Here is a 57,671-nt window from a genome sequence, read left to right on the forward strand (position 1 = left end):
CAGCTAAAAGCAGAAACAAGCTTTAATAAAGGCATGCCCGCAAAACAGAAAAAAGCTATGCGCAGTACAGATTACCTTGAAAAGGTATTGAAATCATAGACTTTTTTCATGCTCTTGCCCTGGGTATAAGTACTGCCACCACTGTGGTTGCTCTTTTAAATGCTTATCGAAGTAGGCAAGCATAGTATCCCACCAATCAAAGCGTTGATCGCGAGCAAAAATTTGATGGTCCGCCCCTTTATATTCAATAAGGTCAACATCTTTGCCTAGTAGTTTCAGCGCAGTATACATAGTGTGACTTTCGCCTACAGGTACATTGGTATCAGCATCACCATGTAATAGCAGTAGCGGTGTGGTTACTTTGTCTGCATGGAAAACCGGACTATGTTGGCTGTATAGTTCACTATTATTCCAAGGATAGCTGTTTTTAGAGGCTTCGCCAGAATATAAATAGCCCCACCAACCGTGACCCCAATACGAGGTAATATTAGAAATCCCGGCGTGTGCGATTGAGGCACTAAACATGTCTGTTTTAGTGGTCAGTAACATAGTCATAAAGCCACCGTATGATGCGCCTAAATTACCTAAACGATTTTTATCAATAAATGGATACTGTTTTAATAGTGCTTGGGTACCTTGCATAATATCGTCCGCAGTATATTGACCCCACGCATTCACATGCTTAGCAGAGAACTGTTGGCCAAATCCAGTTGCACCGGTCGGTTGCACTACATAAACCACATAGCCATGCTCTGCCCATAAATTGAAAGGATAACGCCCAGTAAAACCACGAGTAACCGGTGATGTACCGCCATAGTAATATACTAATGCTGGGTAGTGTTTGTTCTTATCAAGATTGCTTGGAAAGTAAACACGACCTTTAATTTCAACACCTGCGGTATTGATGAAGTTAAATTCATCTAAGCTGGCTATATCGGTATTTGCATACGCTTGTGGTTTAGAATCCCACAATGTGGTTGCGGTGTTTTTATTAATACTTAACTGTTTTAATTGCTGTGGAGATGATGCATTAGAGCCGCTAACTAAAATAGCTGGGCTGCGGTTGTTTGAAAAACTGAATTGTTCAACTACATCAAAACCTGTTTTGAGTTTGCTAAAGCGTTGTTTGCTTTTATCGTACAGGTACAAAGCAATCGTATCTTGCTCAGTGACTTTAATGAGGGCATCGCCATTAGCGAGCACTTCAAGTTGACCAATGGCAGGATCAAATTCACGACTTAATGGTGCTGCATTTTTACCATGATCAGTTAATAGGTAAAGCTGTCCATCATAGTTGTTAGCAAGCATATTCTCAGGTAGGTTTCTGCCTAAACCATCTTTAAAATCAGGACCCGCAGTGACATAAATGTCATCACCTGTGTATTTAGCTTGATTAAACGTAGCAAACTGACCAATAACTGTGTTGCTCGCATTGGCAATATTCAATTCCACTAACTCAGTGGTGGGGTGAGTCGACGCTTGCATTACTTGCACACCACGACTCAGTAATACCGTACCACGTTTGCTATTAAAATCTTCAATACTGTGACTAAGTGGTCCTTGGCTTATTGTTTTACTCAGGCCTGTACTTATATCTAATAAGTAAGCTTGTGAGGTTGTGCGGGCATATGACCAACGATCTTGTAAACCTTGGTAGTGTTTAGTTAGGCTGTTATCAGCTGCTGGTGATTTGGACCAGCTGAAGATTAAGCTGTTGTTATCGTAATATGCAAAGTCACCCGCGCCCTCTAGGTTGCTGGCAATCACTTTAAGATTAAGGGTTTTTCGATTTAATTGCTTTAACTTTCCATCTAATAGATAGACTAAATAATTATTATCGGGGCTCCAAATAATGTTACTCGGTTGACCCGACTCAAAACGGTAAACTGTTTGATTATCATCATTTTTTAGCTCTGTGATCACATTTGCTTGATTGCCAGTGCTATCCTGATAATGACGTTTTGCCACTAAATAGTGTTTGGCATCAGGTGCTAAAGATAGTGAACTAACCGTTGTGGCATCAAACAGTTGTTTAGCAGATAAACCGTGTTGCTCTTTATTGCTAAAAGTTAATCTATCAATTGCTGCTTTAGGGTTGAAATCAACGTCAACATCGTGCCAATTAGCAACTTGTTCAGCAATAATCACTATTTGGTGATCGCCTTGCGGTAATGCCAGTTCATAGCTTTCTTTTGTGACTGATTGTTTTTCACCATCGATAAACAACTGCGCTTTTTCGATACCTTTAAGTGTCAATGTGCCTTGGCTAAAGCGCTCTGCATGAGCGGTAAACTTTAATGCTTGTAGACCACCAAGAGTTAACGCATTTACTTTGTCTAAGGTTTGCCACTTTAATTTTTCGCCAAATACCGTAATACTTGTTGTTGGTTGTTGAATGCTAGGTAATAGTGCGTTAATAATCGCATCTTGATGCTCAGTTTGATATGGCTTTAGCTGCATGTCGGCTGCAATTGGGCCAATAAACTTAATATCTGCTTTATCTAATGGTGCAGCGACTAAAGCGCTACTTAATGTGCTTAAAGTTAACACCGCGAATGTGGTTGTTAGGCGAGGTGCTTTACCGCGCCATAGTGAACTAAAATTCATTATTGAGCCTGATGTAGGGAATTTAATTTAATATAGCATGTGGTTGTGGTGCCAAAAAGTGCTCTGCGATGGATTTCATTGCTCAGCAGCGTAAGGTTTGAGGTTAGGGGCTACACTTGGTAAGGTGTATACCTAAGGGGGTATAATTGACTGACTGGCTAAGGGGTAACAGTGACATTATTAATCGTTTACATGGTTGCGGCGATTACGATTTCTTTTTTATGTTCGATTATGGAAGCCGTACTATTGAGTATTACGCCAAGCTATGTCGCAGTATTGCGTAAAAAAAAGCCTAAGCTAGCCAAACGTTTTGAGCAATTAAAAACCAATGTAGATCAGCCTTTAGCTGCTATTTTAACCTTAAATACGGTTGCCCATACTGCAGGTGCTGCCGGTGTAGGGGCACAAGCCGCGGTGGTTTTTTCTGATGCGGCGGTGGGAATTGCTTCGGCGATAATGACATTGTTAGTATTGGTGCTGTCAGAAATTATTCCAAAAACTCTGGGCGCAAAGCATTGGCGAACGCTTGCACCTATGGTGACCCAAGCATTACAGTATTTAGTCATCGCACTAAAGCCTTTTGTGTGGCTTGCTGAAAAACTCACCGGTATATTGGGCCGTAATTACAACGAAGAGTATTATATTCGTCAAGAAATTGAAGCTATGGCTGATATGGGGTCGCAATCAGGTGCTTTGCATCAGGAAGAGTCTGAAATCATCCGTAGTTTATTGCATTTTCGCCACGCTAAATTAGATTCATTACTTACCCCGCGTACCGTCTTGTTTAAAGTGCATAAAGATTTAACTGTAAATCAGTATTTAGCTGAGCATGGTTCAGCGTCGTTTTCTCGAGTGTTGGTATATGATAAAAATGGTGATGATATTATCGGTTTTGTACATAAAAACGATATTATGTTGGCGTATCATCGATTGGGCGAGAACTATAAAATCAGCAAGTTGATAAAACCTATTTATACTGTGCCAGAGACCTTATATGTACCTACTTTATTACATACTTTGTTAGCTGAGCGCACTCATATTTGCTTAGTGGTAGATGAATATGGTGATGTGCAGGGGATTGTGACGCTCGAAGATATGATTGAAGCGTTAATGGGCTTTGAAATTGTAGACGAGCATGATCAATCAGCTAATATGCAAGCAGTTGCTAAGCAAATGTGGCGTCAGCGCTTGGAAAGTAGCAATAAATTGTTAAGCGCTGAGAATACCATGGCGAAACGAAAAAATTAACGTCGGCTATGACTATTTAATGAAACCATATGTAGCCATGATTGCGCCCAGCGAATAAATTCAGTTTTGCCTTTTGGGCGACTGATCAAAAAGCCCTGCATTAAAATGTGCTCTTTAAAACGCTCCAAGTATTCAAGCTCCTCAACGCGCTCAATGCCTTCAGCGACAATTGTTAAGTCATCTTGAATAGCTATATTCACTAAGCTACTAACAATGACCTGAGAAAATAAATCACTTTCAATATTACTGATCAAGGTACGATCTATTTTCACCTCAGTAAAAGGCAGTGTTTTTAATTGTTGTACATTGGTAAACCCAGTGCCAAAATCATCAAGAGAAATACCAAAACCACGCATTCGCAAACGGTTTAGAGTTTCTAGCTGTGCTGAACTGGATAAAGCATGCTGTTCTGTGATCTCTAAAATAATTTCACTTGGGGTCAATTGATTAAGATGTAAAATTAAAGCCAGCTTATCTGGGCAGCTTAAATCTTCTAGCTGGCAGGGAGACAAATTAAAGGCCAGTTTAAGTTTGTAGCCTAAACGAGTTTTTATTTCTGAGAAATCGCCTGTTGCCTTTTCAAACAACTGAAATGTGATTAGGTTAATTAAATCTAGATCTTCAGCGACACAAATAAATCGCTCCGGTAAAAGTACTGCGCCTTGTTCCGCGGTCACTATTCTGGCTAATACTTCTATGCTTTCAACTTTATTACTATTACGGTTTACTTTTGGTTGATAAAACGGCGTTATCTCATTATGACTTATTGCATGCAGCAATTGCGTTTCAGAAATTGGTTCTGTGGGTTTTTCAGTATGACAAGCTAAATACTCTAGTTTTTGTAGCAGTGTATAAACTTGGTTGAGTTGCACTGGTTTGGCAATGTTACCAATTAAATGTACATTATTTTTTCGGGCTAAATCAGCCGCCAAATCAATGATTTTTGAATTCATTTCCGAAATAATGACAATTGCGCCTGGATATTGGATATCGCCAAGGTGGCGAATAAGCTCCATGCCATCCATGTCTGGCATATTCAGGTCAGTAAACACGGCGTCAAAAGTATATAGATTCGTTTTTACTTTATTAAGAGCGTCTTGAGCATTCAAGCATGTAGTTACATTGGGCACATTAAGCTCATTTAAGATAGCCTGCATCACTACTAAAATAGCTTTTGAATCATCAACGACCAGAATGCTGCGTGCTAATTTTGTCATTTTCTTCCCTGAAATAAAATTTACTTGTTAACTAAAAGTAGTCGAGAATAGCGAAGGTGTCAGCTTTATAGTTGCAAATATATTCCATAATCTCGTTAAAAAAATGGGTATACTAACGATATAATTTTTAAGGTTTAAAGTGACATCATGCAAATACAGCTGACCCTCGCTGATCAACAATTTAGTTTAGTGCTCGCAGGGCAACAAATTGTAAAAATTTTTCAGCAACAACAAGCGATTGGGTTTGATAATCCGCGCGAAAATTATTTTGAATTTAAACTTGACGATCAAGTAATTGGCTTAGACACCAGTGCTGTAGTTGAACAAAGTTTATCACTTCATATTAATAATCAATTTGTACAACAGCTCACCTTGCCACCAATTGAAAAAACCAAACCTAAGCAGGGGCTGCTTGGATTATTTGCGCTTGGTTTTAAGATCTTTAAAAGTGCCAAAGTTGTTAAAGTGGCGTTAGCTGGCGCCTCAGTGGCTGGTTATGCGTGGCTGTTCACCTTTGAATTTGCCTTGATGCTGATTGCCTGTTTAGTGATCCACGAATACGGCCATGTTAGAGCAATGCAATATTTTGGGATTAAAACCAAAGGCATTTACTTGATCCCGTTCGTCGGCGGGCTTGCCGTAAGCGACGATAAAATTACCACCCGCTGGCAAGATGTGGTGATTTCTTTAATGGGGCCCGCATTTGGTTTGATCACCTCCGTAATGGGGGTGGTGCTTTATTACGCCACCGAGATGGAAATATTCGCCGGGGTCGCAGTACTCAGCGCATTATTGAATTTATTTAACTTGTTACCTATCTTGCCGCTTGATGGCGGGCATGTATTAAAAAGTATTAGCTTCTCAATGCGTTCATGGGTTGGATTGAGTATTTGTATTTTAGGCGTGTTATTTGGCTTATGGCTAAGCTACACCTTTGGCTTAATGCTATTAGTGTTTTTCTTATTTATCGGTGCACTGGAAATAGCCTTTGAATGGCGCGGCCGCCACTATTCACATTTACTGCCACTAGATAAATATGGGCAAGGTTTTTCGGCCGTGATGTACGCTTTAGTAGTTGCAGGCCATGTGGCTGTGATGATGCATTTTGCTGACTCTGAAAATGCAATTTTAAGCCTGCCGATGAAGATATTGTCGAGTTAACAAATTTAAATAGCGTGAGGTGTTACTCACGCTATATTTTTGCAGCAAGCGTTACGGATAAAAACTCAACACCAAGGATATAAACACGCCGGTTATAATTAGCTGCACTAAACAAAAGCCCATAATGTCTTTGGCTTTTAGGCCGGCAATTGCTAGCACTGGCAAGGCCCAAAATGGTTGAATCAGGTTAGTCCACGCATCACCCCAAGCTACCGCCATAGCCACGCGTGGCATATCTGCACCCAGAGCTTGTGCTGCGGGTATCACTATCGGTGCTTGTACCGCCCATTGTCCACCGCCAGATGGCACAAATATATTGACTAATCCCGCGCTTAAAAAGCTCCAAAACGGCAGTGATTGTGCACTGGCGATGGCGATAAATCCTTGTGATATTTGCTGCGCCAAACCTGTTTGTACCATGATTGCCATGATCCCAGCATAAAATGGAAACTGGATAATAATCCCTGCGCCGCTGGGGACTGCTTGCTGCAGGCTATTAAGTAAATTATACGGCGTTTGATGCAGTAAAATCGCAGAAAATAAAAACAGTGCAATCACACTGTTTAAATTAAGTGAGCCGCCACTAAACACAAAATAATTAGCTAAATAAACTAGCCCAAGCACTCCAATGCCTAGTCCTAATAACTTACTGTGTTCAATTTTATCGGCAGGGCGAGTAACATTGTTGGGCTTAGGTATCGGTTCTGCTAATAGCGTTTTATCAACATAAATGCTGTCTTTGGCACTGGGTAACATATAACGATTAACCAGTGGCATAATGATAAATAAGCCAATAACTATGGCTATATTAAATCCTGAAAAAAGTGTTTCGCTGGTGTTTATCACACCAATGCTTTGCTGTGAAAAATGCCCTGACGTTGCGATAGTTAAAGGAATTGAGCCTGCCAAGCCACCATGCCAAACAATAAAGCCAGAATACGCACTGGCAACCAGTAAGCGATAATCAACTAGTGTGTGGCGGGCAATGGCTTTGGCAAATAAAGCGCCAATAACTAAGCCAAATCCCCAGTTAATCCAACTGGCAAGTAATGATACAAAAGTCACTAATAAAATAGCTTTTGGCGCAGTATTGGCAAGTTTTGCTAATTGCGTGAGCAGTCGGCTCATCATCGGTGTACTTGCCAGCATATATCCGGTGAGTAATACCAACAGCATCTGCATGGCAAAACTCAGTAAGTTCCAAAAACCACTGCCCCACGCGCTCAGCACTTGTTGTGGGTTTGAAGGTGTCACTACACACGCAATTATAAAGGTAAGTAGTGTGAGTAAAATAACAAAAATAAATGGATCGGGTAGGTAACGTTCCACTAATTTAGTGAACGGTTTGGCAACATGATTTAGCATAATGATTGTGTGTTTTGATTATTGCTACATATTGCCAATTAATCACGAAAGTGTTTAATTGGCAAATAGAGTTGTAGTCGTGGTGTTAAATCGCGTATTTCTTCGTCATTATAACAAACGTTAATTCAAGCACTAGCGTGGCATAAGCCACGCTTAGATACAGTGCTATTTCTGTGGTGCGAGGACCGCTTTTAAACGTGTTTGTACTTCTTCTACGAGTAAGTCTGGTTGAAATTTAGATAAAAACGCATTGCAACCCACTTTCTCGACCATGGCTTGGTTAAAGCTGCCACTGAGGGATGTGTTAAGTACCACATGCAGATTTTTTAAGCGGTTATCGTTACGGATCTCGTGCGTTAAGCGATAACCATCCATTGCTGGCATTTCTGCATCGGTGATCACCATCAGTAACTCTTTTTCTACGTCCATGCCTTTATCAGCCCAGGCTTTAAGCATATTGAGTGCTTCAAGACCATTACTGGCTGGGATAATCTCAATACCCAACTGCGTTAATGTATCGCTCACTTGTTTTCGTGCTGTAGGTGAGTCGTCAGCATGGAGTATTTTTCGGCCAACAAATTCGTTTACGATACTTTGATCAAGCACCTCATCAGAAATTTGTACTTCGTACTCAACAATTTCTGCTAGTACTTTTTCTACATCAATGATCTCTACTAACTGCTCTTGGCCATCACGTTGAATTTTAGTGAGCGCAGTTAGATAATGATTTTTACCGATAGAGGAAGGCGGTGGCATTATATCTGACCATGTCATATTAACGATTTGATCAACCTTACCAATTAGAAACCCTTGTACTGTGCGATTGTATTCAGTGATCACTAAGTTACTATCTTCAGTGTTCTTAGCCGCAGACATGCAAATCGCTTGGCGTAAATCAATAACAGGGATTGATTCACCACGAATATTGGCCACGCCTGATATTTTAGGATGGGCATGTGGAATGATACTAAGATGCGGCAGTTTCACTACTTCTTTAACTTTAAAGACATTAAGAGCAAACAAGTGGCGACTGTGCAAATAAAACAATAATAACTCTAAGCGATTTTCACCAACGAGTTGAGTTCGTTGATCAACAGAAGCTAATACACCTGACATAACACGCTCGACTTTATAATTAATAATTCAAGTATAGCTTACACTGTTCTACTTTAAAAAAGCAGTCTAGATAATAATCTTGATCCTCAAAAGTATTTCAACCATTGCCTTCATTTAAGCATTACAGTAACTTATCGATAATTGATAGCTGAATAACCAAGTGTGGGCATGCCTTTTATATTTAAACGATTATTTTTACTAGTCAGAAACCATATTGATCAGGTTAGTTGGCAAGCTGTCGCTATTGCGACATTATTACATATGGTCTTGATCTGGTTGTTGTTAATCTTCGCTGAAGAAGCCGCACTGAGGCCAATTAGCACTTTTGTTTATTACTATATCGTTACTACCTCAACGGTAGGATATGGTGATTTTAGTGCAACTACAGATCTGGGTAGATGGATTGTGGCGATACTGCAAATTCCATTTGGTTTAGCTTTATTTGGTGTCCTGTTAGGTAAAACAGGGCAAACAGTTACTTATTTAATTAGGCGCGCTATGACGGGTGATAAAAGTTTTGCACATTTTCACAATCACATTATTATTTTTGGCTGGCATCAAATTCGTACTAAAAAAATGATTGATTATATTCTCGCTGACCAAAAGCGTTTGGATCGACGAATTTTGCTTGCGGTCACAGAGTCAATGGAGCATCCGTTTTTAGCTAATGCCCATGTTGATTTTGTGCGCTTAACTAGTTTTACAGATTTAAGCGAGCTGGAAAGGGTCGCAATTAAACTGGCAGATAAAATTATTATTGACGGGCAAGACGACGACGAAACTTTTACCACCGCCCTGCGCATTAGTAAATTAGTGAAAGATGACTGCCATATTAGTGCGCACTTTAACGATGAGAGTAAAGTCGAAATGCTACTAGAACATTGTTACAACGTGGAATGTTCAACGGCTAAGTCAGCCGAAATTCTAGTACGTTCAATGCAAGACCCCGGCTCAAGTCGTGTACAAGAGGAATTATTATCTACTTTGCATGGTGATACCCAGTTTAGTTTAGCTATTCCTGCTGATTTAGCGGTAATGGAATTTGGTAAATTATTTCATCATTTTAAACACGACCATGATGCTATTTTACTTGGTGTTGCTCACAACCTGAGTGCGCAAAATATGGATTTAAATCCACCACTGGATTATCCGGTTAACAGTGGTGATATTTTACATTACATTGCGGTTGATCGTGTTTTAAGCAGCGAAGTTGATTGGCAGGGGCTTGCTAAGTAATGAATGAAGTGGCGTTTTTAATTCTACTTTTGAGCGCATATATACTCCCAGTAGTGATTGTGCTCAATAGTAAACGTACGCAAGGCCACGAAAAAAATGGCTGGTTAATCGGCATCATTTTCTTTTCATGGCTCGCACTGATAATGTACTTTGCGATAGTGCCCAAGCACGGGCACAAAAAGAAAACTACCAAGAAAAAGAAAGGTTAAAATTGAGTTGTCAGTTTACATATAAATTTGCCAACCGTGCTTGATTAAACAAGCACGGCTTTTTATTTTAACTGTTTTAGTTTGTGCTCCACTAAAGGATCATCAGGGGCAAGTTGCTGAGCAACTTCCAGCAGCTGAATAGCATCCTTAGGGTGTTCATCTTGGTGCTTTAGCGCGACATCAATCAATGGTTGAATATCAATTTTGGCTTGATGCTCTTGCACATGCGCTGCTTTTTCATCAATCAGTATGTTGTGTGCTTTACTTAATAATACTTGGCGGTGTGCCGATTTAGCATTCGCCTTGTTGAGCCTTCTATAATAGTCTTCTTTAAAGCGCAGGGTTTTGGTTTGTAGGCGAAATTGCGCAATATCGACTTGTTGATGGCTAATAAAGTCGACGGCCACTTGTTTATAAAAGCCAAATTTATTTAGGTAGTTGGCATGGGTACTATGACCCATACCAAACACGCGTAAGTGGGTTAGTTGCGAATAGCGCTTAGCATGGCCACGGTCAATACGATTGGTCGGGTCGTAAATTATATAGCCTTTAGCATTGCCTAAATCGAGATCGTGGTAATCTTGCTCCCAATCGAATTGTTGTGCTATATCCGTACTTGAGCGGTCATCCCAAGGAGCAAGTGCTTTATTTTTGGTGCTAACAGGGTGAAATAACAGTACCTTATCTAGCTTTAGTAAATTAGCAAATGCACCCACAGCAAAGCCACCTCGGCTTAAGCCGTAGCCTAATCGCTGGGTAAAGGGTGTTAGCAAGGGAGCGAGTTGCTCGAGGAAAAACAGTAAATTACGGTGTCTAAACCAATTACTTATTCCTAAGTGCTGAAAAGAAATAACATTCACATGTTGTTTTTGCGCTAGTTGAAATCCCCAAGGGCTAAAATCATCATTGAGATCATGCTCTTGGTAATTAGTACCTGCAGGAGAAAAGGTGAACAATAAAGGCTTATTTATATCAATAAAGTGATACTTAACAAAAACATCGCCAAGTAAATCGCCTCCAGAGATAGGTAGTCTGGTTTGCTGTTCATCTTGAGGTAGAGTTAACCACTCATCTAACCAATACAGTAATTTCATCTAACCCCCTAACTAAAACAAGCCACCTATTTTAGCAAATTTGGAAAAAGAAGGAAAACGTGATGTATTAGCAGCAAATTATTGTTGTCACTCTGCCATTTTTATAATTGCTTGCCAATCCGCTTTAGTTACTGGCATTACCGATAATCGACCACCTTTTTTTAGAGCTATTTCGGTGATGGCATCGTTTTCTTTAATCGCTTTTAAGCTGACTAATTTATTTAAATGCTGCTGATAGGTCACATCAACCACAACCCATCTCGGTTTATCACTGGTTGATTTAGGATCGTAATAATCACTGCTTAAATCAAACTGGCAAGGATCTGGGTAGGCTTCAGTAGTCACTATTGCGATACCTGCAATGCCGACGTGTTTACAGCTAGAATGGTAAATCATCACTAAATCGCCGAGCTTTACGCCATCGCGCATAAAATTACGGGCTTGGTAGTTGCGCACACCTTCCCATGCAGTGGTTTGTGCAGGGGCGCTTTTTAAATCGTCGATTGAAAATGCATCGGGTTCAGTTTTAAATAACCAATACGCCATAACTAGGATCCTTGAAATATTTACATCATACTTGTCTATAGTATCATTAAAATCTAAATGGGATTGAGGAGCAACTATGAGCCAAGTTTTAGATGATTTATTGTCGTTATTAACGTTAGAAGAAATAGAGCAGGGCTTGTATCGAGGGCAAAGCCAAGATTTGGGTTTTCGTGCGGTATTTGGTGGTCAAGTCATGGGCCAAGCACTGTCTGCAGCTAAAGAAACCTTACCGGAAGGCCGTATTGTTCATTCACTGCATTCTTATTTTTTACGCCCTGGTGATGCTGCAAAGCCAATTGTGTACGATGTTGAAACGATCCGTGATGGTAAAAGCTTTAGTACTCGCCGAGTTAGTGCTATTCAATATGGAAAACCTATTTTTTATATGACGGCATCATTTCAAGGTGCTGAAGATGGCTTGTCGCATCAAGCTACTATGCCGGATGTACCTGCTCCTGAGGAGCTGCGCTCATCACTGGAGTTTTATCAAGAGCACGCATCTCATATACCTGAGGTGATCCGCAATAAGTTTATTCGCGAAATGCCGATTGAAATGCGTCCGGTCACCTTTCATAACCCATTTAAGCCAGAGGTAATGGAGCCGGTTAAACATATTTGGTTCAAAGCCAATGGCGAGATGCCAGATGATCAACGTATTCATAACTATTTATTGGCATATGCGTCTGACTTTGAGTTTTTACCAACGGCTCTACAGCCCCATGGTGTCTCGTTTATGCAGCCAAACATGCAAGTAGCAACAATTGACCATGCGATGTGGTTTCATCGTCCGTTTCGAATGGATGATTGGATTTTATATACCATTGATAGCCCAAGTGCGAGCTCAGGGCGGGGGTTGGTGCGTGGTCAGTTCTTTGACCGTCAAGGCAATTTAGTTGCCTCAACGATCCAAGAAGGTGTAATGCGTCAGCGTTAATATGCCGCTTGCAGTTATTTTTGCTTACATTGTCCTTGCACAATATCACTAATTGACTGCCAGACTCGCGCTGGCAGCAAGGCTTTAAGGTGAATATACACTTCACAAAGTTCAGTACTGCCCTGTAAGCCATTCTCGGTTTCGCTAATTAAACTTTGTTCGCGCAAGTTGCTAATAAAGCCTACCAATACTTTTTTGTCAAAAAACTCAGGGGTCTTAATACCATGCAAGGTACCTAAGCGCTGCGCTAATACTTGGCTTTCGCGTTCAAGCTCTTCGCGTTCAATTTCTTTACTGGTTTGAATAAAGCCAATCACAATGGCGTAGCGTTGCAGGGTTAAGCTAAGCGCACGACCTAGAATTTCCAGCTTGGCTAAGCAATCATTACTGTTGGTGATTTTTATGTTATCACCATCTATTTCTATTAAATCTTGATCTACAAAGCTGGCCAGTATGCGGGTGATATAATTTTCATCAAGTTCGTGTAAAAACCATTCTTTAGCAAACATCGGGTAAAAACAGTTAACCAATTTTTGGCACTGCGATACTGTCGTTTTATGGCTTTTAAATATATGCAGTGCCAGTAAGCTTGGTACGGCAAACACATGGAGAATATTATTACGGTAGTAGTTAAAGAGGATTTTCTCTTTATCGTTAATCGCGATAATCTCGCCAAACTCATCGCTTATAACGTCAAATTTATTCAGCTTTAAAGCATGTTCGAGTAACTGTGATGAAGTTTCATCTGGGGTGGTGATTTTTTCACTGTAACTAGCGCTACGTTGTAAATGTAAGTAAAAGTCTAGTTGTGCTAACAATTTAGGCTTGCTCAATGCTTGCTTATCATTTACCAGTAAGATCATTGCCAGTAAATTAACTGCGTTAAGCGCGGCGGCACTATTAATATTAACCATCACTTTATCCGCTAAAGTCGCCACTTGCGGACCAAGCCATTGTGGTTTTTGAACATCAGTTGGGTGAATAGATTCACGCCAATCAGGTTGATGCTCATTTAAATATTGATTAACCGAAATCGGATCGCCAAAATTCAAATAGCCGCGGCCATAGTTTTTGAGATTTTTAATGGCTTTGAAAATACCGAAAATCGACTCGCCTTTTTTATCATCACCTGCGAGTTCTTTCAGATAAGTATTTATTTCCATGACGTGTTCATAACCAATGTACACCGGCACAATCGAAATAGGGCGATCAATACCACGTAACATAGCTTGTAGTGTCATCGCCAACATACCTGTTTTTGGTGGTAGTAAACGCCCGGTACGGCTACGTCCGCCCTCAGTATAAAACTTAACTGAGTAACCTTTGATAAACAACTGACTTAAATACTCTTTAAATACAGCAGAGTAAAGCTTGTTGCCAGCAAATGAGCGGCGAATAAAAAATGCGCCACTGCGGCGGAATATGCCGCCTGCTGGGAAGAAGTTTAAGTTAATACCAGCAGCAATATGTGGTGGTACTAAACCAAGATGATAAATCGAGTAGGTAAGTAATAAGTAATCCATGTGGCTGCGATGACACGGCATATAAATAATTTCATGACCTTTATTGGTTAGATCATGGATTTGTTCGGTGTATTTTATATCAATGCCGTTATAGAGCTTGTTCCATAGCCAGGTTAATACACGATCTGCAACACGTATGGTGGCATCACTGTAGTTAGCAGCAATCTCATCTAATAGCTTTAACGCATTTTGCCGTGCTTGCTCATGGCTGATTTTTTTGCTTTTTGCTTCATCGTTAATTGCTTTTTTTATAGTCGGTGATGCTAACAATGAATTAAATAGTTGCTCGCGTGAGGGCATTTTAGGGCCCGTTGCCGCCAATTTTTGACGACGAAAATGCACCCTAGCGACGCGAAGTAATTTATGAGGTAACTCATCAACATCGGCTTTTTCATTTACTAATAACGATAAATCCAACGGTTGACTAAAGCGTATAAAGTTATCACGCCCTGAAAACAGTAATACAAAAAACTTACGAAACCAGCTAGGTGTAAGTGAGTGCGAAACCAGCGTACCTAAACCTGGTTTTTCTTTGCCTGGATTACGACCCCATAAAATAGTGACCGGAATGACTTGCACGTTTTTTTCGCCACTGGTGAATAGCTGAGCAATTATTTGTTTACCCTGGTTTAGCGCGTCAGTTGGCTTCGCTTGGCTGCCAAACAGTGGTGGTGGATTTTGTAGGCCAATAAAACGGTCTAACTCTGCATTACCCAACAGCTGTTGTTCAATTGGTCTGGGCAGGTTGTACTTCTTACAAACTCGGTCAAGGGCCGCTAAATCTGAGCGAGCATTAAGTTTAACTATATAAAAAGTAGGGTAGGCGGGATTAAGACCGTATTGTTCAATTGGGTTCTCGGGCAGTACTTTGCTTTTCACAAATAGGCGATTCATCACCATAGACACAAAATTCAAGCAATAATTAAAAATACGCATCAACTCACCAAGGTTAAGGATTAAGAGATAAAAGCAAAATAAGGATGAATAATAACAATTAAAAACTGGACTGACCATTATCATTAGTGCCAAGTACGATTGCATGGCTTCCTAACTATAGTAAATTCCCAGTAATGACGACATAGTGACAACCCTTTTTTACAGTATAAATAATCCTCATTCTGGTAGTTTGAAATAGTTGTTGCATTTATCACCAATATCACTATAATACGCAGGCTTTCAAAATTCCCCCGGGAACTTGGAAGGAACATTAAGCTTGGATTTCAAGCTAATAAAACAGGAGTTCCGATTTGGAACTCAACGTAGATATAAATCAACAACCGGCATCTTATGTTTTTAAGATTGTTTCGGTCGTTTTTTTATGCTCTTTTAAATGCTCTTTATATTGAGGTTTAAGAATGTCAAATCAACGCATTCGTATTCGCCTAAAAGCTTTTGACCACCGTTTGATTGACCAATCAACGGCGGAAATCGTGGAAACTGCGAAACGCACTGGCGCACAAGTACGTGGTCCAATTCCACTACCTACACGCTTTGAACGTTTTACTGTACTTACATCACCGCACGTTAATAAAGATGCGCGTGATCAGTACGAGATCCGCACCCATAAACGTCTGATCGACATCGTAGAACCAACTGACAAGACTGTTGACGCACTTATGCGTTTAGATCTTGCTGCTGGTGTTGATGTTCAAATCAGCCTGGGTTAATCGAAAGATTAGAGAGGTTTTAGGAAAATGGCATTAGGTCTAGTCGGTCGTAAAGTGGGTATGACACGTATCTTCACTGAAGATGGTGTATCTATCCCTGTGACAGTTATTGAAGCGACACCTAACCGCATTGCTCAGATCAAATCTGACGCAACAGACGGTTATAACGCGCTTCAAGTAACCGCAGGCACTAAAAAAGCAAGCCGTGTAAACAAAGCAACAGCGGGTCACTTCGCTAAAGCTGGTGTTGAAGCGGGTCGCGGTCTGTGGGAATTCCGCCTAAATGGTGGTGAAGGCGATTTTGAAGTAGGCGCTGAGCTTACTGTTGAATTATTCAACGAAATCAACAAAGTTGACGTAACCGGTACTTCTAAAGGTAAAGGTTTCCAAGGTGGTGTTAAGCGCTGGAATTTCAGCATGCAAGACGCTACACATGGTAACTCTCTATCTCACCGTGCTCCTGGTTCAATCGGTCAAAACCAATCACCTGGTAAGGTGTTTAAAGGTAAGAAAATGGCCGGTCATATGGGTGCTGAGCGTGTAACGACTCAAAACTTAGAACTAGTACGCGTTGACGCTGAGCGTAACTTGCTTTTAGTTAAAGGTGCAGTACCTGGCGCTATCGGCGGTGACGTTATCGTTAAACCTGCTGTTAAAGCATAAGTCCTGGAGATTTAGTGATGGAATTAGCAATTAAAGACGCTTCTGGCGGTCTTGAAGTTTCTGAAGCTACTTTTGGACGTGAGTTTAACGAAGCATTAGTACATCAAGTAGTTGTTGCATACGCAGCAGGTGCTCGTCAAGGTACTCGTGCTCAGAAGACACGTTCTGAAGTAAGCGGTGGTGGTAAAAAACCATGGGCTCAAAAAGGTACTGGCCGTGCACGTGCTGGTACAATCCGTAGTCCAATTTGGCGTTCAGGTGGCGTTAGCTTCGCAGCTAAACCACAAGACCACAGCCAAAAAGTAAACCGTAAAATGTACCGCGGTGCGATCAAAAGCATTTTATCTGAATTAGTTCGTCAAGAGCGTTTAATCGTTGTTGAAAGTTTTGCTCTAGCAGCACCAAAAACTAAAGAACTAGTTGCTAAGCTTAAAGAACTTGAGCTTAAAGATGTTCTAATCGTAACTGAAGAAGTAGATGAGAATCTATTTTTATCGGCACGTAACCTGTACAAGGTTGACACGCGTGATGTAGCTGGTATCGACCCTGTAAGCTTAATCGCTTTCGATAAGGTACTTATTACAGCAGCTGCTGTTAAGCAACTTGAGGAGACGCTAGCATGATTCGTGAAGAACGTCTTTTAAAAGTGATCCTTGCTCCACATATCTCTGAAAAAAGCACTATTGCTGCTGAAGAAAACAACACTATCGTTTTCAAAGTAGTAAATGACGCAACTAAAGCTGAAGTTAAAGCAGCTGTAGAGAAGCTTTTTGAAGTGGAAGTAACTGGTGTTCGCACACTTAATGTTAAGGGTAAAACAAAACGTACTGGCGCACGTTTCGGTCGTCGTAGCGACTGGAAAAAAGCTTACGTTACTCTTAAAGAAGGCAGCGAACTAGACTTTGTCGGCGGCGCCGAGTAATAAGGGGAGTTAGAATTATGGCACTTCAAAAGTGTAAGCCAACTTCTGCGGGTCGTCGTCACCTAGTTAAAGTGGTAAACCCAGATCTACATAAGGGCAAGCCATACGCACCACTATTAGAGAAAAACTCTAAATCAGGTGGTCGTAATAACAATGGTCGTATTACGGTTCGTCATATCGGTGGTGGTCATAAGCAGCATTACCGTTTAATCGATTTTAAACGTACTAAAGATGGCATTCCAGCCACTGTTGAGCGTTTAGAATATGATCCAAATCGTAGCGCAAACATCGCACTTGTATTATATGCAGACGGTGAGCGTCGTTACATTATCGCACCAAAAGGCTTAAAAGCTGGTGATGCAATCCAGTCTGGTGTTGATGCACCAATCAAGCCTGGTAATGCATTACCTATGCGCAATATGCCTGTAGGTTCGACTGTTCACAACGTAGAATTAAAACCAGGTAAAGGTGCTCAAATCGCACGTTCTGCTGGTGCATACGTTCAAATCCTTGCTCGTGATGGTCAGTATGTAACATTACGTCTTCGTTCAGGCGAAGTTCGTAAAGTTGAATCAGATTGTCGTGCGACGCTAGGTGAAGTAGGCAATGCTGAGCATATGCTTCGTTCACTTGGTAAAGCAGGTGCAAATCGCTGGCGTGGTATTCGTCCGACAGTTCGTGGTGTTGCCATGAACCCGGTTGATCACCCACACGGTGGTGGTGAAGGTCGTACATCTGGTGGTCGTCATCCTGTGTCTCCATGGGGTAAGCCGACTAAAGGTGCTAAGACGCGTAAGAACAAGCGTACGGATAAATTTATAGTACGTCGTCGTACTAAGTAATATTGAGGAATAGCCATGCCACGCTCTCTCAAGAAGGGTCCTTTTATAGACCTACACTTGCTGAAGAAGGTAGAGAAAGCTTTGGAAAGCGGTGACAAGAAGCCAATTAAAACTTGGAGCCGTCGTTCAATGATCATACCTAACATGATCGGATTGACCATTGCTGTCCATAATGGTCGCCAGCATGTACCAGTTTTCGTTTCTGACGAAATGATCGGTCACAAACTAGGTGAATTTGCACCAACTCGCACTTACCGTGGCCACGCTGCGGATAAGAAAGCGAAGAAACGTTAAGAGGGGAATGATAAATGCAAGCATTAGCTAAACATAAATTCGCCTCTGGTTCGGCGCAAAAAGCACGTCTAGTTGCAGATCAGATCCGCGGGTTACCTGTCGATCGCGCACTAGAAATCCTGGCGTACAGCCCTAAGAAAGCGGCTGTATTAGTTAAGAAAGTACTTGAGTCTGCTATTGCTAACGCAGAGCATAACGAAGGTGCTGACATTGATGAGCTACGTGTAACAACGATCTTTGTGGACGATGGTCCAACAATGAAACGTATTATGCCACGTGCTAAAGGACGCGCAGACCGCATCCTTAAGCGTACAAGCCACATCACTGTTGTGGTTTCAGATAGCTAGGAGTATAAGTAATGGGACAAAAAGTTCATCCTACTGGTATTCGCCTAGGTATATCTAAACCTTGGGTTTCTACCTGGTACGCGAGTTCAAAAGATTTCTCTGCACAGCTTTTTGGCGATCACAAAGTACGTACATTCCTTACTAAGGAATTGAAAGCGGCTTCTGTGTCTAAAATCGTTATTGAGCGTCCAGCAAAATCAATCCGCGTAACAATTCACACGGCTCGTCCGGGTGTTGTTATCGGTAAAAAAGGCGAAGACGTAGAAAAATTACGTCAAGCGGTAACTAAGATTGCTGGTGTACCTGCTCAGATCAATATTTCTGAAGTACGTAAACCAGAACTAGATGCACAACTAGTAGCAGACGGCATTGCCTCTCAACTAGAGCGTCGTGTTATGTTCCGTCGCGCTATGAAGCGTTCGGTACAAAATGCAATGCGCATCGGTTCTAAAGGGATCAAAGTTGAAGTTAGCGGTCGTCTTGGCGGCGCAGAAATCGCACGTTCAGAATGGTATCGTGAAGGTCGTGTACCTCTACATACTCTTCGTGCTGATATCGACTACGCAACTTCTGAAGCCTTAACCACTTATGGTATCATTGGTGTTAAAGTTTGGATCTTCAAAGGCGAAGTTATTGGTGGTTTACCACTAGTACAAGAGCAAGAGAAGCCAGCTAAACGCGCACCAAAGAAAGCCAAAAAAAGTGCTAAGTAGAGGTAGCGAGTAATGTTACAGCCAAAACGTACAAAATTCCGTAAAATGCACAAAGGCCGCAACCGTGGTTTAGCGCAAAACGGTAACAAAGTAAGCTTCGGTACTTTCGGTTTGAAAGCTACTGGCCGTGGCCGCATGACTGCTCGTCAAATCGAAGCAGCTCGTCGTGCCATGACACGTCACGTGAAACGTCAAGGTAAAATCTGGATCCGTGTCTTCCCTGACAAACCGATCACAGAAAAGCCTCTTGAAGTTCGTATGGGTAAAGGTAAAGGTTCTGTTGAATATTGGGTTGCTGAAATTCAGCCTGGTAAAGTACTTTACGAAATGGAAGGTGTTTCTGAAGAGCTTGCTCGTGAAGCATTCGACCTTGCTGCTCGTAAACTGCCATTCAAAACAACTTTCGTAACTCGGACGGTAATGTGATGAAAGCAAGCGAACTAAAAGATAAAAGCGTAGAAGAGCTTAATGCTGAACTTCTAGGTCTTCTTCGTGAGCAGTTTAACCTGCGCATGCAAGCAAGCACTGGTCAGTTAGCTCAAACTCACACGCTAAGAACAGTACGTCGCGATATCGCGCGTGTAAAAACAGTTATTAACCAGAAGGCAGGTCAATAATGAGTGATAAAATTCGTACTCTTCAAGGCACTGTAATCAGCGACAAGATGGAAAAATCTTTCACTATCGCTATCGCACGTTACGTGAAGCACCCAATCTATGGGAAATTCATCAAACGTACGACTAAATTACACGTACATGACGAAAATAACACAGCAAAAGCGGGTGACGTTGTTACTATCCGTGAATGCGCTCCAATCTCTAAGACTAAGTCTTGGACATTAGTAGACGTTATTTCTAGTCCAAAACAAGCTTAATTTTTAATTAAGTCTGTTTTATAAAAAGCCCCGGCATTAGCTGGGGCTTTTTGCGTTTGGAGCAGCTTTTAGCGATAAGCTTTCAGCCGTCAGCGCGGAGTAAATTTTCCCACCGTAGCTTGGGTTGAGTCTATTGAGGGCAGGGAAGAAGAGAACAGTAATACCAATCGACTTAAATATTTAACCATTCTAGCGAGCTAAATAAAGCGCTAACTGCGTTATGATTTTTTCAAGTAGAACAACTACATGTCAAAATTTACGCCTTGTTATCACTGTATTTATCTGTCGCTATAAATGGTCAGTAACTTAACACGATTGGTATAAGAATATGCAGGTATAAAAATTCATACCATAGAAAAAGCACGTCGATAAATTTCCCTCATAAAAAACTACTTGACCTTAACCTAGCTCCAGCTTTTATGCTGTATTTTTTCACTCTGATTAAATGCTATGTGTCCGATTCAAAATTACCTTTTAAGCCTAGGCCTTACCGAATATAGACAATCTATTTTGCAAATTGTGAAGCTTGCAGAAGCGGTGGATCACTCAATTGCAAATAACAGTGAATTTGCAACTGCTGCGTTAGCATGGGTTGAGCAACAAAAAAGATGCCCAACAATGATAAACAAAAGAGCATTAATTATATTCTTACTGCATAAATTGGGTTATAAAATTAGAGAGCAAAAAAGCCTTTGCAACTGCAAAGGCTGATGTTTTTCTGCGCTGACCGCTGACCGCTGACCGCTGACCGTTGACCTTTACCAAATCATCTCAACAAATTCTGGATGATCGATATATGGATTGCGATTGCCTTGATGCTCATAAGCGGCTTGGTTTCTATCTAGTTCAAGTTGACTGACTGGATCGTCGTTATGCCAATTAACCAACATAGTTACTACCCAATTCTCAAACACTTGGTTACTAGAGCCGTTAAGCACGGCATTACTAGCCGTGGTGTTGTTTTGCCAAGTACCAATGACGTTTTCGTAGCGGGTTGCCATATAGAAGTAGGCGCGAGCAAAGTCACCTTTAAACTCATCGATTGGCTCAAATACCGTGCCTGAGTAATTAATCGAGCTGGCTGCGCTGCCAAGCTTACTGCCATTGCTTGAGGTGAAACTGGCGCTGCCTACTTCGCCAAATGGGTAATTGCTACGTTTTGAATTAACATAACCATCGGTTGCAAAAATATGATGTACGTCTGAGTTCATAGGCTCATTTGTGCCGCCAAACCAACTTTTCGGAAATGAATGTTCGCGGTTATAACAATCAGCTTCACTTTTGTAAGTGCCGCATTGATCACTTACAGCAACATAGTTATAGCTGTCTTGACCGGTGGGATTTTCTGAATAGCGATCGAGTATTGAATTGTCATTTTCAAAGTACTTATCCCGTGAAGCAAGATCGTAAAAACTCCAAATAGCTGAATAACCTTGTGAGTTGTGACCTTTAATAATGTTATAAAGCGCGGTTTTAAGTGCATAGCCCGTTAAACCTTGTGCTGTAACATAGTAGCCAGTTGGCTCGCTGGGCGGCGTTTCTGGGTTGGTATTATCACCAAGTATAAAGGGAGTTGCTTCACTGCTTTGAAAACTACTGCCGCTAGCCAATGTTGTTTGGGCGGATGTTAGCGCGTAGCTGCCATTACCAAATGAACAGCAAATACCGTCGCCGTAACTATCAAAAATACTAAACGTGTAATCGCCATCAACTAAGCAGGCTTGCTCTGTATAGCTGTTGTTGCCACTATAACTGCCACCTGACGCAACTGCTATGCCTTGGGCGTTAGTGATCTGCCAGCTAGTCTCTTCGCCATAGTTATCAGTTGTCAGTGCTAAGTTAACAGTGTTATCAGCACAACCGACTGGTGGCGGTGGGGTGGTATCACTAGAACCTGGTGTAAAACTATCCACATAAACAGTTTCACTGCCATCAAAGCCGCTGACATCGTAAAAACGCAGGCCCACGGTAATCGTAGCATTGTTGGTTGCTGTATATGTATAGCTTATTTGTTGCCACTGATTTAATAACGCTGGATCTGAATAGCCTTGATAGCCGTCGGCAATTAAGCGCGCTTTAATGCCGCCTTCGGTGTGATAAACCCAGCTTGAGAATAAGTAGCTTTTGCCGACCTCAACAGTAACTTCTTGTAGTAAATCAGTATTGCTTTGACTAGCGGTATTAACCACTACTTTTGCAGCAAGAGATCCTGAATTCACTATGCTATTTGAAGCTGATAGTGTAATACCTGAGTCAATCGTGCTCCAGCCGTTTGGGCTATTACCTGACCAGTTTTCAAAGTCACCATTATTAATGCTGGCCATGCAGGGAAGTGCTGTAGCTAACATAGCACTGCTGAGTATGAGTTTTCTATATGCCCCGTGTGACATAGTGTTTCCTTATTATATTTATAGTAGGCGCACAGAATGTGGCCAAATCCACTATAGCCTACCCAAGATTTGTTGCAAAAAAGTTAATACCTGTTTTGAAAAGAATGAAGTGAATAAATTTTTGTATGATATTTCTGATCGGCTAAGTGTGATGCTGAAATCGTAAGCAGTTATTTGTTACCTTTTAATCTGTTTTTACTGGTTAATTTATAAATTAATAACTAAATGGAATAACAAAGCAGATTCTATTCTTTTTTTATTGGCGCGTACCCCGTTATTCTTCACACTCAGAGAAATCTTTAGGGCCTGAGTTATTTGCCTTAAAGTTGACACAAATTTTAGGCAAAGTGATTACTGCAATCAGTGAGCATTTTGCAGATAACTTTCAGGGTTACGGGGAATTAATTCATGTTGTTAAGTCAACTCAATGCGCTAGCAAGTCCGCTATCGCAAGAGCAAGTACAGAAGCTACAAGGTTTAGTGGCTGAGCTTAATCCAATCCAGCAAGCTTGGGTAAGTGGTTATCTTGCTGCGAATGCCAATACGGCGGCATTAGGTGGTGTTGTAGGTGCTGCGCCAAGTGTTGGGGATGCAGCGGCATTGACCATTTTATATGGCTCACAAACCGGTAATTCAAAAGGTGTAGCGACTAAGCTCAAAGAGCAAGCGGAGTCTCGTGGTTTAGCTGTTAAGCTGGTTAGCATGGCTGATTACAAACCAACGGCCCTGAAAAAAGAAAAATTCTTAACTGTCGTTGTTTCTACTTACGGTGAAGGTGAGCCGCCGGAAGATGCCGAAACATTACATGAGTTTTTAGCAACCAAAAAAGCGCCTAAGCTTGATGGCGTTAAAATTGCGGTTATAGGTTTAGGTGATTCAAGCTATGAGTTCTTCTGTCAAACAGCAAAAGACTTTGAACAGCGCTTAAATAAGCTCGGTGCAGAAACCATTTATCAGCGTGCTGATTTAGACGTTGATTACGATGATGAAGCCGCCAGCTGGATCAGCGGAGCACTTGATGCATTTGAACCTGATTTAAAAGCACAGCAAGGCGCAACAGGTGGGCAAGTGGTGTCATTTGGTGCACCAGCAACAGCTGCCAGCCAATATACTAAGCAAAACCCATTTCCAGCAGAACTTAGCCTAGTGCAAAAGATCACTGGTCGTGACTCTAGCAAAGATGTGCGCCATGTTGAGATTTCACTGGAAGGATCTGATATTACTTACACACCGGGCGATTCATTAGGCGTGTATTTTTTAAATGATGAGATTCTGGTTGATGAAGTACTTACACTGACGCAAATTGATGGTGCCAGCAAAGTTAAAATCGCTGATGAAGAGCTCAGTGTTCGTGATGCACTGATTGAAAAACTTGAATTGACTCAGTCATACCCTGGCTTTGTTGAAAAGTACGCGATAGCGACAGGTGCGCCTGAGCTATTAAAGCTGGTTGAAGATAAAGCGGCAATGCGTGAATATATTGAGCCTCGCCAAATCTTTGATGTGATCCGCCAAAATCCAGCTGCGCTTGAGGCACAAACGTTTGTTGATTGCCTACGTAAACTGCAAGCACGTTTATATTCAATTGCGTCAAGCCAAGCAGAAGTTGAAGATGAAGTGCACTTAACCATTGGTCTAGTTGAATTTGAAGCATTCGGTAGTGAGCATTTAGGTGGTTGTTCTGGTTATTTAGCACGTCGTGCTGAAGAAGGTTGTAAAGTAAAAGTATATAGCGAGCATAATGATAACTTCCGTTTGCCAACTAACGACGAAACGCCAGTGATTATGGTTGGCCCTGGTACTGGTATTGCGCCGTTCCGTGCTTTCTTGCAAGAACGTGATGCCCGCGAAGCATCCGGTAAAAACTGGTTATTCTTTGGTAATCCACACTTTACCCAAGATTTCTTATATCAAGTAGAAATTCAAGGTTACTTAAAATCAGGGCTACTAAGTAAAGTTGATGTGGCGTTTAGCCGTGACCAAGCAGAGAAGGTCTACGTGCAAGACAAGCTACGCCAAAACAGCAAAGACGTATTTGCATGGCTAGAAGCGGGCGCGCATTTTTATATTTGTGGTGACGCAAATCGCATGGCGAAAGATGTACACCAGGCATTGGTTGATATCATCAAAGAAAACAGCGGTAAGAACGATGAAGACGCTGAGCAGTATTTAAAAGATTTACGTAGCGCAAATCGCTATCAGAAAGACGTGTACTAAGCGTAGACGTTGCTTACTTTATAAAAGCAAAGCTAACAGCCGTCACTGTAACAAATTTAGGATCAAACATGAGCGAACAAGATAAAAACGTAAAGCTTTCTGATAACGAGCGTTTGAAAAGAGAAAGTAACTTTTTACGTGGCACCATAGAGCAAGATTTAAAAGATGAGATCACCGGTGGCTTCACTGCGGATAACTTTCAGTTAATTCGTTTCCACGGTATGTATCAACAAGATGACCGTGATATTCGAGGTGAGCGTGCTAAGCAAAAGCTAGAGCCATTACACAACGTAATGTTACGTGCTCGTATGCCTGGCGGTATTATCAAACCTGAACAATGGTTAGCAATTGATAAGTTTGCTGACGAAAAAACTAGCTACGGCAGTATTCGTTTAACAACCCGTCAAACGTTTCAATTTCATGGTGTGTTAAAACCAAATATAAAAGGCATGCACCAAATGCTTAATAGCGTGGGCATCGACTCTATTGCAACGGCAGGTGATGTTAACCGTAATGTACTTTGTACTACAAACCCTGTGGAATCTGAGTTGCATCAAGAAGCATACGAGTGGGCTGCAAAAATCTCAGAACATTTGTTACCAAAAACTAAAGCGTATGCAGAAATTTGGTTAAACGGTGAAAAGGCTGAGACTACAGAAGAGCCAATTTTAGGATCTAACTACTTACCGCGTAAGTTTAAAACCACAGTGACCATTCCACCGAACAACGAAGTGGATGTGCATGCGAATGACTTAAACTTTGTAGCTATTGCAGATAACGGCAAGCTAGTTGGTTTTAACGTATTAGTAGGCGGTGGCCTTGCCATGACCCACGGTGATACCGCAACCTATCCACGTAAAGCCGATGATTTTGGGTTTATCGCCTTAGCGGATACGCTAAAAATTGCTGAGCATGTGGTGTCTGTACAGCGCGACTGGGGTAATCGCTCAAACCGTAAAAACGCAAAAACTAAATACACCTTAGACCGTGTTGGTACTGATGTATTTAAAGCGGAAGTAGAGCAACGCGCAGGTGTTAAATTTGCGCCAAGCCGCCCTTATGAGTTTACTCATCGTGGCGATCGCATTGGTTGGGTTGAAGGTATTGATGGTAAGCATCACTTAACCTTATTTATCCAAAGTGGCCGTATTTTAGATTTACCGGGTAAACCACTGAAAACAGGTTGTCGCAAAATTGCAGAAGTTCACCAAGGTGATTTCCGTATGACAGCCAACCAAAATTTGATCATCGCCGGTGTGCCTGCCGATCAAAAAACAGTGATTGAAGAAATAGCCCGTAATCACGGTTTGATTGACGACAAAGACTCTGAGCAACGTAAAAACTCGATGGCCTGTGTGGCATTACCAACTTGTCCACTCGCAATGGCGGAAGCTGAGCGTTACTTACCAAGCTTAATTGAAAAGACCGAGGCATTGCTTGCTAAGCACGGTATTCCTGATGACAGTATCATCATGCGTGTGGTTGGTTGCCCTAATGGCTGTGGCCGCGCAATGTTAGCGGAAGCTGGCCTAGTAGGAAAAGGCCCAGGTAAATATAACGTGTACTTAGGGGGTAACCTTGAGGGGACGCGTATTCCTAAATTGTATTTAGAGAATGTTGGTGAAGACGTGTATTTAGACGCCTTTGACAAATTAATAGGTCAATGGGCAAGTGAGCGTAATGACGGCGAATGCTTTGGTGACTTTGTGATCCGCAAAGGCATAGTTGCTGAAGTTAAAGTGTCAGTCACCGATTTTCACGCTTAATTTAAAAGCAAGCGGTTACGCTTGCTGAGGTTTGGAATTTACTATGAGTGAATTTAAAAGCATATTACAGCTAGATAAAGAAAGCCAAGTAACACTGCTGGCTGATGCTAACGGCGTATTGAAAGATATGAGCGCTGAGCAGCGTGTCGCATGGGCACTGGAAAACTTGCCAGACACGCATTTTTTATCATCGAGCTTTGGTATTCAAGCGGCTGTGATGTTGCATTTAGTTACAGTACAGCGCCCCGATATTCCTGTGGTATTAACAGATACTGGTTACTTATTTCCTGAAACTTATCAGTTCATTGAGCAAATGACCGAACGCTTATCGCTAAATTTAAAAGTGTATAAGTCGCAGTTAAGCCCAGCTTGGCAAGAAGCCAAGTTTGGTAAGTTATGGGAACTAGGTGAAGCAGGTATTAAACAATACAACCAGCTTAATAAAGTTGAACCAATGACTCGCGCATTAAAAGACATTAATGCAGGTACTTGGTTTAGTGGCTTGCGCCGTGACCAATCATCAACACGTGCCGATAAGCAAATTATTGAAATTAGCCGTGGCACGGTAAAGGTTTACCCAATCATCGAATGGTCAAATCGCGATGTTTATCAGTACCTGACTAAACATGACTTACCATATCACCCATTATGGGAGCAAGGTTATGTGTCAATGGGCGATGTGCATACTACGCGTAAACTAGAGCCAGGTATGACCGAAGAAGAGACCCGTTTTTTTGGTCTAAACCGCGAATGTGGCCTACACATTGATGGTGATGGGATCTAATTCTGAACGTAAAAATATAAGTAAATCATTTAAGCTGAGATAGCTAACTATAGTGATTATTAAAGCGCAGCCTAGCTGCGTTTTAAATTTTTGACTATAATAGAATCAGCCGTTATAAATTGATGTGCATGTATTTTATGAAACCATATTACGTAATTTTCTTTTTATTCTTTTCTATTAGTCTTTTTGCCGATAACCTTCGCATTGCCTTACCCGAGCAAGATTACCCTCCTTATCACTTTGTTTGTTCAAAAACAGGCATTTTAAATGATGTTATTACATCGTTTTCGATGGCAACGGGGATCCAAATAGACTATACCTTCGTCCCTGAAATGCGCTCTGCGAAAATGGTGAAACGAGGTGATGTTGATGCACGAATGGAATCAGAAGTTTGGCTTGTAGATAATGGACCCTATTATTGGAGCCAAGAGATAGTAGTAATTGAAGATGTGTTAGTAGTCGCTCGAGGAGCTGAACTAATTGACTTTAAGGAGCTAAGCAGTTTAAAGGGCGGTGTTTTACTCGGGCGATTTGGTTATGTGTATCCAAAATATGAGCTACCAGTAGTGAATAAGACTCTGCACCGTGAGAATTTTTATTCAGACTTAGAAATATTGCAAAGTTTGCACAAAGATACTGATACAAGTAAACGCTTTACTGTTATGTCACGCTCTGTCGTAAACTGGTACATACAAAAGTACCCTGAGCTTGCTGCTTTGACCATAAGTGATGAAAATGTCGCTGAGGCGCCGCTGCAGTTGCAGTTTTCTTATAATTCAAGGGGTAAAAAGTACGCGAAAGAATTTAATGATTTTTTACAAAGCTTGAAAGATAATGGCGGCCTAGCTAAAATCATAGCCCGCTATCAATGATAGCAATCGAGAATTTTAACTCAAAGGATTGAAGATGAAGTATTTTGCGTACCTCGCTATTATGGTATTGCTGATCAGTGTCGCGGCATTATTTTATTTGCAACGACCCGATGGTCAAACGTGGTTAACCAGTGATGGTATTAGTAGTAAATCAAATCAGCTAACAGAGCAAATGGTTGCGTTATCAAGTGACACCCTTGCCATGGCAGCCACATTGGTTAGTGAGACCAGTCAAAAAGTTGTAGAATCAATTACCAATGAAAGCTCAGTAGCAACGACCGTTATTTATAAATGGCAAGATCAGCAAGGTCAATGGCATTACTCAGATCAGCCTAATCCTGAGGGCACAAGTGAAAAAGTAATTCTAGATCCGCGCGATATTACAGTAGTTGCGGCCGAAGATACGTCCATTTTAAAAGGCAGCTCAAAAACAACTAATATGTCTTTAATGCCAAACTCAGGCAGTGTTTATGATCCCGTGGTGATGAAAAAGCTGTTTGAAGATGCAGAGCAAGTGAAAGAACAGTTAGAGCAACGTACTAAATCGTTAGATGAGACGCATTAATTTGCTTTAATAGCGTTGTTTTGCTGTGTTTTTTCGGGCTGTGTTACAAAAAATTGTTGCTTAATGATTGGCAGGTTATAGGCTTTTAACCAACGATCAGTAGCTATCATTAGTTCTCCTGAAGCAACTAATCTTGTCAGGCCTTCATCAAAATTATCTCTGACAGACTTATCTTGAAAAACAATGTAAGAGCCTTGATAGTTTAAAATATCGCGATATATAAAACTTGTAGGGTCAAGTTGGGTGTTTGTTGATGTATGCCAGTAGAGCATTAAATAATCACCGATACGGGCATCGATCTTATTGGTAAGTAACTGTTTATTTAGGGCTTGTTGATTTCCTATTTCAGTATAATAGGTGAATACCTGTGTCGCCATGTTTTTATATTCTGGGCCAAAGATATCGCTCGCCCCTATAAAACTACCTACTCTTAAATTCTTCAAATCGTTCAACGTAGCTACTTTTTCGGTCCATGCAGAAGGAAGCATGGTCACACGGTTCATAAATCGTACTCGATAACGAGAAATAAAAGCATGTGCAGCTGGTTGTGCCGTATAGTTGATCGCTATATCAGCGACTTTATTGTTGAAGTAGCGTTGAATAGCATCATTATTTAACGGCACCAATTGCGGGTTTTGATAGCCTTGTATCAGTAACACTTGAACCACAAGTTGATCGAAGTAACCATTACCGGTTACGTTGTCCTGCATGAAATAAGGTGCAAAATTACCGGATGCAATAATCAATTTGTCATTTGCACGTAATTGAGTGGGTAAGCAAAGCACTAAAAATGCCGCTATTAATAAAGTTTTAGAGGTGTTAAATGGTTTGATTAATTGCATGACCTTGCTGCTATACATGTTTGTCACGTACAGCCTCTATGTTCATTAAAACAATAGTGAGGTAAATTTTTGTAGGCAGAGAAAATAGCACTCCGATAGCAATAAAAGCGGCGCTGATAATAATGCCATGTATACTATTTTGTTCACTAAACAGATCCGAGACTAATAAATAATGTCCAGTCGCAATAAGGCATATGCCAAGGACAATAAATACTTTTAGTACTGTGATGATCTTCTGCTCGGTCATAGTATGCAGGCATTAATGATAAGATGAATTAAGTGTAGTTAATAATGAGTAAGCTGACTTGTTTTACATCAAAAAATTAAGGGCTAAGCAAATTAATTTTGCAAAGCCCTAATATTATAGATTAATTAGCTAGTTAACATATTACGCAGTACATACTGTAAAATGCCGCCATGTTTGTAGTAATCCCACTCTTTGGGGGTATCAATACGGACATCGGCACTAAAGCTTAGTTTTTTGCCTTCGCTATTAGTGGCAACGACACTAACTTCCTTGGTTTTATCGTAGAGACCTTCGATATCGAACTGCTCTTGACCTGTTAACCCCAGTGATTCATGGCTCTCACCTGCTTTAAATTGCAGTGGTAGCACGCCCATACCAATTAGGTTCGAGCGATGAATACGCTCATAACTTTGCGCAATGACCGCTTTAATACCTAATAATAGCGAACCTTTCGCTGCCCAGTCTCGTGATGAACCCGTACCATACTCAGCACCGGCAAGCACAACGAGCGGTACGCCTTGCTGTTGATACGCCATTGCAGCATCGTAAATACTGGCAAGCTCATCATCAGGTTGAGTGCGCGTTACACCGCCTTCGGTGCCTGGTGCAAGCAAGTTTTTTAACCTTACGTTGGCAAACGTACCACGCATCATCACTTCGTGATTACCACGACGTGAACCATAAGAGTTAAATTGGGCTTTTTCAACGCCATTTTCTTGCAGGTATAGGCCTGCTGGTGCATCGGCCTTGATTGCCCCTGCAGGAGAAATATGGTCGGTAGTAACAGAGTCGCCAAGTTTTGCTAAACAGCGTGCGCCATTAATTGTTGGGATCCCCGGTGGTTCTGCTGTCATACCATCAAAGAATGGCGCTTTTTTGATGTAAGTTGATGCATCATTCCAATCATACAATTTGCCATCAGGTATTTTAATTTGCTGCCAACGATCGTCACCTTTGTAGACATTGCCGTAACTTGAAGCAAACATTTCTTTGGTAACGGTTTTTTTCACGAGTTCATTTACTTCACTTACTGAAGGCCAGATATTTTTCAGGTAAATATCATTACCATTAGCATCTTGCGCTAGAGGCTCGTTGTATACATCGATATCAGTGCGCCCAGCAATTGCGTAAGCAACAACCAACGGTGGTGAAGCTAAAAAGTTCATTTTCACATCTTGGTGAATACGCCCTTCAAAGTTACGGTTACCTGATAATATAGAACTTACCACCAGTTTATGTTTTTGAATCGCGTCAGAGATTTCATCAGCGAGAGGGCCTGAATTACCAATACAGGTAGTACAACCATAACCCACTAGGTTAAAGCCAAGGGCATCTAAATCATCCATTAAACCTGCTTTTTCTAAGTAGTCAGTGACCACTTGTGAGCCAGGTGCTAGTGATGTTTTTACCCAAGGCTTTACATTAATTCCTAATTGGCGAGCTTTTTGCGCAACTAAACCAGCGGCTAAAATCACACTTGGATTAGAAGTGTTGGTACAGCTAGTAATGGCAGCAATCACACAAGCGCCATCTTTGAGCTCAAATTCTTGCTCTTTAAAGTTAACCTTTGCAGCCCCCATAAACTGTGCTTCGTTGACCGTATCATCAGGGTTTATAGCTGGACCTTCACTTTCAATACGCGATTGCTGTTCATCGCTGTTGTCACGTTTTGCTAAGCGTTCATCTTGGAAGGTTTTTAAGTGTTTGGTAATAATATCGCCGGCTTGATCCAGTGCAATTCTATCTTGTGGACGTTTTGGACCTGCAAGGCTTGGCACCACATCGCTGAGGTTTAACTCGAGTTTATCGGTGTAATTAGCTTCATCGCCATCATTACGCCATAACCCTTGATGTTTTGCGTAGTCTTCAATCAGTTTTAACTGCTCTTCATCGCGATTAGTTAAGCGCAAGTAACTAATGGTTTCATCATCAATAGGGAAAATACCACAGGTAGCGCCGTATTCCGGTGCCATGTTGGCTATGGTTGCGCGGTCGGCCAGTGGTAAATCAGCAAGGCCATCGCCATAAAATTCTACAAATTTACCTACAACGCCATGCTTACGCAATATTTCAGTGACGGTCAGTACTAAATCTGTCGCTGTGGTGCCTTCAGGTAAGCGGCCACTGAGCTTCATGCCCACAACTTGTGGGATCAGCAAGCTAATTGGCTGGCCGAGCATTGCGGCTTCTGCTTCAATACCACCTACACCCCAGCCAAGCACGCCTAAGCCATTGATCATGGTAGTATGAGAATCAGTACCAACTAAGGTATCTGGGTAAGCAAATTTTTGCCCGTTGCGGTCTTCGTTAAATACCACTCGTGCCAGGTATTCTAAATTCACTTGGTGAACGATCCCTGTTGCAGGCGGCACTACTTTTAAGTTATCAAAGGCTGTTTGCCCCCAACGTAAAAACTCATAGCGTTCTTTATTGCGTTCATATTCTAGCTTGGCATTTAAATCAAATGAGCCATCATTACCATAGCCATCTACTTGTACAGAGTGATCAATTACCAATTCGGCAGGAGAGAGTGGGTTTATTTTCGCAGGATCGCCACCGAGTTTTTCCATGGCGTCACGCATTGCGGCTAAATCAACGATTGCAGGCACACCGGTAAAGTCTTGCATTACTACGCGTGCTGGCGTAAATGCTACCTCAGCAGTTGGCTTAGCTTGAGGATCCCAATCTAATAATGCATCGATATCTTGTGCTTTGATATTTACGCCATCTTCATTGCGTAATAAATTTTCTAGTAGAATTTTCAGCGAGAACGGCAATCGTTTGGCTTTGTCGCCTAATCCTTGCAGTGAATGAATATGAAACTGCTCGCCATTAATAGTGAGTTGTTTTTGGGTATCAAAACTATTATTCATTATATGCCCCTAAAGTAGATGAATGTCCTTAAATGGTAAATGTAACCTCTTTTAAATAGTGAAATGCAAACTGCATACCAGTATCAGATTGCACGATTAGTAGACAGTTTATGATACTGAGATGATGCTGAAAATTTAGATTTCAAGCCATGGGTAGTAAAACCAATCAAAACAACGCAAGCTTGCAGTGATGTTTTATCTCAGCCAGCCTTGTTGTTTGCCACGATGACTAAGTTGTAATAATAAAACAGCGATGATGATCACCAGTAGTGGCATAAATACAGCACTCGCACCGAGTAATGCAATACTGTTAATGACGATAAAATTATAAAATTGCTGGATAAAAATCGCGATTAAAGACAACGCAAAACACGCTCGCGCAATGGCATTTTTAAGCAATAAGAAAACACAGCCTAATGTGCCAGCAAAAACGGCTACAGCAAATGCTAAGGTAGACCATAAAGGGGTATTTGAATATGCAGCTTGTTGATCTGCAGGAAGTTTACTAATCATCTCAGGTGTCATAAGCAGTTGCATAATAAATGCAATTACCCCGAGTAAATTCCAAACTAATGCGGCCCAAGCAACACTTTTGAGCCAAGTAGGGGCTGTTGAAGTCGTCATAAAATGCTTTCTATTTGTCGTTATTTAGAAAGTAATTAAAGACGACCTCAAACTGTTTTACAAGTTATGCTGGTGATTAACCAAATGAAATTGGACGACGGCCCGTTTTTTCATCTACTTTCGGCTTTTTAGTACGTTTACGTTTGTTTTTAGGTGCCGCTGGTGTTTCTTGCACAGGGCTTTTTACACTCTCAGATTGAGTATTTTCCACAGCACGCTGCGCCGGTGTTGCATCTTCACTTAGGGTTAACTTAAATAGCTCACCATCAAATTCAAGCACATCACCACTGTATAATTTTTTCCGCTTGATTGTACAAATTTCATGGTTAACGCCAACATAACCTTCAGTGATAAGGTTTTTGGCTTGGCCGCCACCTTCGACTAAATCAAGAACTTTTAAGAGTTTGCATAGCTCAATTGGCTCTTCTTCTAATTCAATTTCAATATATTCGTCGTTCATGTTTGATCTCATTAAGGTAGGGCACAGCCTGTAGTATAAAGGCTGTGCGCGACTTTTGCATCAAGCAGCCTAAAGTCTACAGGGCATTAAATAGAATTAACCTGAAACTATATCGAATTTTCTACCGTCTTTAAAAAAACGGTAGTAATTCAAGCGTAGTATCCGCGTGAAAAGCTGGCCTACAATTTGCTGTTCGAATCGAATTCGATATTTAGTTGGTCATTTTATTACAAATGCCGCAGTACTGGAGATTTAACATGGGCGTAAGACTAGCCATGAAAAAAGAGCTAATGGGTTTAGAGGGTTCTGACTTTATGACCGCAGATGATGTGCGTGCGCGGCTTAATCAGGTTGCAAAGAAAGCATCGCAACAACCAGAGCGAGGCTTTTCGCTTATTTCACGTTTTAACGACAATCACAGCCAATTAAGTTGTGGTGAAAATAGCAAAGAAAAACTACTTGAGTTTCAACGACACCGCTTGTTTAAGGATGTTTTATATACCCGTAAAAGCGTGGATGCTTGGCTCAATAGCCAAGTGAATTAACTTGCTATAAATAGTCACCTCGAATAGACTACAGTTGTAATCTATTCGAGGTGACTATGAAATATGGCATTTTAATTGGCATGTTGTTATTACTAACTGCGTGCCAACAACCAACAATATATGTGTACACGCAAGCGTTAACAGAGCTAGAAAAACAACAGCTAACAATACGCTTACAGCAACAACCATTACCGTATCAGTTTATTCAATTACCAATCCCCAAAGAGTTTGCCGCTGCGACACTGTTAACTTCCGAAGATAAGCTACTTACAGCTGAAACCGAGCAGCTTGCTGATATTATGCAAGCAATGGGCTATCAGCCACAGATACACTATGTGTCGGCGGCAAATCATCATTATAGCAATGGCAATATTGGCTTTTACTTGCGTGGTGAGCAAATAGAGCTAGGTTTTGATGTGCCAGAACAAATGCGAACTACTGGTTGCGTTGAAGATCGTTACAATGGTCTCAAAGTTAGATTTGTTGATAACTTGGTTGAATTTGCTTTACTAAATGGTGCCCGCGCTCAGTTAGTTTGGCAGCGTTATGAAAATTATTTAGTCATCAATTATAGAGATACTTCGCAGTCATACACGCATTTAAGCCCTTTGGTTGCTACTCCTTTTGGGGAAAAGCCCTCAGACACATTTCGCTATAACGCACACATTACAGGGCCGCATTGGTTAAACTGCTCGCTGCAAGTTGTGTATATGGATTAGCCCCGTGATTCTAGGTAGTGACTAAGTTTGGCTATACGCTCGCTCATCCCTTCGATAATGCGGTCTTTAATTTTTTCGCGGATCACATTTGGTAAACGTATTAGTGCTTCGCTGGTAATCGCCAGTACTATGGTATCGCTTTTAGCACGAGCACTGGTGCTGTGCTCGCGGTTATTTATAAACGCACCTTCACCAATAAATTCGCCTGGTTCAATGGTGCCTAAATCCATCAGATGACTATGTTTAAATACCACAATAGCGCCGCTGAGCACGATATACAGTTGTTTGTCGTTATCAAACTGTTTAAACACAAAGCGATCTTTATTGATCAAGTATAAGTGACTGAATGACTCCAGTAATACTTGGCGCTCATTGAGGCTGAACTCTCTAAAAAAACTCAGCCTATTAAGTATCTCCATCTGCTTTATTAATGGAATATGCTCGATTAACTTCAACTTATTTTCCTTCGTTTGAGCAGGGAAGTTAGTTGATATTGCGCTCTTTTAATTTACGGGTCAATGTATTGCGGCCCCAGCCTATTTTTACTGCGGCTTCTTGTTTATGTCCTGCACAGTTTGCCAATGCGGTTTTAATTAGGCGGGTTTCTAATTGCGCTTGTACATTAGGCCAGATGTTTTCTTTGCCTTGCTTAAGCTCTAGGTTAAGCCATTGTTGAAAGGCATCAAGCCAATCACCCTCTTGTTGAGTCTCGTCAATTGCTAAGATCTCTGGAGGTAAGTCTTGCTCACTCACAAGCTCGCCGGGAGCCATAACGGTAAGCCAGCGGCAGGTGTTCTCTAGTTGACGAACATTGCCAGGCCAGTTGAACAAGCGTAGTAAGTCGGTGGCTTTTGAGCTGAGAATTTTGCTTTCGACTTGTAAGTCTTTGGCGCTTTTATGTAAAAAATGCTGTGCTAAGCGTTCAATGTCTTCGGTACGTTCACGCAGTGCAGGTAGGCGCAGGCGCACAACATTTAAGCGATGAAATAAATCGTCTCTGAATTTGCCTTGTTTTACTAAGTCTTCAAGGTTTTGGTGAGTCGCGGCAATGATCCGGACATCAACTTTAATACTTTGATGGCCACCAACACGGTAAAACTCACCATCAGCTAAAACACGCAGCAAACGGGTTTGTACATCCAGCGGCATATCACCAATCTCATCTAAGAATAGCGTACCGCCATTGGCTTGCTCAAAGCGACCTTTACGTACGCTATCAGCACCAGTAAAAGCGCCTTTTTCATGGCCAAATAGCTCTGATTCAACCAACTCTTTTGGAATAGCTGCCATGTTTAAGGCAATAAACTGGTTTTCTTTGCGTGGGCTGTGGTTATGTAAAGCACTGGCTACCAATTCTTTACCGGTACCAGATTCACCATTGATAAGTACGCTCATACTTGATGCTGACAGCTTACCTATTGCCCGAAATACTTCCTGCATGGCTGGCGCTTCGCCAATGATATGGGCACTTTTAGGTGGTGCGGGTTTACGTTTTACTTTTTTAGTTGAGTTAGCGCGACACGCGCTTTCTACTAACGCAACTGCTTCATTTAAATCAAATGGTTTGGCTAGGTATTCAAAAGCACCTTTTTGAAACGCATTTACCGCTGAATCTAAATCTGAATGCGCAGTCATGATGATCACTGGCAAGCCTGGGTTTTGTTCAGCGATCAGTTCTAATAATGCCATACCATCCATACCAGGCATACGTACATCAGACACCAGTACCGTAGGTTGGCTAAACTTTAATGCTGACAGCACGTCTTGTGCATTAGAAAAACTTTCAGCATTAAATCCTGCGCGAGTTAGTGCTTTTTCAAGTACAAAGCGAATAGATGCATCATCATCAACCAGCCAAACTGTTTTCATGCAAACTCCAAAAACCGATTAATCCGCAAAAGGCAGATATATATTAAACTCTGTATGACCTGGCCAGCTATCGCATTCTATATAGCCGTTGTGTTGATCGATCAAGGTTTGTGCAATCGAGAGACCTAAGCCAGAACCACCTTCTTTGTTGGTGATCATCGGGTAAAATAATGTCTCTTTGATGCTGGAATCGATACCTGGTCCGTCATCTGAAATTTGGATCAGCAGTGCCTTTTTAGGGGCTTTTCCGGGGCGACGTTGCTGGTGATTAATACGTGTTTTAATTTTTATCACGCCACCACCGACTAACGCTTGTTGTGCATTTCGAACGATGTTAAGTACTACTTGCTGAATTTTACCTTGGTCAATATAGACATCAGGTATACTTGGGTCGTAATCTTTTTCCAAGCTAATATTGGCGCAATTATCTAATGTACTTAGTTTAATTACAGACTCTAAGGTTTGATGAATATTACCGTATGACTTTTGTGGTAATTGATTCGGGCCCAGTAGCCTGTCAACAAGCTCTCGTAAGCGATCGGCTTGTTCAATAATTAATTCTGCACATTCATCCCGTTCTTGCTGATCAACCTCATACTGCAATAATTGCGCCGCTCCGCGAATTCCGCCTAAAGGATTTTTGATTTCATGAGCAAGCCCTCTAATTAGGTTACGTGCTGCCTGATATTGATGCATTTGATTAGAAGCTTGATCGTGGCGAATTTCATCATCGGTTTGGCGACACTCGAATAAAATAAAATACTCATTTTGTAACTTCACGCGACGCGAACTAATTGCCAGTTTGGCATGACGAGAATCAACAAAAACCACGTCAGCTCTGTGCTGGTGGCAATCTACACCATCTACCAAAGAGTATTGTGCAATGCGTTTAAGGTCAATGGAATGGTAATTAAAAAGACTGTCAAACGGTTGATTGAGGATACGTTTAGGGCCTAATCCTAACAGTTCACTGGCGCTATTATTAGCGTAAATAAGGGTGAATTGTTGATCAAGTAAGATCACTGCCGTTGACAGGTTTTGCCAAATGCTAGTTAGTAACTCAGGGTTAAAATTTTTATTATCGGGCATGGTTGCACCATTTTAGTGCGTTGATGATTATTAGCAGCTTAGCACAAATATTTTAAGTAAATTATGGTCTTTGATAGAAATACATGGTTTTTATAAAGACGATGCTCTATGCATATAAAATGTGCTCACTGGACTAACAGAGACAACAGAGCCTTGTGGGTCAAATAGCTTCAGTTGCAATGTGTGTTCGCCACGGTTTACCTCGCGCAGGGCAAAAGTACTGATATTGCTAGGTTCTGCGTACGGTGCGCCATCAACTAGTAGTTGAATTTTAAAACCATTCTCAAAGCGTGGTGTTATACGGCTAGTTACATACACTGAACCGGTATTTTCACGAACAGTGCCTTGATCGGCAGGGGAAGAAATAACCGCTTTATAGCTTTTCACAGCCGCTGGTTGCTGTTCATCTAAAATGCTTGTATCAACAGTCGGCATCGACAAACTTTGATTGGTGAGCTTGATTTCTTGCGCACCTGGTTTAGGAGTATCTGAAAATACTGATACGCCATTTTTATCTTTCCAAGAATAAATTTTCTTATCGCCAGAATAGCCATAAAAGCTGATTAAAATCAGAGTTACTAGTAATAAAAGCGTCTTTTTCACCTTGTCACCTTGCATTTTTTGCACTAATTAAACTTTAGTGGAGAATGGGAAAATTAGCCATAAAAAAAGCCCGCAGAACGGGCCTTGAGAACACACATATATTATCTATAAGATAATTTTTCTACAGCCTAATTAACAGCTGTAGTACATTTCGAACTCAACAGGGTGAGTCGTCATGTTAAGCTTTTCAACTTCTTTAGACTTAAGTGCAATGTAAGCATCGATTAAATCGTTAGTGAATACACCACCTTGATTTAAGAACTCACGGTCAGCATCTAGAGACGCAAGCGCTTCTTGTAGTGAAGTTGCAACTGTTGGGATTTCTGCTGCTTCTTCTGCTGGTAAGTCGTATAAATCTTTATCCATTGCATCGCCAGGGTGGATCTTGTTTTTGATACCATCAAGGCCAGCCATAAGCATTGCAGAGAAAGCAAGGTATGGGTTAGCTGTTGGATCTGGGAAGCGTACTTCGATACGACGACCTTTTTCTGATGGAACCACTGGGATACGGATTGATGCAGAACGGTTACGTGCAGAGTACGCAAGCATTACTGGCGCTTCAAAGCCTGGTACTAAACGTTTGTACGAGTTAGTAGACGCATTTGCAAAAGCATTGATTGCTTTAGCATGCTTGATAATACCACCGATGTAGTAAAGCGCTTCTTCAGAAAGACCGCCGTACTTGTCGCCTGCGAATAAGTTAACACCGTCTTTAGCTAAAGACTGGTGACAGTGCATACCAGAACCATTGTCACCAACGATTGGCTTAGGCATGAAGGTCGCTGTTTTGCCATATAAATGAGCCATGTTATGGATAACATATTTCATTTCTTGGATTTCATCTGCTTTTAATACCATAGTGTTAAAGCGAGTTGCGATTTCGTTTTGACCAGCTGTAGCCACTTCGTGGTGATGCGCTTCTACAACTTGACCTAGCTCTTCAAGAACTAAACACGTCGCTGAACGCCAATCTTGGAAATCATCCACTGGAGCAACAGGGAAATAACCACCTTTCACGCCTGGACGATGGCCAGTGTTGCCGCCTTCGTAGCTTTTATCTGAGTTCCAAGCTGCTTGCTTAGAATCAATCTTGTACATTGAACCTGACATATCAGTTTTGTATTTGATGTCATCAAATACGAAGAACTCTGGCTCAGGACCAAATAGCACGGTATCAGCAATACCAGTAGAACGCATGTACTCTTCAGCGCGCTTAGCAACTGAACGAGGATCACGCTCATAACCTTGTAATGTGCCAGGTTCAACAACATCACAACGTAAAATTAAAGTAGCTTCTTCTGTGAAAGGGTCTAATTTAGCAGACTCAGCAACAGGTAGTAATACCATGTCTGATTCGTTAATGCCTTTCCAACCAGCAATTGAAGAACCGTCAAACATTTTGCCGTCTTCAAAGAAATCTTCATCTACTTGGTGATGAGGAATAGAAACATGTTGCTCTTTACCTTTGGTATCAGTAAAGCGTAAATCAACGAACTTAACGTCATTTTCTTTAATAAAATCTAAAACCGATTGTGACATGTGTCCTCCAACTGTTGGGTTTTATTTTGCTGCATAATTGCTTTTGCTTTTATAGTAAGCGGCTTTTATGCCATTTTTATAGTGCATTGTTTTTTAAGGTTAAAAAATAAGTTATACATCCAGCTTTTATATGTTTTGCACCATATTGGATCGTCTTATGATCATTTTGGTGCGCCAGTGTGGTTGCTTCTCTTTAGCGCTAAATTGTATAGATTATAAACACCAACATAAAGCTAACTTACTCACCAAATACTGCCAAATTATGACAATAATAGCTAGGAATGAGCAAAATAGTGACAAATTGAAAAATTAAATTAATTAAAATGTCATATATAAAACAGATACTTATTAGAAGTATGAAGAAAGTTGTGAAATATATATTGGATAAACTTTCATCCATGTCATTAATGAGGGATAATATGCGCCCTTTTAAATCCTATGCTGGGACATCTCGTGAAAACGCAGGTGAGTGCGTAGATCTTGCAGGATCATTGAGAATTAATTTCTCTGAGTAAAAATATGAGCATCGAAAAGTTAAGAAATATAGCGATTATCGCGCACGTTGACCACGGTAAAACAACATTGGTTGACAAACTACTTGAGCAATCAGGTACATTAGAAACACGCGGCGGTAACGAAGAGCGCGTGATGGACTCAAACGACATTGAGAAAGAACGTGGTATTACCATTTTGGCTAAAAACACAGCCATTTCATGGAATGACTACCATATCAATATCGTAGACACCCCTGGACACGCCGACTTTGGCGGTGAAGTTGAACGCGTACTTTCGATGGCTGACTCAGTATTACTACTTGTTGATGCTCAAGAAGGTCCAATGCCACAAACGCGTTTCGTTACGCAAAAAGCATTCGCGCAAGGCTTAAAGCCAATCGTTGTTATCAATAAAATTGATAAGCCAGGTGCACGTCCTGATTGGGTTATGGATCAAATCTTTGATTTATTCGACAACTTAGGCGCAACTGACGAACAGTTAGACTTTAAAGTAATCTATGCATCAGCAATCAACGGCTGGGCAACATTAGATTTAGACGAGCCATCAGACAACATGGAACCTATGTTCAAGATGATCGTTGACGAAGTATCACCACCGGATGCAGATCCTGAAGGTGACTTCCAAATGCAGATTTCGCAACTTGATTACAACTCATATGTTGGTGTAGTCGGTATCGGTCGTATCAAACGTGGTTCTGTTGCTCCTAACCAACAAGTTACTATTATCAGTGCCGATGGTACTAAACGTAATGGTAAAATTGGCGCAGTACAAAGCTACCTAGGCCTTGAGCGTATCGAAACTGATAAAGCTTACGCTGGTAACATCGTTACAGTAACAGGTATTGGTGAGCTTAAGATTTCTGATACAGTTTGTTTCCCTGGCAACGTTGAGGCATTACCACCACTAAGTGTTGATGAGCCAACTGTAACAATGACATTCTCTGTAAATAACTCACCTTTCTGTGGTAAAGAAGGTAAGTTTGTAACGTCACGTAATATCCGTGAGCGTTTAGACAAAGAATTAGTACACAACGTAGCACTTCGCGTTGAAGATACTGCTAGCCCAGATAGCTTCCGTGTATCTGGTCGTGGTGAATTACACCTAGGTATCTTAATCGAAAACATGCGTCGTGAAGGTTACGAGCTAGCTGTTTCTCGTCCAGAAGTAATCTTACGTACTGTTGATGGCGTTCTAGAAGAACCGTTTGAAACAGTAACAATTGACTGTCAAGATGAGCACCAAGGTTCTGTAATGGAGCAAATTGGTCTTCGTAAAGGCGAACTAACAAATATGACGCCAGATGGCAAAGGTCGTATGCGTTTAGACTTTATGATCCCAAGTCGTGGTTTAATCGGTTTCCAAACTGATTTCATGACGCTTACATCAGGTTCTGGTCTTATGTACCATACTTTCGACCATTACGGTCCGCACAAAGGTGGCGAGATCGGTGTTCGTAAGAACGGTGTAATGATTGCAAATGCAACAGGTAAAGCACTTACTAACGCATTATTCAACTTACAAGAACGTGGTCGCTTATTCATCGGTCACGGTGTTGAAGTATACGAAGGTATGGTTATCGGTATTCATAACCGTGATAACGACCTTACAGTTAACGCCCTTAAAGGCAAGCAGTTAACTAACGTACGTGCATCTGGTACTGATGAAGCGCAAACGCTTTCTCCGCACCTAAACTACTCACTTGAGCAAGCGCTTGAGTTCATCGATGATGACGAGCTAGTTGAAGTAACACCACTAAACATTCGTATCCGTAAGCGTCATCTTACAGAAAACGAACGTAAACGTGCTGGTCGTGCGCCTAAAGGATAATCACCTTATAAATTAAGCTGATTTTAAAAGCCGCTGTATTGCAAAATACAGCGGCTTTTTTGTGGTTATTAGTTAGCGAGAGTAAAGTTAGCGAGAGTAAAGTTTGTGAGGGGAAGAGCTGTAAGCTATAAGCGGTCAGATTAGAACAGCGTAGTTGGCTAGATTGGTGTTTGTATAGCTATTAGGTAAAAACCGCTAGATTTTATAAACCATGCAACATAACCTCTTTCCTCTAAAAGTGCAGCGCCTCTTATCCTCTTTGTGAATAACTGACTTAAAGATTTTTTTGCACAAGGAGAAGAAAATGAGCAGTAAAAGAGGAAGGGCTTTTAAAGTAGCTGATAATGCAAAGCCCCTGTTTTTGTTAGCGGGGTATTTTTTCGTTGGGTTTCGCTGCGCTCAACCCAACCTTGCTTAACTTGCTAACTTTACTCTAGTTGACTCGCCAACTCCTATCACTTTTTCGGTAATAACGTAACCTTTCCAAATACGCTGGCGTCGATATAGCCTAGGTTGCGGCTGCCATTTACGGGTTGTACTTCATGCGAACCCATAAAGTGCTCACGAATTTTACTGCCGTCGTTATCGCAGTAGGCGAGCATAAAGCCGATTACTTGCTTTGCCGTTAACTTAAGCGGGGTGTTTGGCACACCTTCTTGGAAATCATTCGGGTAGAGCTTAATGGCTACTTCCCATGTGATGTTATATGGGGCGGTACTGTTTCGTTGCCAGTGGCTGATTAAATGATCTGTGTATAAATGGGGTTTTTTATCAGCTCCGAAATCGGCAGCTTGGTTATCAAGACCAATGTGATAGGCAAACGCAGTATGATTGAACTGATGGTTACCGCCAGCTGCGTCGCTATCAATAAACACTTCTAAGGCATCATCGTCCCAGTACTTATCGGTAGGATCTGGATGGGTATCAATTAGTACATCATCCACAATATCGGCTTGTAAATACAGGTAGTTTTCATCCCAAAGTAACTTGTAGCGGCCTTTAAAGTCTTTATCTGAGTCAGGCAAGGTGCCATCCATAAGAAAAGGCATAGGCTGCCATTTTGCTTGGTCCCATGCGCTTTCAGATACACCGTCAATAGTAATTGGTGTTGCTGTATGCTCTACATCGATAGCCATAGCGGCGTTGCTCATTAATAGGCCTAAGGTAAGCGCGGCTGTTTTCATCTAATTCTCAAAGTTTCTTATTTTGTTTGTGGTTCAATAGTGACTGAAACAAAAATTGAAAACAACAGACAGAATGTTCAGGTATAAAATTAGTGATAGTAATGGATCGTAAGTGAATACAGTTTTTTACATTTTCTCGCTCAGTTAACAGGTAAAGTAATGGCACTACTAGAATTAATATAAAAGGAATAATTGTGGCTAACGTATTGTTGTTGATTGTGGCTATGTTGTTATCTGGCTGTACTTCGTCGCAAGTAATGAGCTCGGGTTGTGACTTTGTTGTTGGTAGTGCACAAAGTCAGCAACGGCAAGTGCAGAACCACTCGCTTGATAGCTCAGAGACACACCAAACAGCGAATATAATTAATGGTTTTTTTAGTATGTTACTTGGGCCAATAAATCGCTCCCTCGGTGATGATGAATGCAAGACTGAAGAGCAATCGTATCAGTATCCAAGTGTCGTTTTATAGTGCGACACTTTGCCCTTCATTTAAAATATACAGCGGGATTTGTGACTTCATTTCATCATACATATGCAATAAGCGCAGCAATGCAGAATGGCTGCTGTGATCGCCCATCTTCCAACTTGAGTTGCCATAGCCCCACGGTATCATAACTTTACAATTAAGCTCCTGTGCGGCTGTTAAGGCATCCTCAGGAGTAGTATGTACATAACGATACCAGTTGCCATTCTCTTCGTGGTAATAAGAGGCAATCGGCATTAAACAGATATCAATATCACCGTATTTTTGTTGGATATCCTTAAAATGTTGGGAGTAGCCAGTATCGCCTGCAAAAAATAAAGTGCTGCCATTTTGCTCAAGTAACCAGCCATTCCATAAATCTTTATCGTTATCTTCGTAAATAAAGGGCACTAACACACGACTGCTAAAATGATGCGCAGGTAGCGCATGAATGGTTAAATCATCAATTTTAGTTTTTGCATACCACGCCATTTCGCTAATATTAAAACCACCGGTAGGAAAGTTATCTGCCATACCAAGTGGTGTTAAGTAGCGAGGTTTATTACCGATGCTTTCAATGTCTGCTTTATTGAAGTGATCGTAATGAATATGAGAATAAATTACTGCGTCTAGATTGTTAAGTTCGCTTTCGCTAAGCCAGTCCCCAGGTTTACGATAAAACCCAGATGCCAGCCGAAAAGCTAAATCAACAGGGGAGTCAAATTGCTCTTTTACTGGGTCAAATACAACTTGCTGGCCGTTAGGAGTGTTGATCATAAACCCGGCGTGACCGAGCCAGCGAACTGTGTAGCCGGTATTTAGTTGTGGTGCTAGTTGCGCGCCTTGATAGAGGCAGTTTTCACCCGGAGTTTCACATATCAAGTTAGCATTACTTGGGTAACAATCACTTTCGCAGCTAATCGGATAGGTTTTTTTCCCTGGATAGAAGTTGTGGTAGCGCCCAGCCTGCTCACCCTCTTGATGAAGTGGCACAACAGTATCAGCGCCTGCAATTCTTTGCACATGATTGGCAGTGCTACACGCAGCTAATAAACTTGATGCGATAATTAAACTAACTGCATGTATTTTCATTGTTTAATTTTTTTATAATTCTAATTAGGTAGAATTGTAGCAAAAATAGCCGATGAAAAAACACTTAAAAAGTAACAAGATATAACAACAAAAAAGCCTACATAAATGTAGGCTTTGATTACTCCGCGACTAGCAAACTAGCGCTCTTGATAAGTGACAGGCAAACTCACAGGCTGATTTAGCCTGCTTTACTCATTTGCTCAATAAATTTATTTGAATCAGCAATCGACTTGTTCATGTCATCCATTAACACTTTTATATCGCGCTTAAGATTAGTGAATTCACCTTGAATGGCTGATACAGCTTGTGCATTAAGGTTATGCTTCAAGTATAAAACATTGTCATGCAGTGATGACAGTACCGGCTCCATCTTGCTTTCAGCATTACGCATAGAGCGTAACAGTTTATCAAAGTCACGTTTGGTTGCGGTGAGCTTTTTATTACTTTCACGTTTAAGTGAAGCGTTAGAATATTGTTCTAATTCATCGCTCCATTCTTCAAACAATGCTTCAGCTACATCTTCAACTTTGTTGATGTTATTTGTAACGTCATTAGCAGCCGCAAGGCTAGATTCGTAGTCATCATTGAGTTGGTCATAGGCTGCTTGCACATCCCCACCATCAAAGTTAATCAATGTTGTTAAACGTTCAAGTGCAGATTGGAATTCCTCTTGAGACTCTTCTTGAGACTCTTTAGTTGCTTCTACGCGGTCCACTAAAATGTCACGCTTATGCACACCAACTGATTCCATAGCCGAGTAATATGCAGATTGGCAGCCAGATAAAGCCAGTGATAAGGCCAATATTGGTGCGCTGAGTAAAGTCAGTTTTTTCATCGAGATCCCTTTTTAAATCCGTTAGTGCTGTAAATTATGTGGTGGATTGCTATGATAATCAAAACTATTTTAGCAGAAAGTTAACTTTATGAATGAAAAGGTCGCACATTATAAACAGCAGTTGAGGGTACTTATACGTCAGCAGCCAACGTGGTGGATGCAGTATATTAATCGCTGCATTGACGACCAAATTACTGTAAATGCTGGTTATTTAGCCTATGTAACCTTACTTTCATTGGTTCCTTTAATTGCAGTTGGCGTGGCTATTTTCTCGGCTTTTCCTGGCTTTGAAGATACCCGTATTGCTATTGAAAACTTTTTATTTACTAACTTTGTGCCTACCTCATCAGATGTAATTAAAGAGCATATAACGTCTTTTGCAGGTAATGCCAATCAAATGACCGCTGTAGGTATTGGTTTTCTTGCAGCGATAGCATTGCTACTGATCCGTAATGTTGATGCGACGCTGAATCGAATTTGGCGAATTAAAACCAAGCGACCAATGATGATTTCTTTCGCGGTATATTGGATGGTGTTGAGTTTAGGGCCATTGTTATTAGGCGCAAGTATTGGTGTTACTTCATATATTGTGTCGTTAGTATCATTTGCCGATCAGGGGATTCCGGGCTTTAGTGGCTTTTTATTAAAATTACTGCCTTATTTAATTTCTATGGCTGGCTTTATTATGCTCTATACTTTAGTGCCTAATACTCGCGTATCTTTTAAAGCTGCAGTACCAGGTGCTTTATTTGCAGCCTTGTTGTTTGAATTAACTAAAAAAGGTTTTGCGCTTTATATCAGTCACTTTCCTTCATACGAAGTGATTTATGGTGCGGTGGCAACTATTCCAATTTTATTTGTGTGGGTGTATTTGTCGTGGGTGGTTGTGTTACTCGGTGCAGAGTTTACAGTATGTATTGGCCCTAAAAATATCGAAGATACACCCGATATTATCCTTGATGAGGGCGATGCTAATAAGTAATTCACTGCATCGCTGATAGGAGAATCGGCATTATGCAGTTATATCCAAATATTACCCCATACCATGATTTTCATTTGAGTGTGGGAAGTGGGCACCAAATTCATGTACAAGAGTTCGGTGATCCAGCTGGCTTGCCGGTGGTAATTTGCCATGGCGGGCCCGGCGTAGGTTTACATGCTGATAATTGCCGTTTCTTTGATCCTACCCGTTATCGTATTATTTTATATAGCCAACGCGGCTGCGGGCAATCAACGCCTCATTTAACTAGCGCTAATACAACCACAGAACTGGTCGCTGACCTTGATTATTTACGCACTTACTTAGGACTAGAAAAGTGGGTGTTAAGCGGTGGTTCGTGGGGAGCAACTCTGTGTTTGCTGTATGCCATCGAACACACTCAACATGTACATGGGTTAATTTTACGAGGCACGTTTTTAGCTACTTCAGCCGATTTTCAGTGGCTATATAGTCGTCATGGTGCTGCTGCACATTTTTATCCTGAATTATATGCGCGTTTTTCTCAGGATTTACCTGATGTTGCCAGCATTTTTGCGTTTTATCGGCGGCAACTAAATGATGATAATCAAATTAATGCAAATCACTTTGCTAAATTATGGTGCCAATGGGAAAACGTATTAAGCCATGGTAAACAGCAACATCAATGGGGGTTAAGTTCACCACAGTTGGGGCTTAATATGGCGCGTTTAATGGTCCATTACTTTACTGCTCAGTGTTTTATTACTGATAACTTCATTGGTGAACACTATAAAAAAATTAGTAAAATTCCTACTTGGTTTATTCATGGCAGGCATGATTTAGTGTGTCGTTTTAATGCCGTACAGCATTTAGCTGAGCAACTCAACGCACAGTTACTTATTTTAGATGGTGTTGGGCATGGTGTTGATAGTAATGTATATTTAGCGGCAGTGCGGCGTGCAGCCGATCTTATGTGTATCAAATTATCGAGGAATAGATGCAAGGATTAATTCAGCGCGTAAAACACGCAAAAGTTGAAGTGGATGGTCAGGTAATTGGTCAAATTGAGCAGGGGCTTTTATTGTTGCTTGGGGTTGAAAAGCATGATGATCAACAAAGCACTGATAAGCTGCTACATAAAGTTAGCAATTACCGCGTATTTAGCGATGAAAACGACAAAATGAATTTAAGCCTGCAAGATATTCAAGGTGAGTTATTGGTGGTATCGCAATTTACTCTGGCGGCAGATACTAAAAAAGGCATGCGGCCAAGTTTTTCATCAGCAGCCACACCTGCACAAGCTAATGAGCTATACGAATACTTTGTTAGCCAAGCTAGAGTTATGGGGTTAAGCGTAGCTACAGGGCAATTTGCTGCGGATATGCAAGTCAGTTTATGTAATGATGGGCCAGTGACATTTAATTTAACAGTGTAGTTAAGGCTAGCAGTTATTTTCTGATCACCACGATGTTGTTGGCATAACCTGGAATTTTTTCGATGCTAGGTATTTTACCAAAAGTGGTGATCAGCAAATGTTCTAACTGCTTTAATTGTGATTCATGACCCGATAAAAAATTAATAAATAAATAGCCATTTTTAGTTAAAGCACAGCGCAGTTTTTCATAAAAGCGGTGTTTGTATAAAAATAACGGCGCATCTAATTGGCTAAATAGGTCAAGAATGATCCAATCGTATTGTGGGCCATGCTCTAATACAGCTTCAGCATCAAAACAGCGTAAATTCGATGCATGCTCACCACCAAAAAAACGCTTATAGCAATGAATGATATTCGGATTTTTCTCTACAGAGAGTAGCTGACTATCAGGGTAGGTGTGTTGTAAGTAATTGCGGATAGCGCCGCCACCTAAGCCCAGTTCAAGTACGGCGTTTGGTGCCGGGAGTGGTTGCCATAATTGCGCTAAATATTGTAAATGCGGAAACAGCAAATGGCTTGGGCTGCTTTTCTCGACCACTGACTGTAGTGTTTCGTTGATCAATAACCAACGTAACTGCTTATGTTGGCGTACCTGAATGCAATCGGCGCCATATTTGTGCCAATAGAGTAGTTGCCCGATACGGTGACAATCTTCGATAAAGCTGTGTTTTACTGCCCCGTTGTCTTCAAAAAAATGTTCCATAGTTACATCAGCATAGACGAGTCAATCTAAAGTGCCAATATGTCTATCAAGTTTTACAGGTAAAGCAGTTATTTTGCGTTGCTCACCAAAGTCGTATTCCAAGTTTTTACCAGATGGAGTATGGTAGTTTGCAAATAATAACTGACCGCATTTTTAGTTAGATAAACGCATCTTGAATTAGCAAGCGTTTGCGGCCTTGGTAGCAACAGGAGTGATTATGTTTCAGGTGACAACACCACAAAGTAGCGAAGATTGGCAAGCGTATTATCAATTACGTTGGCAAGTATTGCGCGCGCCTTGGAATGAACCGCGTGGTTCTGAGCAGGATGATTTAGAGCAAGATGCTGAGCATCGCTTTATTAAAAATAAAGAGGGGGCAGTGTTAGGTGTTGCACGACTGCATTTTAATAATCAACAACAAGCGCAAGTCCGTTATATGGCCGTTGCACAAGGTAACCGTAATCAACACATTGGTAGCCGTTTATTGCATGAGCTCGAGAAAATAGCCTGGACTCAAGACGCCGATGAGTTAGTTTTATTCGCTCGTGAACGAGCATTAGAATTTTACAAACGTCATGGTTATGAATTAAAAGAAAAGGCTCACTTAGCTTACGATGATGTACAACACTGGAAAATGGTGAAACAAAAACCGTCTGAGCCAGGCTGGTTCCGCCATCCCAATTGGACCCAAGTTCTGCAAAATACCTGGCGCGAATCTATTCCGATCAGCGATGCTATGGGCATTAAAGTTGAAAGTTACACTGATTGGCAATTTACCACCAGTGCAGATTTAAATGCGAACTTAAACTTGCATAACACTATGTTTGCTGGCTCTATTTATAGTTTAGCGACGTTAACCGGCTGGGGCGCGACTTATTTAGCACTCAAAGAAGCCGGGCTTGAAGGTAATATTGTGTTAGCTGATGCTAATATTAAATATTTAAAACCGCTTAATAACGACCCTCGTGGCAGCGTTGATTTAAGCGGCTGTAAGGGTAAATTAGCCGAGTTAGAGTCAGAAGGTAAAGCGAGCTATGTAGTGCCAGTGGAAATCTACGATGGTGAGTTACTGGTTGCTGAGTTTGAAGGTACATTTAGAATTATTAAGTAGTTAGAATTCAGAGCAAACAAAAGATAAGGCCAAGCAATTGCTTGGCCTTTTTTTATAGTAAATCAGTTAATAATATACCCACGCCAATACGTTCTATGTCAGCGTTATAATCAATTAAACTTTCACCGTAGCCGTTGAAGTATTGGGCGTAACCGCGAACTCGGCCCCATAACGGGAATGACCAATCAAGTTGAATTGCGCCACGATTGTCTGAATTTAAGTTGTTACGTGTCATAAAACTAAATTCATGATCATTAAGTCGATATGCACCGCTAAATTCAAAGTAACCCATGTATTTGTAAATATCAGGGTTATCATCACCTCTTGGATCTAATGGCGTTTCCTTCTCGCTTTCTGAAATACGGTACCAAGGTTTAAAGCTAAACACATAGCCATCGTTTTCCCACAGAAAGTTTGCATAAATACGGTTCCATGAGCGCGACTGAGGCTGACTATTACCGTTAGATTGATGCGAAATACCAAGGACTACTGCCATTTCGTCGCCCCATGGAACGTGCTTCTTATCTAAATAATTAACCCAAAAAATTTCTGGCTCATAGTTGGTCTCACGAAATGGTGAGGAGCTTTCTTTGTTATAAAGCTGCCAATATGACTGTAATGTAAAGGCAAAAAATATAGCCTGGTCTTCATCAGAAAAATCATCGAAAATAGGTACCTTAATTGAAAGCTGATATTTTGCTTCTAAGTTATCGAGTGGTTCATCTTGTTTTTCACCGGTTAGTTCGTCATACGCTTCAAACGAGCTATTGTTTGGGTGGGATACATAAGAAACAGGTAAAATGTAGTTACGTTTGTGTGGGGTAATAACATTACGGTTTTCTTTACTTACTTCTTCGCGTGCTTGGCGCTTATCGAGTGCGGTAAGTTGTTTGCTTTCATCAAGTGATGAGCATTTTTTACGCAGTTGTGCTAGCGTCATCTCGCCAGCCCCGCCAATTGCCTCATTTAAAATACATTGCTTTACTAGCTCGACATCATCATCTTGCTCGTTGGTTTTTGCTGTTGATTCTGATTGTGCGAATACAGTGCTTGATAATAGTGCAGTAAATAGGATCCCATAGTGCCAAGTCATTATTATTCCTTTGATAAAATCAAATAGAGAGTAGCTATTGTGTTTTTCGTAAATGAGAATAGGCTAATTTCAGTATCATAAAACGACTAAGATACCTATCCCATACATTTATCCAGCATTTACTGTAACTGAATATCAGTGAATTGTTACTGAACTTACGTGATTGTGGCGCTTTTCGATCATAAATACAAAGAAAAAGCGGCCGAAGCCGCTTGTTCAATGCACTTTTTCCAATTGGATAGTCGTGCTCTCACGCAATGAGAAGGGTTGAGCTTGATATAAAAATTAAAGCTCAAATACGTTAGTAAAGAATTTATATAGTTCGGTGCCTTGGTTTACGCTTGCTGAAGCAAAATGCAAAATCGCGATGGCGTCACAATCAAGTGTTAGGGTTTGTAATGGTTGCTCTGCTAGGTAGCGCTCCATTCGCAATACTTTAGCTATGGGCTCGCCGGCTTTAATATGGCCGCCAAGTGGCGCGATATACTCAACCATGCCGCCCATAGGTGCATAGTAAGCAAGGTAATCATTTAAATCACAGCCGTAGCGCTTCATTACTTTTGGCTGATAGGGGGCATCAACGAATACCTGCTTATGATTTAGGTAACTTAAAATACTATTAGCATCATCAAGGGCCGCAGTTAAATCGATTTTTTCTTGGCTGCCGAGTTCAACCGTAAACGCTTCAACTTGAACAGCAAAGTCACGCCCTTGTTGAGCTAATGCCTCGGTTAATTGCCACCATGGGCAAAAACTTGCTTCATCCATTGCTCCTGCAAAATCATTAGGAATGATTAATACATGAGGAATATTAAAGTAGTTGGCACTGGCCTTGGCATAATCTGGGCAATATAAATGCTGACTCGAAATGGGGCCTGTGTGTAAGTCGAGCATGATATCAGCTTGGTGTGCCAATTTTTGCAAGTTAAGTGCAATGCGTTTGCCTGTAGTTAGGCGATAAGCTGGACCGCTTAGTTGTTGCTCTACTTCATCAATCAGTGCGGCTTTAAACGCACTTTTTAAGGTTTGCTCATCGGCATCACTATATTGCTCAGCAAATTGGCTCGCGAGCTTACTATTGTAGTGATACATGCGGTTCCAGTTGGTGCCGGTGATTGGATCAAAACGACCAAGGGTGAATTCGCCCGATTTTTGATTGCAACCAATTGGGTTCGCGTAAGGCACCAGGGTGATATCGCCTTTGAGTTCAAGATGCTTAAGCTGCTCAAGTAATTGGTAAATAACCGCATTGCCTTGTACTTCTGCACCGTGCATATTAGCTTGTACATACACACTTGGCCCAGTGCCATCGCCTTTTAAACGATAGACAGGAATTGTGAGCGGTAGGCCGTTGGCAACTTCACCAACTACTATGTTTTCTTGGCTTATAGCTTTAGTCGTACTCATCTCAATTACCTTAAGTAGTAGCTGGCATCTTCAGCTGTGCGAATACAGTTAAGCTCGCCATTTTGTAATGTGTATTCAGCTGCTAGCTCATGACATAAAAAATACGGCATACTTTCGGTAAAGCCGTACGCGCCACATTGGCTAAAGACCAGCCAGTCTTGCTCATTTAAATCACTAGGTAATTGGTGTTCACCTAAGCAATCAAGTGCTGTACATAATGGCCCATATAAGCTCATAGTTTGGTATGCAGCAGTTGAGTCTCGTAATAATCGTGCTGGGAAATCTTGGCTGGTGACTGCAGGGCGCAATAAATGATTAATACCGCCGCTTAAGATTACTTGTTGTTGGGCATAGTTAAGTTTTCGCTCAACGACAGGCGTTGCGTAATGACCGCATTCGCCCACAGCATAACGGCCAAGCTCCATCCAGAGTTCTTGTACGCCTGCGGCATGTTTAATGTTAGCTAATGCATCAATGAGCGCATCCCAACTTAAGGTTGGTGCATCAAGAGTGTAAGGAATACCTAAACCACCGCCTAAGTCGAGTACTTTTAAGTGAATACCTAAGTCGTTGGCAAGCTTTGTTAGCGGTGCAATCATTTGTGACCAAAGTTCAGCTAGCTTGTCGCTGCTGAGCATGTTGCCCCATTGAAAAATATGCAGGCCATCAAAGCTAAGCGCTGGGTAGTCGCTAGTATTTAGCGCTTGCCATTCATCGCAACCTAAACCAAATGGAGTAAGGCTATCGCCACCAAGTGGGTTTTTTTCCCCTTCAGGCCAGCGTAATTGCACTCGCAGTAATACCTGTAACTGACAGTTTTGTAAGCTTGCTTGCTCGTTAAGCCAGCGTACTTGATTAAGGCTTTCGGCAACAAAGGTACGTACGCCGCGCGCAATAAAGTGTTTAATTTGTTTTGGGCTTTTGGCAGGCCCTGTATTGAGCACGCGCTCGCTGTTAATACCTTGTGCCAGAACTTGCTCAAGTTCGCCTTTACTTGCTACATCAAAGTTAAAACCCACGTTATCTAAGCTTTGAATGACTTTAGATAATGGATTAGCTTTTACGGCATACCACAGTTTTACCTCAGTTTGCGCCACTAATCGCGTTAAGTGTGCGTTTAATGTATCAAGGTCGTAAATAAAAAATGGTGTATCAAGCGTAGTTGATAGCTCATCAATGGCGGTTTTAACTGGCGTGCTCAAAAAGCTCATTAACGTAAAACCTCTTCAAGCAGCAATGATGCATCACTTTGTTCATCACGGTATTTTACAATTAATGCACACGACATACTTAATCCTTGCTCGCGGGCCCAAGTATTAGAAGCTGGACGAGAGCCTGGAATAACAATCGCGTATTCAGGAATAGGCTCGCCTTTAGCCAGCTGGCGCTCATTAACACAGTCATAAACTGGAATAGTTGCTGATAAGCGTACACCTGGTGCGAGCACCGCGCCTTTTTTCACTACTACGCCTTCAACAATCACGCAACCTGCACCGATGAATGCATCGTCTTCTACCACCACCGGGCTTGCACCAATAGGTTCAAGTACACCGCCTAGTTGTACTGCAGCGCTTAAATGTACATTTTTACCTACTTGCGCACACGACCCCACTAACGCGTGGCTATCAACCATAGTGCCTTCATCGATAAACGCACCAATGTTTACATATGCTGGTGGCATAATAATCGTGCCCTTAGCAACGTGTGCGCCACGGCGAACGCTTGAGCCACCAGGTACCATACGCACTCCAGCATCGGCTGCAAAACCTTGTGGTGCTAAATTGTGTTTATCAACAAAGCCACCTGGAAATTCGGTATTAGTGCCATTTTTAAACGCTTCTAAAATACCTTGTTTTACCAGAACGTTAGCATGCCATTGGCCGTTGTCGTCTTGTGTTGCTGCGCGCACTGCGCCCGATTCTAAATTATTTAGTAGTTCTAACCAGCTCATTATAAAAACCTGTATTTAATGCCAAGATAAAATGGTGTTGTTTGCGTTGTTAATACAATCAGTTTGCGTTAACTCAAGATGCGTCAAAGGTGGACGTAAGTACGGGCTGTTAATTCGCCCTTGTAAATGCATCAATACTTTGACGGGGATAGGGTTTGCGACAGCAAACAAGCTTTGAATGGCTTGTGACCAGTCGGCAAATAAATTGGGGTGTTGACCGCTGAGACTTCGTTTTACAAACTCATGGGTTTGCACAGGCCATGCATTAGCAGCCACAGAGACTAAACCTTTTGCGCCAGCCTGGGCAAAGTAAGGCATCAGTGCATCGTCACCGCTAAAAATAGCTAAATTAGGTGCGACTTTTCTAAAACCTTCAAATTTAGCAATGTCGCCACTGGCTTCTTTGAGTGCCCACAAGTTTTTATGGTCTTTTAAGTTGCTAATTACGGCCGATGGAATATCAACAGCACTGCGCCCTGGTACGTTATAAAGCATGCAAGGATGTTTACTGGTATTAAGTAAGCTTTCAAACCAATGTGTTTGGCCTACTACGCCGGGCTTAGCGTATAGGGGAGTGCCCAGTAAATAGCTATGAATGGGTAACTGATTACAGTATTCAACCCAGGCAATTTGTTGCTTTAGGTTTATACCGCCTACTGCAACCATCAGTGGTACTGTTGGCGTTAATTGGCACACGTGTTCAACAATCGCTTGTTGCTCTTTGAGTGTTAGTGCGAGGCCTTCGCCAGTGCTACCAAGTAATAAAATACCATTGTTAGCCACTTGCTGCTGTGCAACTAACTGATCAAGAGTGGCATAGTCGACTTCACCAGCGTCAGTAAATGGCGTGACGAGTGCCGTCCACAAAGGGTAGTCATTTAAATTGAAGTTATTGATCATCTCTCACGAACTTATAAGTGATTCGAGGAGTTAATAAGCTTTTATGATTGGAGCCACATTAACGTCGTTCGAACTAATAATTCGAAGAGCGAATGGGCTTAATATAATAGGGCGCTATGGCCTTATTACGCTAAGACCAGAAGCTCTCCACCAAATATTTTAACAGCCAAGCTGCTATTGGTGACAGTCGCTGGGATTCAACCCAGTCGCCCGAAGTAAAACTTCACAAAAAGTGTTACTTCTCGGCGTTAATTCCCCTCACGTATGATCACTGGAGTGTGTGCTCCTCACATACGTTACCTGAATAACGCACCTCTTCTAGCCCATGGTGCAAGTTTTATCGTTTAAAACTCACACCTTTAATAGGGGTAATACGGAAGATTAAAGCATTTTAGCCGTCTAGGTGTCAAGGCTGGATATTTTTAAGTTTATTTTTAGCTGCAATGTGCTCCTGACATTTTTTTACAACGTAAATAGCGTTACAGTAAGCGTAATAACAAGCAGTGGTAGTGAGTAATGGAAAAATTTCAAGATATATATCAACGAGCGGCACAGCGAAAAGGTAGCGAAGTAATGTTACAGCACTTACTTGTTGCCCCTCAAAATGCAAAGCAATTAACTGCTTTACCTGATGATGCATGGCTTGAAGAGTTTACCCGCAAAATTTTTCAAAGTGGTTTTTATTGGTCAGTGATCAACAATAAATGGCCAGGTTTTCGGGAAGTATTTTGGGATTTTAGTGTGGCTAAATTATTAATGATGCCGCCAGATATGCTTGAGCAAAAAGCCACCGATGAGCGAATCGTTCGTAACTTTAAAAAAGTGCAAACGATCCCAGAAAATGCGTATATGATCCATGAAGTGGCAAGTGAACATGGCAGTTTTAGTCAGTTTATTGCAGATTGGCCGAGCGACGATATTATTGGTTTGTGGGGGTATTTAAAAAAGCATGGGGCGCGTTTAGGTGGTAACACCGGCCCTTATGCATTGCGAACCTTAGGGAAAGACACTTTTTTATTCTCGCGTGATGTAGAAAGTTATCTCCGTGCTCATAAGATAATTGATGGCGGTTTACAAACTAAAAAGTCACTTACCAGCGCTCAACATTTTTTTAATGAATTGCAGCAACAAAGCGGATTAAGCCTTCAAGAGCTCAGTTTGTTAGTTGCATACAGCGTGGGCGATAATCGCGTTGGCATACAAACAACCCAAGCCTAAGGAATACTATGAAATTAGTTGCTCGTTACACCCAGATTGCTGATGATTTTGCTGTGGCTGATCAGCCAAGTGCTGTTATTGCTCCAAACTTACTGCTGTGGAACGATACGTTAGCTAGGCAGATTAATATTGAGGTTGCCACATCAGAACGTGCGGTAATTTTTTCTGGTAATCTTAATAACAGCGATGTTGCTGCTGTGGCATTAGGTTACTCAGGGCATCAATTTGGACATTTTTCACCGCGTTTAGGTGATGGGCGAGCACATTTATTAGGGGCTGTCACTGATCAGCAGCAACAGCTTTGGGACATTCAACTCAAAGGTTCTGGTGCTACGCCATTTTCACGTGGAGGTGATGGCCGTTGCGCAATCGGTCCTGCGGTACGTGAATATATA

57 protein-coding genes and 1 riboswitch (1 of these 58 running past the window's edge) are annotated in these 57,671 nt (G+C 41.4%); of the genes, 31 read left to right on the top strand and 26 right to left on the bottom strand.

Annotation, left to right across the window (positions count from 1 at the left end):
• Window positions 1-93 precede the first annotated feature (93 nt).
• Complete coding sequence (locus H5203_RS13330; protein WP_182819859.1) at window positions 94-2,607, bottom strand: S9 family peptidase; 2,514 nt, start codon at window positions 2,605-2,607, stop codon at window positions 94-96.
• A gap of 171 nt (window positions 2,608-2,778) precedes the next feature.
• Between H5203_RS13330 and H5203_RS13335 the strand changes: the two genes are divergently transcribed.
• Complete coding sequence (locus tag H5203_RS13335) at window positions 2,779-3,855, top strand: CNNM domain-containing protein (RefSeq protein ID WP_145237853.1); 1,077 nt, start codon at window positions 2,779-2,781, stop codon at window positions 3,853-3,855.
• Here H5203_RS13335 and H5203_RS13340 read toward each other — a convergent pair.
• Window positions 3,852-5,072, bottom strand: a complete 1,221-nt coding sequence (locus H5203_RS13340; protein WP_145237856.1) for an EAL domain-containing protein — start codon at window positions 5,070-5,072, stop codon at window positions 3,852-3,854. The genes H5203_RS13335 and H5203_RS13340 overlap by 4 nt on opposite strands.
• Window positions 5,073-5,216: 144 nt before the next feature.
• On the opposite strand from H5203_RS13340, the gene H5203_RS13345 reads away from it, so the two are divergent.
• Window positions 5,217-6,233: a metalloprotease gene (locus tag H5203_RS13345; protein ID WP_145237859.1), complete on the top strand. Its 1,017-nt coding sequence runs from the start codon at window positions 5,217-5,219 to the stop codon at window positions 6,231-6,233.
• Between the two features lie 51 nt (window positions 6,234-6,284).
• On the opposite strand, the gene H5203_RS13350 is transcribed toward H5203_RS13345, so the two are convergent.
• Window positions 6,285-7,598 carry a short-chain fatty acid transporter gene (locus tag H5203_RS13350; RefSeq protein ID WP_145237866.1) on the bottom strand — a complete coding sequence of 438 codons (1,314 nt, stop codon included), beginning with the start codon at window positions 7,596-7,598 and terminating at the stop codon, window positions 6,285-6,287.
• Window positions 7,599-7,763: 165 nt separating this feature from the next.
• Complete coding sequence (locus H5203_RS13355; protein WP_145237870.1) at window positions 7,764-8,714, bottom strand: chemotaxis protein CheV; 951 nt, start codon at window positions 8,712-8,714, stop codon at window positions 7,764-7,766.
• 168 nt (window positions 8,715-8,882) lie between these two features.
• Between H5203_RS13355 and H5203_RS13360 the strand changes: the two genes are divergently transcribed.
• Window positions 8,883-9,950 carry a potassium channel family protein gene (locus tag H5203_RS13360; RefSeq protein WP_145237873.1) on the top strand — a complete coding sequence of 356 codons (1,068 nt, stop codon included), beginning with the start codon at window positions 8,883-8,885 and terminating at the stop codon, window positions 9,948-9,950.
• A complete protein-coding gene (locus tag H5203_RS22940; RefSeq protein WP_145237876.1) occupies window positions 9,950-10,159 on the top strand; it encodes a PLDc N-terminal domain-containing protein in 210 nt (69 codons plus the stop codon). Before H5203_RS13360 ends, H5203_RS22940 begins: the two co-directional genes overlap by 1 nt.
• Window positions 10,160-10,221: 62 nt before the next feature.
• Here H5203_RS22940 and H5203_RS13365 read toward each other — a convergent pair whose 3' ends face one another.
• Together H5203_RS13365 and H5203_RS13370 are read right to left on the bottom strand one after the other, a co-directional pair.
• The gene (locus H5203_RS13365) at window positions 10,222-11,253 is read right to left on the bottom strand and encodes a cytosolic protein (RefSeq protein ID WP_145237879.1); all 1,032 of its coding nucleotides are present in this window, start codon (window positions 11,251-11,253) and stop codon (window positions 10,222-10,224) included.
• Window positions 11,254-11,340: 87 nt separating this feature from the next.
• A complete protein-coding gene (locus H5203_RS13370) occupies window positions 11,341-11,799 on the bottom strand; it encodes an EVE domain-containing protein (RefSeq protein ID WP_182819860.1) in 459 nt (152 codons plus the stop codon).
• Between the two features lie 76 nt (window positions 11,800-11,875).
• Here H5203_RS13370 and tesB point away from each other — a divergent pair, with 76 nt between their 5' ends.
• A complete protein-coding gene (gene tesB / locus H5203_RS13375) occupies window positions 11,876-12,733 on the top strand; it encodes an acyl-CoA thioesterase II (protein ID WP_145237887.1) in 858 nt (285 codons plus the stop codon).
• 14 nt (window positions 12,734-12,747) lie between these two features.
• Here tesB and plsB read toward each other — a convergent pair whose 3' ends face one another.
• The gene (plsB, locus tag H5203_RS13380; RefSeq protein WP_182819861.1) at window positions 12,748-15,192 is read right to left on the bottom strand and encodes a glycerol-3-phosphate 1-O-acyltransferase PlsB; all 2,445 of its coding nucleotides are present in this window, start codon (window positions 15,190-15,192) and stop codon (window positions 12,748-12,750) included.
• Between the two features lie 419 nt (window positions 15,193-15,611).
• Here plsB and rpsJ point away from each other — a divergent pair, with 419 nt between their 5' ends.
• From rpsJ to rpsQ, 11 genes are read left to right on the top strand one after another with little or no spacing between them, the layout of a single operon-like run.
• Complete coding sequence (gene rpsJ, locus H5203_RS13385) at window positions 15,612-15,923, top strand: 30S ribosomal protein S10 (protein WP_002957900.1); 312 nt, start codon at window positions 15,612-15,614, stop codon at window positions 15,921-15,923.
• A 27-nt stretch (window positions 15,924-15,950) separates the two neighbouring features.
• The gene (gene rplC, locus H5203_RS13390) at window positions 15,951-16,586 is read left to right on the top strand and encodes a 50S ribosomal protein L3 (RefSeq protein WP_054206125.1); all 636 of its coding nucleotides are present in this window, start codon (window positions 15,951-15,953) and stop codon (window positions 16,584-16,586) included.
• A gap of 17 nt (window positions 16,587-16,603) precedes the next feature.
• Entirely contained in the window at window positions 16,604-17,209 is a 606-nt protein-coding gene (gene rplD / locus H5203_RS13395; protein WP_054206126.1) for a 50S ribosomal protein L4, read from the top strand.
• Window positions 17,206-17,508, top strand: coding sequence for a 50S ribosomal protein L23 (gene rplW / locus H5203_RS13400; protein ID WP_054206127.1), 303 nt, complete (start codon window positions 17,206-17,208; stop codon window positions 17,506-17,508). The genes rplD and rplW overlap by 4 nt, the downstream gene beginning before the upstream one ends.
• Before the next feature lie 17 nt (window positions 17,509-17,525).
• On the top strand, window positions 17,526-18,350 hold the full coding sequence (gene rplB, locus H5203_RS13405) for a 50S ribosomal protein L2 (protein ID WP_007376192.1): 825 nt from the start codon (window positions 17,526-17,528) through the stop codon (window positions 18,348-18,350).
• A gap of 15 nt (window positions 18,351-18,365) precedes the next feature.
• Window positions 18,366-18,644: a 30S ribosomal protein S19 gene (gene rpsS / locus H5203_RS13410; protein ID WP_010561269.1), complete on the top strand. Its 279-nt coding sequence runs from the start codon at window positions 18,366-18,368 to the stop codon at window positions 18,642-18,644.
• Window positions 18,645-18,658: 14 nt separating this feature from the next.
• Entirely contained in the window at window positions 18,659-18,991 is a 333-nt protein-coding gene (gene rplV / locus H5203_RS13415) for a 50S ribosomal protein L22 (RefSeq protein WP_004588690.1), read from the top strand.
• A gap of 11 nt (window positions 18,992-19,002) precedes the next feature.
• Window positions 19,003-19,704, top strand: coding sequence for a 30S ribosomal protein S3 (gene rpsC, locus H5203_RS13420; RefSeq protein WP_054206128.1), 702 nt, complete (start codon window positions 19,003-19,005; stop codon window positions 19,702-19,704).
• 12 nt (window positions 19,705-19,716) lie between these two features.
• The gene (gene rplP, locus H5203_RS13425) at window positions 19,717-20,130 is read left to right on the top strand and encodes a 50S ribosomal protein L16 (RefSeq protein ID WP_002957890.1); all 414 of its coding nucleotides are present in this window, start codon (window positions 19,717-19,719) and stop codon (window positions 20,128-20,130) included.
• Complete coding sequence (gene rpmC / locus H5203_RS13430; protein WP_054552371.1) at window positions 20,130-20,321, top strand: 50S ribosomal protein L29; 192 nt, start codon at window positions 20,130-20,132, stop codon at window positions 20,319-20,321. Before rplP ends, rpmC begins: the two co-directional genes overlap by 1 nt.
• The gene (gene rpsQ / locus H5203_RS13435; RefSeq protein WP_016709053.1) at window positions 20,321-20,578 is read left to right on the top strand and encodes a 30S ribosomal protein S17; all 258 of its coding nucleotides are present in this window, start codon (window positions 20,321-20,323) and stop codon (window positions 20,576-20,578) included. Before rpmC ends, rpsQ begins: the two co-directional genes overlap by 1 nt.
• Window positions 20,579-21,336: 758 nt before the next feature.
• Here the strand turns inward: rpsQ and H5203_RS13440 are convergent.
• Window positions 21,337-22,968, bottom strand: a complete 1,632-nt coding sequence (locus tag H5203_RS13440; RefSeq protein ID WP_182819862.1) for an endonuclease — start codon at window positions 22,966-22,968, stop codon at window positions 21,337-21,339.
• A 408-nt stretch (window positions 22,969-23,376) separates the two neighbouring features.
• On the opposite strand from H5203_RS13440, the gene H5203_RS13445 reads away from it, so the two are divergent.
• The 5 genes from H5203_RS13445 (at window position 23,377) to H5203_RS13465 (ending at window position 29,172) form a co-directional block, all read left to right on the top strand.
• Window positions 23,377-25,185, top strand: coding sequence for an assimilatory sulfite reductase (NADPH) flavoprotein subunit (locus H5203_RS13445; RefSeq protein ID WP_182760123.1), 1,809 nt, complete (start codon window positions 23,377-23,379; stop codon window positions 25,183-25,185).
• A gap of 68 nt (window positions 25,186-25,253) precedes the next feature.
• Window positions 25,254-26,951: an assimilatory sulfite reductase (NADPH) hemoprotein subunit gene (gene cysI / locus H5203_RS13450; protein ID WP_182758034.1), complete on the top strand. Its 1,698-nt coding sequence runs from the start codon at window positions 25,254-25,256 to the stop codon at window positions 26,949-26,951.
• Window positions 26,952-26,994: 43 nt separating this feature from the next.
• Window positions 26,995-27,735, top strand: coding sequence for a phosphoadenylyl-sulfate reductase (locus H5203_RS13455; protein ID WP_182819863.1), 741 nt, complete (start codon window positions 26,995-26,997; stop codon window positions 27,733-27,735).
• Between the two features lie 137 nt (window positions 27,736-27,872).
• Window positions 27,873-28,607, top strand: coding sequence for an ABC transporter substrate-binding protein (locus H5203_RS13460; RefSeq protein WP_182819864.1), 735 nt, complete (start codon window positions 27,873-27,875; stop codon window positions 28,605-28,607).
• Window positions 28,608-28,641: 34 nt separating this feature from the next.
• A complete protein-coding gene (locus H5203_RS13465) occupies window positions 28,642-29,172 on the top strand; it encodes a DUF4124 domain-containing protein (protein WP_145237915.1) in 531 nt (176 codons plus the stop codon).
• On the opposite strand, the gene H5203_RS13470 is transcribed toward H5203_RS13465, so the two are convergent.
• From H5203_RS13470 to H5203_RS13485, 4 genes are all read right to left on the bottom strand, one after another.
• A complete protein-coding gene (locus tag H5203_RS13470) occupies window positions 29,169-30,014 on the bottom strand; it encodes an ABC transporter substrate-binding protein (RefSeq protein WP_182735686.1) in 846 nt (281 codons plus the stop codon). The two genes, H5203_RS13465 and H5203_RS13470, sit on opposite strands and share 4 nt — an antisense overlap.
• A gap of 372 nt (window positions 30,015-30,386) precedes the next feature.
• On the bottom strand, window positions 30,387-33,134 hold the full coding sequence (acnA, locus tag H5203_RS13475; protein ID WP_145237924.1) for an aconitate hydratase AcnA: 2,748 nt from the start codon (window positions 33,132-33,134) through the stop codon (window positions 30,387-30,389).
• A 195-nt stretch (window positions 33,135-33,329) separates the two neighbouring features.
• Entirely contained in the window at window positions 33,330-33,758 is a 429-nt protein-coding gene (locus H5203_RS13480) for a hypothetical protein (protein ID WP_145237927.1), read from the bottom strand.
• Between the two features lie 76 nt (window positions 33,759-33,834).
• Window positions 33,835-34,218 carry an RNA-binding S4 domain-containing protein gene (locus tag H5203_RS13485; RefSeq protein WP_064667768.1) on the bottom strand — a complete coding sequence of 128 codons (384 nt, stop codon included), beginning with the start codon at window positions 34,216-34,218 and terminating at the stop codon, window positions 33,835-33,837.
• Window positions 34,219-34,475: 257 nt separating this feature from the next.
• Between H5203_RS13485 and H5203_RS13490 the strand changes: the two genes are divergently transcribed.
• Together H5203_RS13490 and H5203_RS13495 are read left to right on the top strand one after the other, a co-directional pair.
• Window positions 34,476-34,763 carry a hypothetical protein gene (locus tag H5203_RS13490; protein WP_145237930.1) on the top strand — a complete coding sequence of 96 codons (288 nt, stop codon included), beginning with the start codon at window positions 34,476-34,478 and terminating at the stop codon, window positions 34,761-34,763.
• Between the two features lie 56 nt (window positions 34,764-34,819).
• Window positions 34,820-35,482 carry a hypothetical protein gene (locus tag H5203_RS13495; RefSeq protein WP_145237934.1) on the top strand — a complete coding sequence of 221 codons (663 nt, stop codon included), beginning with the start codon at window positions 34,820-34,822 and terminating at the stop codon, window positions 35,480-35,482.
• On the opposite strand, the gene H5203_RS13500 is transcribed toward H5203_RS13495, so the two are convergent.
• From H5203_RS13500 to glnA, 5 genes are all read right to left on the bottom strand, one after another.
• Window positions 35,479-35,937: a cyclic nucleotide-binding domain-containing protein gene (locus tag H5203_RS13500; protein ID WP_145237937.1), complete on the bottom strand. Its 459-nt coding sequence runs from the start codon at window positions 35,935-35,937 to the stop codon at window positions 35,479-35,481. The two genes, H5203_RS13495 and H5203_RS13500, sit on opposite strands and share 4 nt — an antisense overlap.
• 28 nt (window positions 35,938-35,965) lie before the next feature.
• Window positions 35,966-37,351: a nitrogen regulation protein NR(I) gene (gene ntrC, locus H5203_RS13505; RefSeq protein ID WP_145237940.1), complete on the bottom strand. Its 1,386-nt coding sequence runs from the start codon at window positions 37,349-37,351 to the stop codon at window positions 35,966-35,968.
• 18 nt (window positions 37,352-37,369) lie between these two features.
• Window positions 37,370-38,440, bottom strand: coding sequence for a nitrogen regulation protein NR(II) (gene glnL, locus H5203_RS13510; RefSeq protein WP_145237942.1), 1,071 nt, complete (start codon window positions 38,438-38,440; stop codon window positions 37,370-37,372).
• A gap of 90 nt (window positions 38,441-38,530) precedes the next feature.
• On the bottom strand, window positions 38,531-39,043 hold the full coding sequence (locus H5203_RS13515; protein ID WP_246175485.1) for a DUF4124 domain-containing protein: 513 nt from the start codon (window positions 39,041-39,043) through the stop codon (window positions 38,531-38,533).
• Between the two features lie 132 nt (window positions 39,044-39,175).
• The gene (gene glnA / locus H5203_RS13520; protein ID WP_145237945.1) at window positions 39,176-40,582 is read right to left on the bottom strand and encodes a glutamate--ammonia ligase; all 1,407 of its coding nucleotides are present in this window, start codon (window positions 40,580-40,582) and stop codon (window positions 39,176-39,178) included.
• A gap of 519 nt (window positions 40,583-41,101) precedes the next feature.
• Here glnA and typA point away from each other — a divergent pair.
• A complete protein-coding gene (gene typA, locus H5203_RS13525; protein ID WP_145237948.1) occupies window positions 41,102-42,925 on the top strand; it encodes a translational GTPase TypA in 1,824 nt (607 codons plus the stop codon).
• A gap of 455 nt (window positions 42,926-43,380) precedes the next feature.
• Here typA and H5203_RS13530 read toward each other — a convergent pair whose 3' ends face one another.
• On the bottom strand, window positions 43,381-44,109 hold the full coding sequence (locus H5203_RS13530; protein ID WP_145237951.1) for a CBM9 family sugar-binding protein: 729 nt from the start codon (window positions 44,107-44,109) through the stop codon (window positions 43,381-43,383).
• Window positions 44,110-44,303: 194 nt separating this feature from the next.
• Between H5203_RS13530 and H5203_RS13535 the strand changes: the two genes are divergently transcribed.
• Window positions 44,304-44,579, top strand: coding sequence for a hypothetical protein (locus H5203_RS13535; RefSeq protein ID WP_145237954.1), 276 nt, complete (start codon window positions 44,304-44,306; stop codon window positions 44,577-44,579).
• Here H5203_RS13535 and H5203_RS13540 read toward each other — a convergent pair.
• Complete coding sequence (locus H5203_RS13540; protein ID WP_182819865.1) at window positions 44,574-45,665, bottom strand: MBL fold metallo-hydrolase; 1,092 nt, start codon at window positions 45,663-45,665, stop codon at window positions 44,574-44,576. The two genes, H5203_RS13535 and H5203_RS13540, sit on opposite strands and share 6 nt — an antisense overlap.
• Window positions 45,666-45,843: 178 nt before the next feature.
• Window positions 45,844-46,500 carry a DUF2959 domain-containing protein gene (locus tag H5203_RS13545; RefSeq protein ID WP_145237960.1) on the bottom strand — a complete coding sequence of 219 codons (657 nt, stop codon included), beginning with the start codon at window positions 46,498-46,500 and terminating at the stop codon, window positions 45,844-45,846.
• Window positions 46,501-46,588: 88 nt separating this feature from the next.
• Here H5203_RS13545 and H5203_RS13550 point away from each other — a divergent pair, with 88 nt between their 5' ends.
• Genes H5203_RS13550 through dtd form a run of 3 tightly spaced genes read left to right on the top strand, consistent with a single transcriptional unit; the run spans window position 46,589 to window position 48,893 of the window.
• The gene (locus H5203_RS13550; RefSeq protein WP_145237963.1) at window positions 46,589-47,482 is read left to right on the top strand and encodes a virulence factor BrkB family protein; all 894 of its coding nucleotides are present in this window, start codon (window positions 46,589-46,591) and stop codon (window positions 47,480-47,482) included.
• Window positions 47,483-47,514: 32 nt separating this feature from the next.
• Complete coding sequence (locus H5203_RS13555) at window positions 47,515-48,468, top strand: alpha/beta fold hydrolase (RefSeq protein WP_145237966.1); 954 nt, start codon at window positions 47,515-47,517, stop codon at window positions 48,466-48,468.
• Window positions 48,456-48,893 carry a D-aminoacyl-tRNA deacylase gene (dtd, locus tag H5203_RS13560; RefSeq protein ID WP_182732350.1) on the top strand — a complete coding sequence of 146 codons (438 nt, stop codon included), beginning with the start codon at window positions 48,456-48,458 and terminating at the stop codon, window positions 48,891-48,893. The genes H5203_RS13555 and dtd overlap by 13 nt, the downstream gene beginning before the upstream one ends.
• A gap of 13 nt (window positions 48,894-48,906) precedes the next feature.
• Here the strand turns inward: dtd and H5203_RS13565 are convergent, their stop codons facing one another.
• Entirely contained in the window at window positions 48,907-49,596 is a 690-nt protein-coding gene (locus tag H5203_RS13565; protein WP_145237969.1) for a spermidine synthase, read from the bottom strand.
• Window positions 49,597-49,813: 217 nt separating this feature from the next.
• Here H5203_RS13565 and H5203_RS13570 point away from each other — a divergent pair, with 217 nt between their 5' ends.
• Window positions 49,814-50,707, top strand: coding sequence for a bifunctional GNAT family N-acetyltransferase/hotdog fold thioesterase (locus H5203_RS13570; protein ID WP_145237973.1), 894 nt, complete (start codon window positions 49,814-49,816; stop codon window positions 50,705-50,707).
• Between the two features lie 52 nt (window positions 50,708-50,759).
• On the opposite strand, the gene H5203_RS13575 is transcribed toward H5203_RS13570, so the two are convergent.
• From H5203_RS13575 to dapA, 5 genes are all read right to left on the bottom strand, one after another.
• Window positions 50,760-51,800 (bottom strand): phospholipase A, encoded by a 1,041-nt coding sequence (locus H5203_RS13575; protein WP_182819866.1) that lies wholly within the window; start codon window positions 51,798-51,800, stop codon window positions 50,760-50,762.
• Window positions 51,801-52,085: 285 nt separating this feature from the next.
• Window positions 52,086-53,207 carry a succinylglutamate desuccinylase/aspartoacylase family protein gene (locus tag H5203_RS13580; RefSeq protein ID WP_182819867.1) on the bottom strand — a complete coding sequence of 374 codons (1,122 nt, stop codon included), beginning with the start codon at window positions 53,205-53,207 and terminating at the stop codon, window positions 52,086-52,088.
• Between the two features lie 5 nt (window positions 53,208-53,212).
• The gene (locus tag H5203_RS13585; protein ID WP_145237982.1) at window positions 53,213-54,418 is read right to left on the bottom strand and encodes a PLP-dependent decarboxylase; all 1,206 of its coding nucleotides are present in this window, start codon (window positions 54,416-54,418) and stop codon (window positions 53,213-53,215) included.
• A complete protein-coding gene (locus H5203_RS13590; RefSeq protein WP_145237985.1) occupies window positions 54,418-55,158 on the bottom strand; it encodes a 2,3,4,5-tetrahydropyridine-2,6-dicarboxylate N-succinyltransferase in 741 nt (246 codons plus the stop codon). The genes H5203_RS13585 and H5203_RS13590 overlap by 1 nt, the downstream gene beginning before the upstream one ends.
• 15 nt (window positions 55,159-55,173) lie before the next feature.
• A complete protein-coding gene (gene dapA, locus H5203_RS13595; RefSeq protein WP_145237988.1) occupies window positions 55,174-56,058 on the bottom strand; it encodes a 4-hydroxy-tetrahydrodipicolinate synthase in 885 nt (294 codons plus the stop codon).
• 132 nt (window positions 56,059-56,190) lie between these two features.
• Window positions 56,191-56,384: riboswitch (Lysine riboswitch) on the bottom strand.
• Between the two features lie 190 nt (window positions 56,385-56,574).
• On the opposite strand from dapA, the gene H5203_RS13600 reads away from it, so the two are divergent.
• Both H5203_RS13600 and H5203_RS13605 read left to right on the top strand, forming a co-directional pair.
• Entirely contained in the window at window positions 56,575-57,276 is a 702-nt protein-coding gene (locus H5203_RS13600; RefSeq protein WP_182732357.1) for a DNA-3-methyladenine glycosylase I, read from the top strand.
• An 8-nt stretch (window positions 57,277-57,284) separates the two neighbouring features.
• Window positions 57,285-57,671: the 5' end (the start) of a YdiU family protein gene (locus tag H5203_RS13605; protein ID WP_145237994.1), read on the top strand. The gene runs 1,029 nt beyond the window's last position; the window shows 387 of its 1,416 coding nt (coding positions 1-387); it begins with the start codon at window positions 57,285-57,287; its stop codon lies beyond the right edge, outside the window.

Origin of the sequence: Pseudoalteromonas sp. SG41-1, assembly GCF_014164575.1 — a bacterium.
Lineage (GTDB): Bacteria > Pseudomonadota > Gammaproteobacteria > Enterobacterales > Alteromonadaceae > Pseudoalteromonas > Pseudoalteromonas rhizosphaerae.

Coding starts and splice junctions, on each gene's coding strand:
- H5203_RS13330 (WP_182819859.1), bottom strand. CDS start 2,607: ATGAATTTTAGTTCACTATGGCGCGGTAAAGCACCTCGCCTAACAACC.
- H5203_RS13340 (WP_145237856.1), bottom strand. CDS start 5,072: ATGACAAAATTAGCACGCAGCATTCTGGTCGTTGATGATTCAAAAGCT.
- H5203_RS13350 (WP_145237866.1), bottom strand. CDS start 7,598: ATGCTAAATCATGTTGCCAAACCGTTCACTAAATTAGTGGAACGTTAC.
- H5203_RS13355 (WP_145237870.1), bottom strand. CDS start 8,714: ATGTCAGGTGTATTAGCTTCTGTTGATCAACGAACTCAACTCGTTGGT.
- H5203_RS13360 (WP_145237873.1), top strand. CDS start 8,883: ATGCCTTTTATATTTAAACGATTATTTTTACTAGTCAGAAACCATATT.
- H5203_RS22940 (WP_145237876.1), top strand. CDS start 9,950: ATGAATGAAGTGGCGTTTTTAATTCTACTTTTGAGCGCATATATACTC.
- H5203_RS13365 (WP_145237879.1), bottom strand. CDS start 11,253: ATGAAATTACTGTATTGGTTAGATGAGTGGTTAACTCTACCTCAAGAT.
- H5203_RS13370 (WP_182819860.1), bottom strand. CDS start 11,799: ATGGCGTATTGGTTATTTAAAACTGAACCCGATGCATTTTCAATCGAC.
- tesB (WP_145237887.1), top strand. CDS start 11,876: ATGAGCCAAGTTTTAGATGATTTATTGTCGTTATTAACGTTAGAAGAA.
- plsB (WP_182819861.1), bottom strand. CDS start 15,192: ATGCGTATTTTTAATTATTGCTTGAATTTTGTGTCTATGGTGATGAAT.
- rpsJ (WP_002957900.1), top strand. CDS start 15,612: ATGTCAAATCAACGCATTCGTATTCGCCTAAAAGCTTTTGACCACCGT.
- rplC (WP_054206125.1), top strand. CDS start 15,951: ATGGCATTAGGTCTAGTCGGTCGTAAAGTGGGTATGACACGTATCTTC.
- rplD (WP_054206126.1), top strand. CDS start 16,604: ATGGAATTAGCAATTAAAGACGCTTCTGGCGGTCTTGAAGTTTCTGAA.
- rplW (WP_054206127.1), top strand. CDS start 17,206: ATGATTCGTGAAGAACGTCTTTTAAAAGTGATCCTTGCTCCACATATC.
- rplB (WP_007376192.1), top strand. CDS start 17,526: ATGGCACTTCAAAAGTGTAAGCCAACTTCTGCGGGTCGTCGTCACCTA.
- rpsS (WP_010561269.1), top strand. CDS start 18,366: ATGCCACGCTCTCTCAAGAAGGGTCCTTTTATAGACCTACACTTGCTG.
- rplV (WP_004588690.1), top strand. CDS start 18,659: ATGCAAGCATTAGCTAAACATAAATTCGCCTCTGGTTCGGCGCAAAAA.
- rpsC (WP_054206128.1), top strand. CDS start 19,003: ATGGGACAAAAAGTTCATCCTACTGGTATTCGCCTAGGTATATCTAAA.
- rplP (WP_002957890.1), top strand. CDS start 19,717: ATGTTACAGCCAAAACGTACAAAATTCCGTAAAATGCACAAAGGCCGC.
- rpmC (WP_054552371.1), top strand. CDS start 20,130: ATGAAAGCAAGCGAACTAAAAGATAAAAGCGTAGAAGAGCTTAATGCT.
- rpsQ (WP_016709053.1), top strand. CDS start 20,321: ATGAGTGATAAAATTCGTACTCTTCAAGGCACTGTAATCAGCGACAAG.
- H5203_RS13440 (WP_182819862.1), bottom strand. CDS start 22,968: ATGTCACACGGGGCATATAGAAAACTCATACTCAGCAGTGCTATGTTA.
- H5203_RS13445 (WP_182760123.1), top strand. CDS start 23,377: ATGTTGTTAAGTCAACTCAATGCGCTAGCAAGTCCGCTATCGCAAGAG.
- cysI (WP_182758034.1), top strand. CDS start 25,254: ATGAGCGAACAAGATAAAAACGTAAAGCTTTCTGATAACGAGCGTTTG.
- H5203_RS13455 (WP_182819863.1), top strand. CDS start 26,995: ATGAGTGAATTTAAAAGCATATTACAGCTAGATAAAGAAAGCCAAGTA.
- H5203_RS13460 (WP_182819864.1), top strand. CDS start 27,873: ATGAAACCATATTACGTAATTTTCTTTTTATTCTTTTCTATTAGTCTT.
- H5203_RS13465 (WP_145237915.1), top strand. CDS start 28,642: ATGAAGTATTTTGCGTACCTCGCTATTATGGTATTGCTGATCAGTGTC.
- H5203_RS13470 (WP_182735686.1), bottom strand. CDS start 30,014: ATGCAATTAATCAAACCATTTAACACCTCTAAAACTTTATTAATAGCG.
- acnA (WP_145237924.1), bottom strand. CDS start 33,134: ATGAATAATAGTTTTGATACCCAAAAACAACTCACTATTAATGGCGAG.
- H5203_RS13480 (WP_145237927.1), bottom strand. CDS start 33,758: ATGACGACTTCAACAGCCCCTACTTGGCTCAAAAGTGTTGCTTGGGCC.
- H5203_RS13485 (WP_064667768.1), bottom strand. CDS start 34,218: ATGAACGACGAATATATTGAAATTGAATTAGAAGAAGAGCCAATTGAG.
- H5203_RS13490 (WP_145237930.1), top strand. CDS start 34,476: ATGGGCGTAAGACTAGCCATGAAAAAAGAGCTAATGGGTTTAGAGGGT.
- H5203_RS13495 (WP_145237934.1), top strand. CDS start 34,820: ATGAAATATGGCATTTTAATTGGCATGTTGTTATTACTAACTGCGTGC.
- ntrC (WP_145237940.1), bottom strand. CDS start 37,351: ATGAAAACAGTTTGGCTGGTTGATGATGATGCATCTATTCGCTTTGTA.
- glnL (WP_145237942.1), bottom strand. CDS start 38,440: ATGCCCGATAATAAAAATTTTAACCCTGAGTTACTAACTAGCATTTGG.
- glnA (WP_145237945.1), bottom strand. CDS start 40,582: ATGTCACAATCGGTTTTAGATTTTATTAAAGAAAATGACGTTAAGTTC.
- typA (WP_145237948.1), top strand. CDS start 41,102: ATGAGCATCGAAAAGTTAAGAAATATAGCGATTATCGCGCACGTTGAC.
- H5203_RS13530 (WP_145237951.1), bottom strand. CDS start 44,109: ATGAAAACAGCCGCGCTTACCTTAGGCCTATTAATGAGCAACGCCGCT.
- H5203_RS13540 (WP_182819865.1), bottom strand. CDS start 45,665: ATGAAAATACATGCAGTTAGTTTAATTATCGCATCAAGTTTATTAGCT.
- H5203_RS13545 (WP_145237960.1), bottom strand. CDS start 46,500: ATGAAAAAACTGACTTTACTCAGCGCACCAATATTGGCCTTATCACTG.
- H5203_RS13550 (WP_145237963.1), top strand. CDS start 46,589: ATGAATGAAAAGGTCGCACATTATAAACAGCAGTTGAGGGTACTTATA.
- H5203_RS13555 (WP_145237966.1), top strand. CDS start 47,515: ATGCAGTTATATCCAAATATTACCCCATACCATGATTTTCATTTGAGT.
- dtd (WP_182732350.1), top strand. CDS start 48,456: ATGCAAGGATTAATTCAGCGCGTAAAACACGCAAAAGTTGAAGTGGAT.
- H5203_RS13565 (WP_145237969.1), bottom strand. CDS start 49,596: ATGGAACATTTTTTTGAAGACAACGGGGCAGTAAAACACAGCTTTATC.
- H5203_RS13570 (WP_145237973.1), top strand. CDS start 49,814: ATGTTTCAGGTGACAACACCACAAAGTAGCGAAGATTGGCAAGCGTAT.
- H5203_RS13575 (WP_182819866.1), bottom strand. CDS start 51,800: ATGACTTGGCACTATGGGATCCTATTTACTGCACTATTATCAAGCACT.
- H5203_RS13580 (WP_182819867.1), bottom strand. CDS start 53,207: ATGAGTACGACTAAAGCTATAAGCCAAGAAAACATAGTAGTTGGTGAA.
- H5203_RS13585 (WP_145237982.1), bottom strand. CDS start 54,418: ATGAGCTTTTTGAGCACGCCAGTTAAAACCGCCATTGATGAGCTATCA.
- H5203_RS13590 (WP_145237985.1), bottom strand. CDS start 55,158: ATGAGCTGGTTAGAACTACTAAATAATTTAGAATCGGGCGCAGTGCGC.
- dapA (WP_145237988.1), bottom strand. CDS start 56,058: ATGATCAATAACTTCAATTTAAATGACTACCCTTTGTGGACGGCACTC.
- H5203_RS13600 (WP_182732357.1), top strand. CDS start 56,575: ATGGAAAAATTTCAAGATATATATCAACGAGCGGCACAGCGAAAAGGT.